Consider the following 57671-nt stretch of genomic DNA (forward strand, 5'->3'; position numbering starts at 1 on the left):
ACCGGGAGGTTGCGCGGCAGGTCGGGGTTGAGGAGCACACGGTCGGCAAGTGGCGGGCCCGCTTTGTGCGGGACCGTCTGGAGGGCCTTGGTGATCTGCCCCGGTCTGGTGGTCCGCGGTCGGTGAGTGATGAGCGGGTCGCCGCCGTCGTGAGCAGAACGTTGGAATCGAAGCCGAAGAACGCCACGCATTGGTCGACGCGGTCGATGGCGCAGGAGCTCGGTTTGTCGCAGTCGACGGTGTCCCGGATCTGGCGGGCATTCGGTCTGCAGCCTCACCGCTCGGAGACCTTCAAGCTGTCGACCGATCCCTTCTTCGTCGACAAGGTCCACGACGTGGTCGGCCTGTATCTGGACCCGCCCGAGCGGGCGCTGGTGTTCTGTGTCGATGAAAAATCGCAGATCCAGGCCCTGGACCGGTCCCAGCCCGTGCTGCCGATGATGCCGGGAGTGCCTGAACGGGCAACTCATGACTACGTCCGGGCCGGCACGACCACCCTGTTCGCCGCACTCAATACCGCGACCGGCCAGGTGATCGGTTCCCTGCACCGCAGGCACCGCGCCGAAGAGTTCAAGAAGTTCCTGGTCAAACTTGACCGTGAAGTGCCGGCGGGCCTGGACGTCCATCTCGTGCTGGACAACTACGCCACCCACAAGACGCCCGCAATCAAGAAGTGGCTGTTGGCCCACCCCCGCTTCCGCCTGCACTTCACTCCGACCGGCTCGTCCTGGCTGAACCTGGTCGAGCGGTGGTTCGCCGAGCTGAGCAACAAGCGGATACGGCGAGGCGTCCACCGCTCCGTCCAGGCCCTTGAAAGAGACATCCGCACCTGGATCGGCAACTGGAACGAGGATCCCAAGCCGTACGTCTGGACCAAGACCGCCGACGAAATCCTCGAACGCCTCGCTTCCTATCTGAAGCGAATTCCTGACTCAGAACACTAGATTTCGCCCGCCTCCACCCGTTACGGCGACAGCAGACCCGCCGTTACCCGATCACCTGTCCGCATCTCGGCAGAAAACTCCGTCGCCGCAGGTCAGTGGGTGGCCAGGAGATCGCTCCGGAACGCACACTCATCGATTGGGAAACGCCCAGCTGATCGCTGCAGGTCAGAACGTTTGCTCGGAGCATGTCGTTGGGTCCTCAGGTCGGACCGTGGCCCAGTGGCTGACCACCCTCCAACATTCCTGTACGCCGCACGGGTCCCGCCAGCACTGCGGTTCAGGTGAGCTCACCATGATCGCCACGAGTGAAGGGGGCCGCAGTCGACGTTCCGCGGCGCCTCCTCGCGGCGGGCACGGCAGCGAACAACGGCGTTCTCCCACGCAACCCTCGCGCGCATACGGCGTTCTCCCACGCGACCCTCGCGCGCATTCCGACCGAGTCCGGCAGTGAACCGCGGCCGCCACAGCGGAACGGGTAGCAGTGCAGTGCAGGAGCTGCGCATCCCGCGTTCGCCCCAGCAGCGTCCGGCGTACGTCCACGGCATGGCCGTCACGCCGGCGATGCCGTGGTGGCCCACCGCGCACGGGGCAGGAATACCGCGCGCCGGCTTCACACCCCCCGCGGAATGAGACGGAGAGGTGGACACCCGGGAATTCATATCCAGGGGATGATTTCTTCCCCCCATCGCGAGTGGACATCATCTCGGCACCGGCGAATCATGGTGTGCGGACCGCCGATGGGCGGATCGCGGCCGACAAAGGGACGGGCGTCATGGTCGAGGCTGTTTCATTCAAGAACAAGGCAGTAGAGATCGCGGGACACCTCCACCTGCCGGACGATTTCGACGAAGATAAGAAATACCCGGCCCTTGTCGGAATTCATCCGGCCGGCGGTGTAAAGGAACAGACCATCGGCCAGTACGCGAAGCGGCTGGCTTCCGAAGGATTCGTCACCGTGGTCTACGACTCCTCCTACCAGGGAGAGAGCGGCGGCGAACCGCGCCTTCTGGAAGACCCGACGACCAGGGTGGAGGACGCCCGCTGCGCGGCGGACTTCCTCACCACTCTCCCGTACGTGGACACCGAGCGGATGGGCGTCTTCGGCATCTGCGCCGGTGGCGGTTACGCGCTCAGCGTGGCGCAGACCGAACGCCGTTTCAAGGCGGTCGCCACCGTCAGCGCGGCTCCGATGGGCGAGGGTTCCAGGGCCTTCCTGGGGCATACGTCTCCGGTGTCCGAGCAGATCAGGAACCTGGAGATGGCCGCTCAGCAGCGCACAGCGGAGGCGAGGGGAGCGGAGCCCGCCTACGTCCCGTTCGTCCCGGAAACGCTGGAGGAGATCGACGACAACACGCCGGACCTCCTCCGCGAGGGATACGACTACTACCGGACTCCGCGTGGTCAGCATCCCCGTTCCAAGGGCCGCTTTCTGCTGACCAGCATGGACAAGATGTACGCGTTCTCGACGTTCCATCAAATCCCGGAACTGCTGACCCAGCCGCTGCTCCTCATCGCGGGGAGCAAGGCGGACACAAAAGTGTTCAGCGACCAGGCTTACGAGCTTTCCAAGGGCCCGAAGGAACTGTTCGTCGTCGACGGGGCGACTCACATCGCCATGTACGACGTTCCCGAGTACATGGATCAGGCGCTCACCAAGATGGCGAAGTTCTTCGCCGTCCTTCAGTAGAAGGCCCCCAGGGCAAACGCCCGGAGAGCCTAGCCCGCCGTAGAAATCATTCGAGGAGCACCATCACCATGTCCCATCCCGGCCACCCCACCGTCGCCATCGCCTTTCATTCGGGCTACGGCCACACGGCCGTCATCGCCGAAGCCGTGGCGCGTGGTGCGGCGGGAGCGGGCGTCGAGGTCGTCTCGATTTCCGTCGACACCATTACGGACGAGCAGTGGGCACAGCTGGACGCCGCTGACGCGATCGTCTTCGGCGCCCCCACCTATATGGGTACCGCCTCCGCGGCCTTCCACGCGTTCGCCGAGGCCAGCAGCAAGCGCTGGTTCTCCCACTCCTGGGTGGACAAGCTCGCCGCAGGTTTCACCAACTCCGGGGCCAAGAACGGTGACAAGTCGTCCACCCTGGGCTACTTCGCCACGATGGCCGCCCAGCACGGCATGCACTGGATCAGCCTGGGCCTGCATCCGGGCTGGGACTCCACCACGGGCAGCGAGGACGACATCAACCGGCTGGGCTTCTTCCTGGGCGCCGGCGCCCAGAGCCCGACCGACGCCGGCCCGGAGGCGGTCCACAAGTCGGACATCGCCACCGCGGAGCACCTGGGCGCGCCCGCGTCGCACGCCAGACCGCGATCTTCCGCGCCGGGCGGACCGCCCTCGCCGCCTGATCCCAGAACTCTTTCCCCGCTCCATCCATCACCCCCCCGCAAGGAGTACGTCGTGTCCGATTCCCCGAGCCTCGCCCTCATCCGCCGGCTGTACGAATCCGGAATGTCCCCGGAAGTGACCGCCGAGGTCATGGCGCCGGACCTCGTCTGGGACATCACCCCCGGCTTCCCGAACAGCGGCGTCTACCACGGCTGGGACGACGCGGCCAAGAACTTCTTCGGCAGGACGATGCCGAACTACGACTCCTTCGGCGCGGTGCCCGAGGAGTTCTACGCCGACGACGAAGGCCATGTCTTCGTGTTCGGCCACTACCACGCCGAGACGAAGACCGGGAACAAGGCCGACGTCCGGTTCATCCATCTGTGGACCGTCCGTGACGGCAAGGCCGTGAGCATGCGGCAGGCCGCCGACAGCCACATCCTCCAGGAAGCCCTCAAGGGCTGACACCCTCACCAGGAGACGACAACCATGGCGAAGATCCTCTTCGTGATCACCGCGTCCGACCACTGGACGCTGGCCGACGGCACCCGCCAGCCGGCCGGCTTCTGGGCCGAGGAAGCGATCGGCCCCTACCAGGTCTTCAAGGAGGCCGGATACGAGATCGCGGCGGCGACGCCCGGCGGTGTACCGCCGACCGCGGACGCGCTCAGCCTCACCGCCGAGTTCAACGGCGGCGAGGAAGGCGCCGAGCACATGCGGACCGCACTGCGGGAGGCGACCGAGCTGGCGCACCCGATGCGCATCGAGGACGTGAACATCGCCGACTACGTGGCCGTGTTCTATCCCGGTGGCTGGGGCCCGATGGAGGACCTGCCCGACGACGCCGCCTCCGGCAAGCTGCTCACCGAGTGGCTCGCCTCGGGCAAGCCGGTGTCCCTGGTGTGCCACGGCCCCGCAGCACTGCTGGCGACGATCGGCCCGGACGGGACCTCCCCGTTCCACGGTTACCGCCTCACCGGCCTGTCCAACGCCGAGGAGAAGCTGAACGGTCTCGCGGACCGCGCGAAGTGGCTGCTGCAGGACCGCCTCGTGGGCGAACTCGGGGCGGACTACCGCGAGGCCGACCCGTTCACCCCGCACGTCCAGGTCGACCGCACCCTCTACACCGGCCAGAACCCGGTCTCGGCCGTTGCCCTCGCCCAGGAGCTGGTCAAGGCACTGAGCTGACACCTCGGAAAGCTCCAGCCGGTGGCCCGTGGCGTGAGCACGCCACGGGCCACCGGTCCTGCTGCGGGACGTACCACAATCGAGGGGATCGTGCCCACTGGCCGATCAGCCAGGGGACGGATCCGTCCCCCTCACAAGATGCGGCGTTTATGCCAAGCTGAAGGTCATGAACCGCAACCCTCATCTGAACGAGCTGGGTGAGTTCCTCAAGGCTCGTCGCGCTGAGCTCACCCCCTCCGAGGTCGGCCTCCGCGGCGGGCAACGGAGGCGCGTGAAGGGTCTGCGCCGCGAGGAGGTGGCGCTCCTCGCCGCGATCAGCACCGAGTACTACACCCGGATCGAGCAGGGCCGGCTCCAGGCGTCAGCTCCCCTCCTCGACGAGATCGCCCAGGTGCTCCGTCTGAACGACGCCCAGCGCACCTATCTCTTCGACCTCGCGGCGAAGGAGCGAGTGCGCCCGGCCGCGTACCGCGAGCGCCAGCAGGTGGACCCACAGCTGCAGCGCATGCTGGACGACCTCAGCGCCTCCCCGGCCTTCGTCATCGGCCGGTGCACCGACATCCTGGGCTGGAACCGCCTCGCCGCCGCCCTGTGGACCGATTTCGGGCGCTACCCCGAGCAGGAGCGGGTGTTCGTGCGGCTGCTGTTCACCGAACCCTGGATGCGTGAGCTGTACGTCGACTGGGAGGAGGTCACCCGGCTGGCCATCGCCCAGCTGCGCATGGAGAGCGCGCGCTATCCCGACGACCAGCCTCTCACCGCACTGGTCGAGGAACTCTCCGCCCGTGACCCACAGTTCCGGCAGTGGTGGACCGAACACGACGTCGCGATGCGGGGCAACGGCGTCAAAAAGCTGCGTCACCCGGTGGTGGGCGAACTGACGCTCGACTGGAACACGCTCACCTGCGGCACGGACCCCGACCAGCACATCATCGTGTGGAACGCGGAACCCGGCACCCCCTCCCACGACGGGCTACGCCTGCTCGCTTCCTGGACCGCCGACCAGAAACCGTCGGCGTCCGACGCGGCTACCTGAGCCTTCTCTCACGCGTGCCCACAAGGGCTGACCGGCGGTGCGGTGCCACACATGGGGGGGAGGGATACGTCCCCCTTATGGCCGTATCCCGGCCAAGAACCTTCCCCTTTTCCGGGCGTACGCGAGACGGAAAGGTCGGACACCTCAACGACCGCATGTCAGACAATGAGGTGCTTCGCATGAAGGCTGTAGGTTTCACGGAATTCGGTGGGCCGGAGGTGCTTCAGGTTCTGGAGCTGCCTGTCCCGGACGCCGGTCCGGGCGAGGTGCGTATCCGGGTGAGTGCCGCGACCGTAAACGCGGTCGACGCCATTCAGCGCCGCGGACCCGCCAGGTCTCCGGACGCCCGGCCGCCGTTCGTTCCCGGCATGGAGGCCGCCGGTGTCGTGGACCAGATCGGCGCGGGTACGGAGACGGACCTCAGCGTCGGTGACCAGGTGATGGCGTTCGTGCTTGCCGACGGTTCCCGTGGAGCCTACGCCGAGCAGGTCGTCGTACCGGCGGATTCGGTGGTGCGCGCACCCCACGGCGTAAGCGACGCGCAGGCGGCGTCGCTGCCGATGAACGGGCTGACCGCGCGCCTGGCCCTGGACACCCTCGGCCTGGAACCCGGCCAGACCGTCGCCGTCACCGGAGCGGCCGGCGCGGTGGGCGGCTATGCCGTCCAGCTGGCCAAGGCGGACGGGCTGCGGGTGGTGGCCGACGCATCGGAGCAGGACGAGACCCTGGTCAAGGAACTGGGTGCCGACACCGTCCTGCGTCGCGGCGCCGAGTACCCGGACCGGGTACGCGCAGAGGTCCCGGAGGGCGTCGACGGCCTCCTCGACGGCGCGTCGCTCGGCGCTCTCACCGCCCGGGCGGTGCGTGACGGCGGCCGGGTGGTGACACTGCTCGGCTACAACGGTCCCGGCGAACGCGGCATCGTCTACGAGCCGATCGTCGTGTTCCGCTACGCCCGCGAGCACGCCAAGCTCGACCGGCTCCGGCAGCAAGCGGAGGACGGCCAGATCACCCTCAGGGTCGCCAGGACCTTCCCGGCGGAACAGGCCGCCGAGGCACACCGGCTCCTCGCTGCGGGCGGAGTACGTGGCCGACTGGTCCTGACCTTCTGATGCGGGGCACGTACGGGCACTGAGACGACTGCCCTCCACGTCACCCGTGTGTGTGGCCGGGCGTCGCGCGACGTCCGGCCCCACTCACGCGCTACGCGGCGAACGCGTTCACACCCGTCAGCTCCGCCGACAGCTCCCACAGCCGCGCCGCCTGCTCGGGGTCGGTCGCCCAGTCCTTCACACCGCGCATCTCGCCGTCGGCGGGGGCGGGCTCGGCCACGTCGCAGTCCTCGAGGTAGAGACCGCCCAGGCCGGCCAGCTGGGGGGAGTTCGCGGCCCACACCTGCGTGGCCGCGCCCTGCTGAGGGGTCTTGAAGAAGTCCGGGTCGCGCAGGTTGCCGTCCTCGTCGAACCAGCCGAACTCCACCTTCTCCTCCTCGGGCACGTGCCGCAGGAGCGGTGTGATGATGACGCCGGGATGCACGGCGAAGGCGCGGACGCCGAAGTCCTTGCCGAGCCTGTCCAGGTGCACCGCGAAGAGCGCGTTCGCGGTCTTCGCCTGCCCGTACGCCTGCCACTTGTCGTAGCCCCGCTCCCACTGGACGTCGTCCCAGCGGATGCCGGACATGTGATGGCCGCCGGAGGAGACGGAGACGACCCGTGCGCCGTCGGGTTCGAGCGCCGGCCACAGCCTGTTGACGAGGGCGAAGTGACCGAGGTGGTTGGTCGCGAACTGCGCTTCCCAGCCGGGCCCGACCCGGGTTTCGGGGCATGCCATGATCCCGGCGCTGTCGATGACGATGTCGACACTCCTGCTTGAGTCAAGGAACCGCTCCGCGAATCCGCGGACACTCTCCAGGTCGCCGAGATCCAGCTCGTCCACCTCGACGCCGAGGACCCCGTCGAGCGCGCCCCGGGCGTCCGCGGGCCTACGCGCGGGGATGACGACGTGGGCGCCGGCCCGGGTGAGCGCACGGGTGGTCTCCAGGCCGATGCCCGAGTAGCCGCCGGTGACGATCGCGAGCTTGCCGCTCAGGTCGATGCCCTGGAGGACGTCGTCGGCGGTGCTCCTGGCGTCGAACCCGGAGCCGATCTTGTGCTGTGCAGTGGTCATGCGCAATCACTCCTGACTAGAGCAGTGGAAGAAAACTGACGTTCGAGGGAGGGCGTTCATCCGCTTCTCTCGGAGAGGAGCGGTCCGCGGCGGCCGAGGGCCCACACGAGGAGTGCGACGCAGGCGAGGCCGGCGCCGGTCAGCGAGACGGCCGTCCAGCCGGCGGCGGACCACAGGACGGAGGCTGCCGCGGAGCCGGCCGCGCCGCCGAGGAAGTTGCAGGTGACGAAGGCCGTGTTGAGGCGACTCCGGGCCTGGGGCGCGAGCGCGAACAGCCGTGTCTGGTTGAGGATGTTCACGCCCTGTACGGCGATGTCGAGCAGCACGACGGCCACGACGATCCCCACGACGGAACGCTCGGCGAAGGCCGCGACGATGAACGAGACCACGACCGCCGCCCACCCCCACCCGGTCGCCGGCATGGACCGGCCCCGGTCGTGAAGTCGCCCCGCACGCCGGGCGGCCAGCGCCCCGGCCAGACCGACGAGGCCGAACAGGCCGATCACGGAGACCGGGTAGGAGAACGGCTCCGCGCTGAGCAGGAAGGTCAGCCCGGTCCAGAACAGGGTGAAGACGCCGAAGGCGGTGGCGCCGAGGAACAGCGTCCAGCGCACCGCGCGTTCCTGCCGGATCACCTGCCACACCGAGAGCAACAACTGTGGGTAGGGCAGGTTGACCTTCGAGGCGACGGGAGGAATCGCGCGGTGAAGGAGCAACGCGAAGGCGGCGGAGATCGCCGCGGCGACGAAGTAGAGGGCGCGCCATCCGGCCGCGTCCGCGACGAATCCGCTGATGGTGCGGGAGGTGAGGATGCCGATGAGCAGCCCGGAGACCACCGTCCCCACCACGCGCCCGCGGTTGGTGTCGTCGGCGAGGTCACCGGCGAGCGGGGTGAGCAACTGGCCGCTGACGGTCGTCAGCCCTAGGAGAGTGGTCGCCACCAGGAGCGCGCCCAGGGAAGGAGCGATGGCGCAGGCGATGAGCGCGAGGGCAGCGCAGAGCATCATTCCAGGGATGAACCGGCGCCGGTCGAGGACATCGCCGAGCGGGACCAGCAGCAGTGCTCCGGTCGCGTAGCCGATCTGCGTGGCTGTCACGAGCCAACCCGCTGACGCGGTCGAGGCGTGCAGGTCGCCGCCGATGAAGCCGAGCAGCGGCTGTGCCCAGTAGAGGTTGGCGACGGCGGTGCCACCGGCGACTGCGAACAGCAGAGTCAGGCCGCGGCTCATCCTGTTCCCGTCCGCTGTGGAGGGGACTCTCGCGGTGGGCGGCGTGGGGGTGTCCGGAGTAGTCATGGTCGAGTGTCCAGGTGAGTACGGGCCAGTCGGCTGTATCACCGCGAGGTGAAGTGGGCCTGTGCGATGGGGTAATGGCGGAGATCCGTCGGCCTTCCGCGCGATGCCGGGGCTACGCCTGTGCCGGTGGCAGCACGTCACGCACGCGCAGCGCCATGCTGATCATGGGTGGGGACAACACCGCGATGTAGGCGCCGTAGTAGGCAGCGACCAGGGCAACGGGCAGCAACAGGCCAGCCCGCGCCGTGGGGGTGGCTCTGGTCATCCGTGACTCGCTTCCTTCGGCCGAGGCTGCGACAAGGCGCCGCGTTCGGAGGTGCGACGTCCGAACGGCCGAGACGCATCACGACAGCAAGTGCATCTCCGCAGTTCTGAGTTGGACAGTAAATCTCCCAGTGTCGAGGAAAAAGCGAAAGGGGACCTTTTCTTCCCCGGCATGAATTACCCAGGGGATGAATTCCTCCCCCCATACACCGATGTGCACGTGCAGGCCCTGCGGATATGGTCAGCGGCGCGGCCCGGGCGGAAGCAACACGTCCGATTGCCTGTATCGGAGGGAACGGAATTGTGGTCCAGGAGGTAGGCGAACAGGTGGTGGAGCCGCAGTCGGCGGCGGGAAACCGGCACAGGGTGCGGGTGTCCATCGGCGCGTTGCTGCTCGGCATGCTCATCTCGTCCCTGGACCAGACCATCGTGTCCACCGCTTTGCCGACGATCGTCAGTGACCTCGGCGGAATGAGCCACCTGTCGTGGGTCGTCACCGCCTACCTGCTCGCCTCGACCGCCGCGACCCCGCTGTGGGGCAAGCTGGGCGACCAGTACGGGCGCAAGAAGCTGTTCCAGGCCGCGATCGTGATCTTCCTGATCGGATCGGCGCTGTGCGGTCTGGCGCAGGACATGCCGCAGCTGATCACGTTCCGCGCGCTTCAGGGGCTCGGCGGCGGTGGCCTGATGGTCCTGTCGATGGCGATCGTCGGCGACATTGTGCCGCCCCGGGACCGGGGCCGCTACCAGGGCCTGTTCGGTGCCGTCTTCGGCGCGACCAGCGTGCTGGGGCCGTTGCTCGGCGGGCTGTTCGTGGACCGTCTGAGCTGGCGCTGGGTCTTCTACATCAACCTGCCCGTCGGTGCCGTCGCCCTCGTGGTGATCGCCGCCGCGCTGCGGATCCCGGTCCGGTCGCAGAAGCACCGGATCGACTACCTGGGGACGCTTCTGATCGCGTCCGTCGCCACCTGCCTGATCCTGGTGACCTCGCTCGGCGGCCGGACCTGGGGATGGACATCGGCCCCGTTGATCGGGACCGCGGCCTTGGGTGCCGTACTGCTCGTGTGGTTCCTGGCCGTCGAGCGCAGGGCCGCCGAACCGGTGCTGCCGTTGAAGCTGTTCCGCATCCGTACCTTCGCGCTGTCCTCGGCGATCAGCTTCGTGATCGGCTTCGCGATGTTCGGTGCGATGACCTACCTGCCGACGTTCCTCCAGGTCGTGCAGGGGGTGTCGCCCACCATGTCGGGTGTGCACATGCTGCCGATGGTGCTCGGGCTGCTGCTGACGTCCACACTGTCCGGCCAGGTCGTCTCCCGTACCGGGCGGTGGAAGATCTTCCCGGTGCTCGGCACCGCCGTCACCGCCGCGGGGCTGTTGCTGCTGCACCGGCTCGATGAGTCCTCCGGCAACCTCGAGATGAGCCTATGCTTCTTCGTCTTCGGCTTCGGGCTCGGCCTGGTCATGCAGGTGCTCGTGCTCATCGTGCAGAACGCGGTGTCGTACGAGGATCTGGGGGTCGCCACCTCGGGGGTCACGTTCTTCCGGTCGATCGGCTCCGCGTTCGGCGTCGCCGTCTTCGGCACGGTCTTCACCAGCCGGCTCGACGACAAGCTGCACGACGTGTTCACCGGCCCGGCCCAGTCCCGGTCGGCCGCCGTGCTCGAGGCCGACCCACGTGCCATGGACCGGCTCCCGCCCGAGCTGCGCCCGTCCGCGCTGCACGCGTACGCCACATCGATCACCGACGTGTTCCTCTACGCTGCCCCGGTCGTCCTGCTCGCCTTCGCGCTGACCTGGCTCCTCAAGGAGGACAGGCTGCGCGGCTCGGTCACCGCGCCCGACCTGGCGCAGACCCTCAGCGTCCACCCCGTGCACCGCTCCTCGCGTGAGGAGGCGCATCGGGCCCTGTCAGTCCTCGGGTCACGAAACGGACGGCGCGGCATCTACGAGAAGATCACCGCCGCAGCCGGATACGACCTCCTGCCCGCTTCCAGCTGGCTACTGCTGCGGGCCCTACGACCGGACAGGTCATTGCCGCCGGCACGGCTCGCCGAGTACAGCCAGGTGCCGCTGCCGGTGATCCAGACCGCCCTGCAGCAGATCGAGCAGCGGCAGTTGGCCACGATCGAGGGCACGGACCTGACCCTCACCGACGCGGGCCGCGACGCCGCGGCCCGGCTGTCGGCGGCCCGCCGGGACTCTCTCGCCGAGCTGCTCGGCGACTGGTGGGCACCCGACCAGCCGACGGACCTGGTCGAACTGGTCGACGAGTTGTCGTCGCAGCTCTCCGGCTCCGACGGGGAACGACCGCGCCTCCCGGCGCCCGGGGAACACGCTCGTCGCACCTGATCCCGGGGCATGCGCCACTCCGGATGGGGAGGGGCAGCGTCTCTCCCCGCGCCGGGCCGGGGCCCCTCCACGTGCGGTCGCCCGGAAGCCCCATGGCGGCTATGGGTCCGTCCCGACGGACCTGTGGCTGCGCGGTGGCACACCTGGTCCCTTAGGCCTCAGGCTGCCGCGTCCTGTGCGGGCCGGTCCGAGTCGGCGGTCCATGACGCCAGGAACAGAAGCCCGTCGTGGGACGGGGCCCCGGGATCGGCGGTCGCGACGACCAGTTTCTGTGTGGGGTCGGCGGTGCAGGTCAGGGTGTCCCAGTCGAGGGTGAGGTCGCCGACGATCGGGTGGCGCAGCCTCTTGGTGCCCATCCGCAGGCCGTTCATCTGTCGGCCCGCCCACCACTGCCGGAAGTCGGCGTCGGTGACCGACAACTCGCCGACGAGTGCGGCCAGCTTCGGGTCGCCGGGGTACCGGGCGGCCTCCAGGCGCAGATGGGTCACGCAGATTCGGGCGTTCGTCCTCCAGTCGAGGCAGAGCTCACGGAAGGCCGGGTCGGTGAACATCAGCCGCGCGTAGTTGCGCCTGTTCGCGGGGAGCTTGTCGAAGTCGGTGAGCAGAGCGGCTGCCAGAGGATTCCAGGCGAGGATGTCCAAGTGCCGGCCGAGGACGAGTGCGGGGGTCGTGGACAGTTCGTCCAGGATGCGTCTGAGCTGCGGATGGACCTTCTGCGCCGGCCGGCGACGCGGTTCGCACGTGCCCCTTGCCGCCAGCTCGAACAGGTGGTCGCGCTGGGCGTCGTCGAGGTGCAGGACGCGGGCGAGCGTGGCGAGCACCGTCCTCGGCACGGGGGTGCGCCCCTGTTCCAGCCGCGCGTAGGCACGCGTGCTGATCCCCACCAGTTGAGCGACCTCCTCACGGCGCAGCCCGGGCACTCGCCGGGGCGCCCCGGACTCGGGCAGACCGACGGTCCGCGGGCTGAGCTGGGCCCGGCACACCTTGAGGAATTCTCCCAGTTCAGGCAAATGTTCTTCGGTGTACATAACAGCGAGTGTCGCAGTATCCAGTCGAAATGTAAGGGGGAGAGTTTTGTCCCAGGTCTGTCGCCTGTCGAATCGCAGGGGCCGCCGAGACCTTCGTATCAGCCGGTCTCACCGGCCTGATCGGTGAGACCGGGCCGACCGGTGGCCCGCGAGGCGAGGGCGCTCAGTCCGTCGTACGACGGCGTGCCTGGCTCCGCCGTCCAGACGACGAGTGCCTGATCGGGGTCGCCGCCGCAGATGAGCGTGTCCCAGTCCAGGACGAGTTCGCCCACGACAGGATGGTGGAACCTCTTGACGCCCGCCCTGCGTGACGGCGCGTGACGGCCTCCCCACCACCGACCGAAGTCACTGTCCTCCACGGAGAGTTCCCCGACCAAGCTGATCAGCCCCGGGTCCTCGGGACGTTTGGCGGTCTCCATGCGCAGATGGGACACACAGTCACGGGCGACGGCCCGCCAGTCCGCGTAGAGCGTCCGCATGGAGGGATCGGTGAAGAGGATGCGGACGCAGTTCCGCCTGCCTTCCGGCACCTTCGCGAAATCGGTGAACAAGGCGGCAGCGAGCGGATTCCAGGCCAGGATGTCCATACGGCGACCGATCACCACACCGGGACTCACGGTGAGATCGTCGAGCAGGCGGAGCAGCTGCGGGTGCGCCTTCTGTGCGGCTGGTCGGCGGTGTCGTGCTCGTTGCCGGCCGGCCAGTTCGAACAGGTGGTCACGCTGGTGATCCGACAGGCGCAGGACCTGGGCGAGAGCGGCCAGCACCGATGCGGACGGCTGGATACGGCCCTGCTCCAGCCGTGTGTAGTAGTCGCTGCTGATGGCAGCGAGCAGGGCGACCTCCTCTCTGCGCAGACCGGGCACACGCCGACCACCGGTGTCGGGCAGACCGACGGTACGCGGGGTCAGCTCGGCCCTCCGCGCCTTGAGGATTTCTCCCAGCTCACTCAGATGCGCGTCGCCGGCCATGACTCCAGTGTGGCATCGGTCGGTCACTGGAAGGGGGGTAAGGATTTCTCCCCTGGATACGGGATTCCCCGGATGGAATTCTCCCCTTTGCGGGTTCCCGTGAAAGTGGCAGGGTCTGTGGCGTGTTCGGTGACCGGAACCGGCCTGCGGAGCGCACACACCCCGGATGAGCGGGAAGGCCGACCTCCGGCAAGAATGATTTCCCGGATGTCACCGATAACCGATATCCAGCATTCCTGAGGCGGGCGGAGGAGCCGAGACGGCCGACTCGAAGGTTACGTACATCCCCTCCGCCCTCGTCGGGCTCGCCTTGTTCTTCGGTGAGCAGCCCATCCAGCCCCGGTCGAAGGCCGGGCTGCGCACAGTCCCCCCACCCGAAAACATGCCAGGAGCACCACCTCATGTCCGAACGGAAGAAGTTCGCGCCGCCGGCGATCCAGGAGTTCGCCCCCAAGCTCGCGGAGGTGACCGACACCGTCCTGTTCGGCGACATCTGGGAGCGGCCGGGTCTGTCCCCACGCGACCGCAGCCTCGTCACCGTCACCGCTCTGGCCTCCCTGTACCGAACCGACCAGCTCGGCTTCCACCTCGGCAAGGCCCTGGAGAACGGTCTCACCAAGGACGAGCTGGTCGAGGTCATCACGCATCTGGCCTTCTACGCCGGATGGCCCAACGCCATGACCGCGATGACCCAGCTCAAGGAGATGGTGGAGAAGGCCGACCAGTCCGGCTGACGTCTCTTCGCCGCCCGCACGTCGCAGGCTCTCCCCCACACGCAACCGCCGTCACGCGCCCGGCGGCGGCTTCCGGAGACGGCCGGCACAGCCTGGCTCGCACACGTCTCCGACCACGACCCCAACGGCCCGCGTTTCCGCACCCGCGCCCACCCCTGACGGCACGACAGACACGACGAGAGCTGGGAAGGCACCATGCGAGCAACCATCATTCACGCGCCGGGTGACATCCGGGTGGAGAACGCCCCCGAGCCGAAGATCACGGCGCCGACGGACGCGGTCCTCCGTATCGTCGCCGCCTGTGTGTGCGGCTCCGACCTGTGGAGCTACCGGGGCGTCCTGCCGGTCGCCGAGCCGCAGCCGATCGGCCACGAGTACGTCGGCATCGTCGAGGAGGTCGGCAACGACGTCTCCAGCGTCAGGCAGGGACAGTTCGTCATCGGTTCCTTCGTCGCCTCCGACAACACCTGCCCGATCTGCCAGGCCGGCTACCACACCTCCTGCCAGCACGCGCAGTGGGTGAACGGCGCCCAAGCCGAGTACCTGCGCGTCCCCCTCGCCGACGGCACCCTGGTCACCACCCCGGAGCAGCCGGCCGACGAGCTGATCCCCAGCCTGCTGACCCTGTCCGACGTCATGGGCACCGGCTGGTACGCCGCCAAGGCCGCCGAGGTCGAGCCCGGTTCGACGGCCGTGGTCGTCGGTGACGGCGCGGTGGGCCTGTGTGGGGTCATCGCCGCCAAGGAACTGGGCGCCGAGCGCATCATCGCCATGAGCCGACACGAGTCCCGGCAGAAGCTGGCCCTGGAATTCGGCGCCACCGACATCATCACCGAGCGGGGTGAAGAAGGCGTCGCCCGCGTGAAGGAGCTGACGAACGGCATCGGCGCCGACTCGGTGCTCGAGTGCGTCGGCACGCAGGAGTCGATGCGCCAGGGCCTGCAGTCCGCGCGTCCGGGTGGCAACGTCGGCTTCGTCGGCTTCCCGCACGGCACGCAGATCGACGGCCAGGAGCTCTTCTTCTCCCACGTCGGCCTGCGCGGTGGCCCCGCCCCCGTGCGCGCCTACCTTCCCGACCTGATCGGCCGCGTCCTCGACGGCCGTATCAACCCGGGCAAGGTCTTCGACCTCACCCTGCCCCTGGACGAGGTCGCAGAAGGCTACAAGGCCATGGACGAGCGCCGCGCCATCAAGACGCTGCTGCGTCCCTGACCTGAAGCCCCGGGGGTGGTGGGCGCCCAATCAGCCGCGCCCACCACCCCCGGCACCACCGAGCACCAGCGGCCGCTTGCCGTCGCAGCCGCCGAGCAGAACGGACCGACAGCCATGACCAGCGAGGCGATCGCCACCGTCGAGGCATACTTCGAGGCCTTCGGCACGCGCGACATGGAGCGCGTCCTCTCCCACTTCACCCCCGACGCGACTTGAACGATCCCGGGCGATCCCGCCCTGACCCCCTGGGCCGGGAGCCGCACCGGACCGGAGGAGATCCGGCAGTCCCTCACCGCCTTCTTCTCCGCCGTCGAGCCGCTCGCGTTCGAACTGGGCACCATGCTGGAGATCGACGGACAGGTCCCGGCACCGGGCCGGTACACCTCCCGGTTCCACCCCTCGGGACAGGTACTCGAAAGCGAGATGATCCTGCGCCTCACCGTCACCGACGGACTGATCACCGACTACCGCGTCTTCGAGGACTCACTCGGCATCACCCGCACCCACCTCGGTGACCCGCTCACCAGCACCCCTGGCTGACCACGAGTCCTCCTGCACCCTCCACCACAGCGGCGCCTGCCCCACGCCCTGCCCGGCCCCAGGAGTTCCCCCATGTCCGCCCCGCCCGCCGCCTCCTCACCGACCGTCGAAGGCGCCCCCCGCCGCGGTTTCGCCCCTGTCTTCGCGCTCTCGGCCGCTCTGCTCGGCTTCTTCGTCATCACCCTCGACGCTTCGGTCGTCAACGTCGCTCTGCCTGACATCCGCAGCGATCTCGGCGGTGACATGAGCGGCCTGCAGTGGGTGATGGACGGCTACACGCTGATGTTTGCGGCGCTGCTGCTGTCCGCGGGGTCCCTGAGCGACCGGGCCGGCGCACGGCGTGCCTTCGGGATCGGTCTGGCGTTGTTCGTGGCCTCCTCGACGGCCTGCGGCCTGGCACCCGACCTGGTGACCCTGGTCATCGCCCGCATGGTGCAGGGATTGGGGGCGGCGACAATGACACCGTCGTCCCTCGCGCTGATCCGCGAGGCCTACGACGACCCGGTCAAGCGGGGCCGGGCGATCGCGCTGTGGACCATCGGCGGCGCCGTGGCCGCGGCCGCCGGGCCCGTCGCGGGCGGTTCGCTGGCCCTGGTCAGCTGGCGAATGATCTTTTTCATCAACCTGCCGGTCGGTCTGGTCGCGCTGTTGCTGCTGCTGCGCGTGGCGCACTCGCCGCGCGACGTGACGTGCCGTTCGACTGGATCGGGCAGGTCGCGGCGGTACTGGCCATGGGCGCGCTGACCTTCGGGGTGATCGAGGCCGGCGCCGACGGTCTCGGCGGCCCCCGGGTGCTCGTGTCGATGGCGATCACCGTCCTGGCGCTGGTCGTCTTCGTCGCCGCTCAGGCTTACGGAAAGCAGCCGATGGTTCCGCTGGACCTGTTCCGCTCCCGCAACCTGGTGATCGCCTCGGGTACCGGTTTCGCGTTCATAGGCGGCTTCCAAGGAATGGTGTTCGTCTACAGCCTCTACTACCAGCAGCAGCGCGGGCTGTCCTCCTTCGCCACGGGCCTGGCCTTCGTACCGATGACCGTCCTGTCCGCCTTCGTCAGCGTGCTCGCCGCCAGACTGGCCGAGAGGTTCGGCCCTCGCGTTCCCATCGTCGGCGGCATGCTCCTCATGGGCACCGGCACGACGATGCTGACCTTCCTTCCCTCCTCCACCCCCGTGTGGGCCCTGTCTTTCGTGATGATCCCGGTGGGCATCTGCGGCCCGCTGGCCATGGCTCCGACGACGGCGCTCCTCCTGGAGAGCGTTCCCGCCCACCGCGCAGGCGTGGCCAGCGGCGTGTTCAACACCAGCCGCCAACTGGGCGGAGCGCTGGCCGTTGCCGTGTTCGGCGCCCTGCTGGCGGGACGCGGCGACCTGCTCCACGGCCTGCGCGAAAGCCTGGCCATCACCGCGGTGATGGCCTTCGTCAGCGCCGCCGCGAATCTCTTCCTCGGACCAGCCCGACAGCCTTGACGCGCTTTCAAGAACGGAGAAGCACCGATGACGACATGGACTTACGCCGAGCTCGACCGCATCGCCGAGGCTGACGAGTTGCAGATGGCGGCGCTCCGCGACAACGGCACCCTCCGCAAGCCGGTGCCGGTCTGGGTCGTCCGCGACGGCCACGATCTGTACGTCCGCTCCTTCCGCGGTACGGACGGCGGCTGGTGGCGCACCGCGCGGGCCAGCCACGCGGGACACGTCCGTTCCGGAGGCGTCGACAAGGACGTCACCTTCGTCGAGCGGACATGCGGGTGATCGTCCCGCACTGCGGCGGCGCGATCCCCGTCCTGACCGACCGCATCAACGAGTTCGTGCAGCTTTTCGTGCCCTCGCAGGAGGCACCCCCGCACGACGCCGTGCAGCAACTGGCTGCCCTGTACTACGACATCGCGGGTACGGCCTTCCCACGCCAGGTTCCCGCTCTGGTGAAGCTGGTCGGTCCCGACCCCGTGCTCTTCGGCAGCGACTACTGCTGGACGCCCGCGCCCCTCGCCGACGCCCACATCGCGGCGATCGACACGGCCGAACCACCGACGCGGGACGCGACATGGCGATCACTCACCTCAGCGAACGCCCTGCGCCTGTTCCCGCGGGCCCCGCGGTGAACGGGGGCGCCGCCACTCGGCGCGATCACGCGCGCATGGGCGCCGCCGACCCGATCGTGGACGCCAGGTAACGCAAGGCGTCGGAGGCCGGACTGCCGGGCTCCGCAGTCCACACGACGAGTTGCTGCCCGAGGTCCTCAGCGCACTGGAAAGTGGAGCGCTCGAGGGCCAGGTCACCGACCACGGGATGACGAAGCAGCCTGGTGCCGCCGGCCCGCGTGGCGACGTCATGCGAGGTCCACCACCGCCGGAACTGGGGATCCATCGCGGAAAGTTCCTCGACAAGCGCCGTGAGCCGAGGGTCGTCGGGGTTACGCCTGCTGTCCATGCGCAGGTGGCAGACAGCCAGACGGGCCATGACCTCCCAGTCCCGGTACAGCACGCGGATGGCGGGCTCGGTGAACACCAGGCGCACATAGTTGCGTTCTTCCTCGGGCACCCGTCCGAAGTCCATCACCAGGGCCGCGGCCATGGCGTTCCACGCCAGGAGATCCGTGTTGTGTCCGATCACGAACCCCGCGGACAGGGTGAGGTCGGCGAGCAGGTGGCGCATTTGCGGCTGGACATCCTGTCGAGCGTTGCCGGCCGTGGGCGGGGCGTTCTTCCCCGCCAGGGTCAGCAGGTACTCACGCTGGTCGCCATCGAGGCGGAGTACCTGCGCGAGTACGTCCAAGACGGCCCCCGACACCTGGACCCGGCCCTGTTCGAGCCGGGTGTAGTAGTCGGTGCTGATCGCCGCCAGTCGGGCGACTTCCTCTCGGCGCAGACCTGGGACCCGCCGGGGCGCAGCGCTGCCGGGCAGACCAGCCATGCTCGGGCTCACCTGAGCCCGGCGCGCCTTGAGGAACGCTCCCAATTGCTCCCCGTTGGCCTCGCGTCGCACATCCACAGCTTCGCACGTTGCCGCGATCCCGTGGAGCAAACACCCGGGCATCAGTCGTACCTCTTCGCGCCGCGCTCGGGTCGGTCGTCGACCCGAGCATCGCGAGGGCAGCGTTCTGATAGGGAGCCGCTGGCTCTCAGCGGGCCGGTGGCCGGTCGGCAGCACTCATGCCTGTGGCGTTCCGAGGCGTGTAGTGCTCCTCGATCGCGGCGACTTCTTCGTCCGTCAACGTGATGTCGAGCGCCGCAGCGGCGTCCTCCAAGTGACGCGGCTTGGAAGCCCCGACGAGCGGAGCGCTGACGACCGGATTCGCCAGGACCCACGCGAGTGCGATCGTGGCCATGGACACCCCGCGTGCCTCGGCGACCGACTGCACCGCCCCGACGATCTTTCGATTCGACTCCTCCTCGGTGAACAGACGCCCGTAGGCGGGGTCGGTTCCTGACCGCGTGGTCTCCGCTCCCCATGGCCGGGTGAGCCTGCCGCGCGCCAGCGGGCTCCAGGGAACGCTCCCCACACCCTGGTCGGCGAGCAGCCCGAACATCTCCCGCTCCTCCTCGCGCATGAGGAGGTTGTACTGGTCCTGCATGGACACGAACCGTGTCCATCCGTTCAGGTCGGCGGTGTACTGCAGCTTGGCGAACTCCCACGCCAGCATCGACGACGCTCCGATATAGCGCACCTTGCCCGCCTTCACGACATCGTGCAGGGCCTCCATGGTCTCCTCGGCGGGCGTCTCGTAGTCGAGGCGGTGGATCTGGTAGAGATCCACATAGTCGGTGCCGAGCCGGGTCAGCGACGCGTCGATCTGCTCCATGATCGCCTTGCGTGAGGTCCCGGATCCGCCCGGGCCGGCGTGCATCGGGTAGAAGACCTTGGTGGCGAGCACGATGTCCTCGCGGCGCGAGTACTTGTTGATCGCGCGCCCGACGATCTCCTCCGAGCTGCCGAAGCTGTAGGCGTTGGCGGTGTCCCAGAACGTGATGCCCAGTTCGACGGCCTGCCGGAATATCGGCTCCGCTTCCTCTTCACCGAGCGCCCATTTGCTGAAGCCGCTCGCGGTGTCCCCGAACGTCATACAGCCGAGCGCCAGTCGGCTGACAACAAGCCCTGAGCTTCCCAGTCGTGTGTATTCCATACGTCCTTGTCCTTGTCCTCGTCCCCCCTCGTCACCGAGCTACCAGGCGTACGCTTCGGGCGCCTCTCCACCCGGCCCCGGCCAGATCTCGTCGAGCTCTCGCAGGGTTTCGGCCGACAGGTTCAGGTGTGGGGCCCGGAGTGTCTGGTGCAGTTGCTCGGGCGTTCGTGGTCCGACGATGGTGGTCGCGACCGCCGGGTTGTGCAGCAGCCAGGCGAGCGCGACGTCCGCAGGTCGCTCGCCGAGGTCTGCGCACAGTGCTTCGTAGCGTTCGAGTTGCGACCGGTGGCGCTCGACGGCGGCCAGGAAATCGGGAGATGAGCGTCGACCGCTGTCGGCCTTCTGCAGGGCACCGCCGAGCAGGCCCCCGCCTAGCGGGCTCCACGGAATCAGGCCGATGCCGTAGTGGCGCAGTGCGGGGAGCAGTTCCAGTTCGACCGTACGAGCGGTGAGGTTGTAGAGGCTCTGCTCGGAGACGAGGCCGAGAAAGTGACGCTTGCCGGCTTCCTGCTGGGCGGTCGCGACGTGCCAGCCGGCGAAGTTGCTGCTGCCGATGTAGGTGACCTTGCCCTCTCGGACGAGTTGCTCCATGGCCTGCCAGATCTCGTCCCACGGTGTGGAACGGTCGACATGGTGCATCTGATACAGGTCGATGTGATCGGTTCCCAGCCGCTGGAGACTGTCTTCGGCCGCCTTGCGGATCTTGTAGGCGGACAGGTGCCTGTCGTTCGGGCCGGTTCCCATGGGCTGGTACAGCTTGGTCGCCAGCACGATCCGGTCGCGTCGGCCTCCGCCCTGGGCCAGCCACCGGCCGATGATCTCTTCCGAGAGGCCGTATCCCTGTTCCATGTCGGGGGACTGCGGCCCTCCGTAGGCATCGGCGGTGTCCACGAAGTTGATGCCTTCCTCGACTGCCCGGTCGAGAAGGTCGAGACTGGTGGACGCGTCCGTGACCCAGCCGAAGTTCATGGTTCCCAGGCCGAGTTTGCTCACCTTCAGACCTGTTCGGCCGAGGTGGTCGTACGTCATTGTCATCGGTGATTCTCCGTTGGTACCGGTAGTACGTCGCCGACGGTCCGGGTCAGGCCAGCGTCGCGATGTCGATGACGAAGCGGTAGCGCACATCGGAGGACAGGACGCGCTCATACGCCTCGTTTGTCTTCTCCACCGGGATGACCTCGACCTCCGCGCCGATCCCGTGCTCGCCGCAGAAGTCCAGCATTTCCTGCGTCTCCCGGATGCCGCCGATGGACGAACCGGCGTAGGAGCGGCCTCGGGAGAGAAGGGAGAACACGTTGAGCGACAGTGGTTCCGCCGGGGCGCCCACGTTGACCATGGTGCCGCCCACGGCCAGCAGGGAGAGGTAGGCATCGACGTCGAGTTTGGCGCTCACGGTGTTGACGATGAGGTCGAAGGAACCTGCCAGTTCCTCGAACGTCCTCGGGTCACCGGTGGCGTGGTAGTGGTCGGCGCCCAGGCGCAGACCGTCGTCCATCTTCTTCAACGACTGCGAGAGGACGGTGACTTCCGCGCCCAACGCGTGCGCGAACTTGACGCCCATGTGTCCGAGTCCGCCCAGCCCGACGATGGCCACCTTCTTGCCGGGACCCGCTCCCCACCGGTGCAGCGGCGAGTAGGTCGTGATGCCCGCGCACAGCAGCGGGGCGGCCTCGTCCAGGGCGACGCCTGCGGGGACGCGGACGACGAAGTGTTCGTCGACGACGATGTGGGTGGTGTATCCGCCCTGGGTCCGCGTCCCGTCCCGGTCGACGGAGCCGTAGGTGAGCGTGCTGCCGTTGAGACAGTACTGCTCCTCACCCTTGCGGCATGAGTCGCAGGTTCGGCAGGAGTCGACCAGGCAGCCGACGCCGACGCGGTCACCCGCGGCGTACTTGCTGACCTCGGTACCGACTCGGGTGACGACTCCGGTTATCTCGTGGCCGGGGGCCACCGGGTAGTGCACCGGGCCCCAGTCGCCACGAACGTGGTGAATGTCCGAGTGGCAGACGCCGACGTACTTGATCTCGATAAGGACATCCCGCGGGCCGACTTCGCGGCGCTCGACGGAGGTCCGGGTGAGCGGTTCGGTCGCGGACGTAGCGGCGTACGCGTTGACGGTGAACACGTTTCTCCCAATCTCCCAAGAGTGGATCTGGTCGCTGGCGCGGCATGTCGGTGCGGCAGCCCTTGCCTTCACGACTCGTTCACGCAAGGCTCCGCTTCTTCACTGACGCCATGAATTCGGCGTTCATGATTCATGGGCCCGCGAGAGAACAGGCCGCTGCATGCCGCGCATTAGACGCTTGCACAATCACCCAACCCTGTGCAGGGGGAGGAATTTATCCGGGGAAGATTCCTTACCCCCTTGGGATATCGCGTGCTGGGTACGGTGCTCGAAGGCTCGACACCGAAATACAGAAACACACACACCCGACCGGCCGGCTCATCAACGATGCGCAGGAGGAAGAATGCACACACGAACCCTCGGACGCGACCTCCAGGTCTCCGCCATCGGCCTCGGTGCCATGGGAATGTCCCAGAGTTACGGTCCGAACCCCGGTGACCGGAGCGACATGATCGCCGTACTGCGTGGCGCCGTGGACCGCGGAGTCACGTTCTTCGACACCGCGGAGGTGTACGGCCCCTACGTCAACGAGGAACTCGTCGGAGAGGCCCTCGCTCCGTTGCGTGACCAAGTCGTCATCGCCACCAAGTTCGGCTTCCGCATCGAGGACGGTGCCTCCGTCGGACTGAACAGCCGGCCCGAGCAGATCCGCGCCGTCGCGACAGCCTCCCTCAAACGGCTCAGGGTCGAGACGCTCGACCTCTTCTACCAGCACCGCGTCGACCCGGACGTGCCAATCGAAGACGTCGCCGGAACCGTGGGGGAGCTTGTACAGGAGGGCAAGGTCCGCTGCTTCGGGCTCTCGGAGGCCAGTGCCGAGACCATCCGGCGGGCCCACTCGGTTCACCCCGTGACAGCAGTGCAGAGCGAGTACTCGTTGTGGACCCGGGATCCCGAGCCGGAGGTCCTGCCGACGTGCACGGCGCTCGGCATCGGCTTCGTGCCCTTCAGCCCGCTCGGCAAGGGGTTCCTGACCGGGGCGGTGGACGCCTCGACACCGTTCGCGGCCGACGACGTCCGCACCACCATTCCGCGGTTCACGGCCGAGAATCGGGCGGCGAACCAGGCTCTCGTCGAACACATCACGTCGCTCGCGCGAGGCAAGGACGCAACACCGGGACAGATCGCACTCGCCTGGCTGCTCGCCCAGCATCCGTCGATCGTTCCGATTCCGGGAACCCGGCGCAGCGTGCGCATCGAGGAGAACGCCGGCGCCACTGACGTTCCGCTCTCCGCCGACGAGCTGTCCGACCTGAACGAGCTCGCAGGCCGGATCGGGATCAAGGGAGACCGTTACAACGAGCACCACATGTCCCTGGTGAACAGGTAGTCGACCGGTTCACACCAGGTGGGCCGATCTTGATCACCCTCTGCGCGGGGCCGATTGCGAAGACCGGAGCTTTCCCTACGGGCGCAGGAGCAACTTGCCGCGCGCATGGCCGGACTCGCTCAGCTCGTGCGCCCTGGCGGCGTCGGCGAGCGGGAAGCTCTGGTCGACGCGTATGCGCAACCGACCGTCGGCGGCGCGGCGGGCGTACTCCGCGAGCTCCGGTCCGAAGCGTCGGCCTCCGATGGAGAAGGTGATGCCCAGCTCGAAGGCCCGCGGGTCGTTGGTGGTGACGATGCGGTCGGTGGTGCCGCCGCGCAGCTCCATGGAGACGTCCAGGGCGTCCATGCCGGCGACGTCGTAGACGGCATCGACGCCCTGGGGGGCGACCGCGCGGACCCGGTCGACGAGGCCGTCACCGTACGCCACGGAGATCGCGCCGAGAGAGCGCAGGAAGTCGTGGTTGGCCTCGGACGCCGTACCGATCACGGTGGCACCGCGCGCCACGGCGATCTGGACCCCGACGGAGCCGACCACGCCCGCGGCTCCATGGACCAGCAGGGTCTCGCCCAGGCCCACCGCGAGTTCGCCCAGCACGCGGTCGGAAGTCTCGACAGCCACCGGCAGCGCAGCGGCTGTCTCCCAGTCGAGGCCGGCGGGCTTGAACGCGAAGTCCGAGGCCACGGCGTACTCGGCAGAGGCGCCGGTGTCGGTCCAGACCATCACCTCGTCACCGATCGACACACCTCTGACGCCTGCCCCCACCTCGTCGACGATGCCGGCTCCTTCCAAGCCCGGGACAGCCGGGAGGGACGGAGGGCCCATCTGCGGGGCCCGGCCCTAACGGATCTTGAAGTCGATGGGATTGACAGCAGCGGCCACGATCTTCACTCGCACCTGCCCGGGCCCTGCGTGCGGCTCGGTCACCTCCGCCAGCCGCAGAACCTCCGGACCGCCGTACTCGTCGTAGGAGATCGCCTTCATGCCTATCACTTCCCGTCGTACGGATGGCTCGGTCCGCCCTGGCAGCGGGCCGGTCGTGAACAACGCCTCCAGCCTCGGGCGCGGCGGCTCGGACGCCGCCGTCCTTTCGGACAGTTCCAACTGACCGAAAGGACAATCCGGTGGGAGAAACCCGCTGCCTACGCTGGCGGGCATGGACCTGATGGCAGCAGTCGAGTTGATCCAGGCGCCGCCGTCCGAGCATCTGGCACGTCTGTCCTCCGCTCTGGCGGAGGCGATTCCGCACCGGGAGATCGCCCAGCTGACCCGTAACTCCTCGTACGCATCGTTCAAGATCATCGGCGAGCCTCGCAGCCGGCCTGGCGTCGCCATCACTGCCACCGACGTTGCGGCCCTGAGGTCGCTGGTGACGTCGAAGGGAAGCTGGCAGGGGCGGGCACCGATGGCTGGCGTTGACATGCCCGTGCTGGCTCTGGCCAGCGGCATCATGGGCCAGGCCGCGCTGCTGGTCCTCATACGAACCGAGGACACCCCGGTACCGGAGGAGCACATGAGGCCGGCCCAGGCGCTGTGGGAGCTGGTGACCGTGTACCGGGAGGGCCTGCGCAGCGAGCCGCTGGCCGCGTTGCGTGCGGCGGCCGCCGCACGTGCCGTGGCCATCGCCGAACTCCGCGACGCGCACGGGGCCGCGCTCACCGCTCTGCTCGGCGTCCTGCGCGACCGCGCCCTGAACGACGCGCACGCCCGTGCGCGCTCCGTCGACCTCGCCGTCTCCGCCGTCACCGAGCTGCGGTCACGGGTCGAACTCGACCGGGTGCTGATGGAGGAGCGGCCTGGGAACGCCTTCGAGCGGCTGGCCGAGTCACTGCGCCAGATCCTGCGCGCCCGCGGCGTGCGGCTGGACCTGGGACCGCCCGACGCGGAGGACAGCACCGACCGACTGCTGCCCGCGGACGTCACCCACACGGCGCTTGCCGTGGTCCGGGCCACCGTGCACGCCTCCCTGGATGACCAAGGGCTCGGTTTGGGCGGTGATGGCGAGCACCGCGTTCACATCGGCTGGCACGTTAGCACGGACGAACTGCGCGCCACCGTGCGGGACAACGGGCCCGGCACGCTCACCCGCCACACCCTCGACACCCGCCGCGTCACCGAGCTGCTGGCACCGCTCGGAGGGCGGCTCGACGTGGACGCCGTACCAGGGTGGGGCACGACGGTGACCTTCGAGATCCCGCTCTCATCGTCCAGTACGCCCTGTCAGGACCCCCTGGCCAAGCTCGGCGCACGGGAACTGGAGGTCCTCGGGCAACTGGCCCGGGGCCGCCGCAACCGCGACATCGCCCAGACGCTGCACATCAGCGAGTCGACGGTGAAGTTCCACGTCGCCAGGATCATCGGAAAACTCGGCGTCAGCACCCGGGGGGAGGCGGCGGCGCTCGCCCATCAATGGGGGGCCGCATAAAAGTCGGCAGTCGGGGTCCGCCCTTCCGGTCACGCCATTCCCCCTTCAGCCCTCAATACCTATGAATTCGTGTACCCACTTTTCCCGTTTCACCCATCGATCCGGCCGTGCCGACTCCGATCCCTCATGGCGCCGCGCCGACACCCGCAGGCGTCACCGGCCGATCAGTTCGAACTTCTTTCACGAGAAGGCAGCTTGAGCATGTTCGGTTTCCCAACACCCCCCACGTTCTGAGAGAACTACATGAACAGAAGAGCAGTCGTTATGTGCGGCGCGGTCATCGTGCTGGCCGGGACGCTCACGGCGGCCCCCGCCGAGGCCGGCGCATCGCCCGCCGCAGGCAAAGTCCGCGCGGCGAAGCTCACTTGGACGAAGTGCGGCACCGACGACACCCCAACCCTCCAATGCGCGTCGCTGGAGGTTCCCCTCAACCACGCCAAGCCGCACGGTCGCCGGATCACCCTCGCACTGACCCGCGTTCCCCATACGTCCACGAGGTTCCAGGGCCCCCTGCTGGTCAACCCCGGCGGTCCCGGACAGAGCGGACTGTGGCTCGCCGGAACAGTTGCCTCCGGGCTACCCGAGAAGGTCGCGGCCCAGTACGACATCATCGGTTTCGACCCGCGCGGAGTCGGCTCCAGCAAACCCGCCCTGGACTGCAAGCCGGGCTATTTCGCCCCGACACGTCCCGCCTACGTGCCGAGCGATCCCGCCATCGAGAAGGCCAACCTGGCGCGTGCCAAGTCCTTCGCCGACGCGTGCGGCGAGAAGTACGCCGACGTGTTGCCCTACATCAGCACGATCAGCGCAGCCAAGGACATGGACTCGATCCGCGAGGCAGTCGGCGCCAAGAAGATCAACTACCTGGGTTACTCGGGCGGAACCTACCTGGGCGCGGTCTACGGCAAGCTCTTCCCGCAGCGGATGCGGCGCATGGTCCTTGACTCGATGGTCGACCCCACCACAGCGTGGTACGACTTCAACTTCACCCAGGACTCGGGGATGGAAGAGCGCTTCAAGGCGCTCATGGCGTGGATCGCCAAGTACAACGCGACATACGAGCTCGGCACCGACCCGGCCGCGATCGAGGCCAAGTGGTACGCGATGCGTGCGGGACTCGCCCGGAAACCGGCGGGCGGCAAGGTGGGAGCGTCCGAGCTGGACGACACCTTCCTGGCCGGCGGCTACGGCAACGACGCTTGGCCCTACCTCGCCCGGGCCTTCGCGGCTTACGTGAACGACAAGAGCGCCGACCACCTGGTCAAGGAGTACGAGTTCTACGCGGAGCAGACCGGAAGCAGCAACGCTTACAGCATCTACACCGCGATCGAGTGCGGTGACGCCGCCTGGCCGCGTGACTGGAACCAGTGGCGCAAGGACAACTGGGCGATGTACAAGAAGGCGCCGTTCTATACATGGAGCAACGCCTGGTTCAACGCGCCATGTGCGTTCTGGCCCACGAAGCCCCACAAGCCGATGAACGTCGCCAACGCCGAGCTGCCGCCGCTGCTGCTGTTCCAGGCGACGAACGACGGGGCCACGCCGTATGAGGGCGGTGTCACCGTCCACCGCCTGCTCAAGGGCTCCAGCCTGGTGGTCGAGCAGGGCGGCGAGAACCACACCATCACGCTGAGGGGGAACGCCTGTCTGGACGAGCACCTGGCGAGCTATCTCTCCGACGGCACGGTGCCGCGCGGCATGGGCGTGGCCGATGCCGTCTGCCAGAAGACGCCCGACCCGAAGCCGCTGAGCACAGCGAACTCCTCGACTGCCACGGCACCGCCGGCCGCCACAGCGGTCGGCGGCACACGGCACGGGATGCACGGATTGCGCGGCTGAGCGTACGAGGGCAATCCGTACGCAGTGCCTCCTGGTGGCTCGGTTGAACGCCGCCGCTACGAGCCCCGGAGGCCCTGTTGCCATCGCTGTAGGCGCCTGAACCTGCGTGGTGAGGCAACGAGTTGCTGCCGCTGATCGCGGCGCGGCCGCCGGTGTCCGATGGGGCGCTGGTGGTCGAGGTCTGGGACAGCAACCGGGGCCACGCCGAAGACGCAGACGCCAGAGCCGGATGCCGAAGTCGGCCGGGGTCGTTGCCGAGCCAGGTCCGCAAGCCGCGCGGGGAGTCGAGGAGTGGGCCGGACGTCGCGTTACTGACCCACCCTCAGGAGGGGAGAAGGATTCCCAGCAGGGCGAGCAGCGCGCACGAACTGAGGTTGACCGCCCGGTAGTGGAGGAAGATCGCGGCGAACTCACGCATGGTCGCGCTGGGCCAGAAGTAGGCGGCGGTGGGCGAGCCGATGACCTGGCCGTTCACGCCGGTGCGCCGGGCCGTCAGGGCGGCGCGGAAGACGTGGAAGTTGTTGGTGACGACCACACACCGGTGGTCCGGCACACGCTCCCGCATGAGCGCCTCGCTGAAGCGCAGATTCTCCTCCGTGGTGCGCGAGCGGTTCTCCCGTACGACATGTCGCTCCGGGACGCCACGGGCGATGAGGTAGTCGGCCATCGCTCGGCCTCGGGCAGGTCCTCGTCGGGGCCCTGGCCGCCGGAGGTGACCAGCACGGGCGGCTTACCCCGCGCCACCTGCGCCTCGTACACCGCACGCGCCCGATCGAGTCTGCTCGCCAGCAGGGGCCGCACCCGGGAGCCGCCGACCAGACCGGAACCGAGGACGACGACGAAGTCCACGTCGTGACGGACCTTCAGCCGCGCGTAGAGGAAGGCGTAGGCGAGGAACGACAGGAAGACGTACGAGACGTAGCCGGCCGTGCGCTGGAGCTCGTCGCGGCCGGTTGACGGGCCCACCTGCCCGGCGTCGGCCGAGCACCCCACCGAGGCCGCCACGGCTTCGGATCGTTGCCAGGAGCGGATCACAGTCCGGTCGGCGTACCTGTGAACGCGGCTCTGGCAGGATTTCCGTAACTGGAAATCATTCCGCCAGGGCCGCTCTCCCGGGTCACCCCTACGCACACCGCTTGCCCAACGCGGAAGCCGCCGAACGGAAGGTATCGAGTATGGCGGCGCGGCCCACAGCGGATTCCTGTGGGCCGCGCGGACCATCAGCGGGCTACTTGGCCCCACAAGGCGAGCCCGCCCGAGGAAGGGCGAGAGGCCTGCTACGGGCGAAGGATCAGCTTTCCGTGCGGGTGGCCCGCTTCGCTGGCCACGGCGGCCACGGCGGGCCTCGGCGAGCGGAAGGCTGCGGTCGACGCGGATGCGCAGTCGGCCGTCGGCGGCGAGGTCGGCGTAGGCGGCGAGCTGGTGCCCGAACGGGCGGCTGTCGCCGGTGAAGGTGACGCCCAGTTCGCGGGCGCGGAAGTCGGCGATGGTGACGATGCGGTCGGTGCTCCCGCCGCGCAGTTCGATGGAGGCCTCCAGGACGTCGTAGCCGGTGGCGTCGAAGACGGCGTCGATGCCCTGCGGGGCGATCGCGCGGACCCGGTCGGCCACTCCGTCGCCGTAGGTGACGGGGGTGGCGCCGAGGGAGCGCAGGTAGTCGTGATTGGCCGCGGAGGCGGTGCCGATGACGGTGGCGCCGCGGGACACGGCGAGCTGCACGCCGACGGAACCGACCACGCTCGCGGCCCCGTGGATCAGCAGCGTCTCGCCGTCCCCCACTTTGAGGACGTCCAGCACGCGGTCCGAGGTCTCGGCGGCCACGGGCAGCGCGGCGGCCGTCTCCCAGTCGAGACCGGCCGGCTTGCGCGCGATCTCCGTGGCCAGGGCGTACTGGGCGTAGGCACCGGTGACGGTCCAGCCCAGCACCTCGTCGCCCACCGCGAACCCGGTGACTCCGTCACCGACCTCGTCGACGATGCCGGCCGCTTCCGTGCCCGGCACAATGGGGAAGGTGGCGGGGCCCGCGAAGCCCATTCGCTGCATCCAGCCGCTACGGATCTTGCCGTCGACCGGGTTGACCGCGGCAGCCATGATCTTCAGTCGTACCTGCCCGGGGCCCGCGTGCGGCTCCTCGACCTCCGTGAGCCGCAGCACCTCGGGCCCGCCGTGCTTCTGGTACGAGATCGCCTTCATCATGTACGTCACTCCAAGTCATATGTGTACGCCGCCGTCGAGATGCCGAGGCGGTGGTGGCAACGCCTCAAGCCTCTAGCGGGACGTACTGAACCCCCGCCGTCCTTTGGGACGGTTCGGCCTGGCCGAAAGGACAGCGCGACCGGACGGCGGGCTGGTTACGCTCATAGGCATGGAACTGATGGCCGCAGTCGACGTGATCCGGGCGCCGCTGGTGGAGACCATGTCGCGCCTGTCCGCTGCCCTGGCCGAAGGCATCCCCCACCGGGCGCTGGCGGATCTGTCCGGCAACTGCTCGTACGCGCCGTTCAAGACCGACGGCGCGTCCCCCGGCGGCCCCGGCACCGCCATCACCACCGCCGACGTGGCCGCTCTGCGCCACCTGGTGCCCGGCCGGGGAAGCTGGCAGGGCCGGGCCAGCCTGGCAGGCACCGACGTGCCCGTGCTGATCCTCTCCAGTGACATCACCGAGGAGGGCGCGCTCCTCGTCCTCGTACGCACCGAGGACACCCCGATACCGGACGAGCGCCTGGAACCTGCTCAAGCGCTGTGGGACCTGCTGACCGCGCACCGGGAGGGCATGCGCAGCGAGCCGATGCCCGGCACGCTGGGCGCGTCGCGAGCTGCGGCAGCGGCCCGCGCACTCGCCCTCGCCGAACTCGGTGACGCGCACGGAGCCGCGCTGGCCGTCCTGCTCGGTGTCCTGCGCGACCGGGGCCTGGACGACACCCACGCCCGGACGCGCGCGGTCGACCTCGCCGTCACGGCCCTGGCCGATCTGCGTTCGCAGGCCGAACTCGACCAGGCGCTGGTGGAGGAGCGGGTGGGGGACGCCTTCGAAGAGCTCGCCGAGTCGCTGCGCCGGATGCTGCGCGCCCGCGGCGTACGGCTGGATCTGGGCACACCCGGCGCGGAGGAGGGCGCGGACCGGGTGCTGTCCGCCGACGTCATCAACACGGCGCGCGCGGTCGTACGGAGCGCTGTGCACGCCTGCCTGGAGGACCAGGGGCACGGACTGGACGGTGGCCAGGTGCACCGGATCCACGTCGGCTGGAAGGTCGGCGCGGACGAACTGCGGGCCACCGTGCGCGACGACGGGCCCGGGACCCTGCCGCGCAGCGCGCTCGACGCGCGCCATGCCGGGGAGCGGCTGGCGCCGCTCGGCGGTCGGCTCGAGGTGGACGCGGTGCCCGGGTGGGGTACGACGGTGACGATCGAGGTCCCTCTCGGACCGCCCGACACTCCGCGCCAGGACCCGCTGACCGTCCTCGGGGCGCGGGAGCTGGAGGTGCTCGGACAGCTGGCCCGCGGGCGGCGCAACCGGCACATCGCCCAGGAGTTGCACATCAGCGAGTCGACGGTGAAGTTCCACGTGGCGAAGATCCTCGACAAGCTGGGCGTCAGCTCCCGCGGCGAGGCGGCCGCACTCGCCCACGAATGGGGTGTGTCGTAGTCGGCGGGGCTCGAACGTGCCTCAGGACTCCCTGAGCGGGAGGGTCCTGAAGCACGTCCTGAAGAAGACCTCATGAGCGAGGCGGGCTCATGCGACGCCGAAGCTGTAGGTCCCCGAGCCGACCTCGAACACGGCGGCTCCGTTCTCCATCCGGAGGAACCGAACTCCCTTGGCCTTGTCGGCCGGTCGGCCGCTCTCGGTGACCGTCCAACGCGACGTCGCCGGTACGTGGACCTCCGCGACGGTGTTGACCGGCACTGTCACCTTCAGGTCGAAGGTGCCGTTGTGCGTGCTCCACTGCGACGACAGCAGACCGTAGACGGTCTTGAGGCGTCCGGAGCCTTCCGTCAGCCCCCCGCCGGGTACCGGCGCGATCCGGGAGCGCTTGTAGCCGGACTCAATCGCGGAGAGGCCGCCGATGTTCTGGAACATCCAGTCACCCACGGCACCGTAGGCATAGTGGTTGAAGGAGTTCATGTCGACCGGGCCGAAGCTGCCGTCGGGCATGATCGAGTTCCAGCGCTCCCACGTGGTGGTGGCACCGTTGACGACCTCGTAGCCCCAGGACGGATAGTCCTTGAGCAGCAGCATCTTGTAGGCCAGGTCGCTCCGGCCGATCTTGCTCAGCGCCGGCAGCAGCAGCGGGGTGCCGATGAAGCCGGTCCTGAGGTGGTAGTCGGTGAGCGCCAGTTTGGCCACGAACTTGTCGCCGACCTTCACGACCAGTGCCGGATCCTGGACCAGGTTCATGCCGAGGGCCATCGCGTACCCGGTCTGCGAGTTGCCCTTGACGGTGCCGTCGGCGCCGACGTAGGCCTTGGTGAACGCGTCACGGATGTCGGCGGAGAGCTTGCCGTAGTCGGACGCCGCCGTGTCGTCGCCGAGGGCCTCGGCCACCTCCGACATCATGCGGGCGTCCTCGCCGAAGTAGGCCGTGCCCAGGATGCCCTGCTCGGTCGGGTCGTCCAGATTCAGCCAGTCGTTGGTGAAGAAGGTGGTCCGGCCGGGTTCGAGGAGATCCGGTCCGGCGCTGTCGCGGACGAACTGGAAGAACTTCTGCATGGCAGGGTAGTTCTCGCGCAGGATGCGGGTGTCGTCGTACGAGTGCCACACGTTGTACGGCACGGTGATCATCACGTCGGACCACCCGACACCGCTGTCGCCGAATTGACCCTGGGGGGTCGGTACGACCGCCGGCAGGTCACCGTTGGCGTACTGGGAGTTGCGGACGTCCGCCATCCAGTGGGACAGGAACGCGCGGGTGTCGACCAGATAGTTGGCCGTCGGCGCGAACAGGCTGATGTCTCCCGTCCAGCCCAGGCGCTCGTCGCGGGCCGGGGTGTCGGTGGGGATGGAGAGGAAGTTGCCCCGCTGGCTCCAGGAGATGTTGCTCACCAGTTGGTTGAGCATGCTGTCCGAGGACTTCAGGGTGCCGGTGGAGGGGAGGTCGGAGCCCCATACGACGCCCTTGACGTCGGAGGTCGCCGGCGGCTCGTCCACCCCGGTGATCTCGATGTAGCGGAACCCGTGCTGGGTGAAGGTGGGTTCGTAGGTCACTGTTCCGGGCTGGGCGAAGGTGTAGCGGTCGGTGACCTTGGCGCTGCGGAAGTTGTCGGTGTAGAGGGTGCCGTCCTTGTTGAGCACCTCGGCGTAGCGGATCTTGACCGTCTGTCCGGCGGAGCCGGTGAGAGTCAGGCGTGACACGCCGACCATGTTCTGACCCAGGTCGTAGACGTACGTGCCGACGGTGGGCTCGGTCATCTTCTGCGCCTGGAGCACCTGGGTCTGCCGCACCGGCTCGTCGCGCTGCGGGACCAGGAGGGCGGTCTGGGACTTCACGCTCGCGGCGGGTTCCCACGTCGCGTCGTCGAATCCGGGCCAGCTCCAGCCCGTCGGCTCCAGGCGGGCGTCGTAGGTCTCTCCGTCCTGCAGGTCCGCCTTTGCGTAGGGCCCGTCCGCCGCCTTCCACGAACCGTCCGAGGCGATCCACTGGACCGAGCCGTCGGTGTAGGTGATGCGTATCTTGGCCACGAGGGCGGGGGCGTCCCCGTACTGACGGGTCCAGCCGAGCCCGACCTTGCCGGCCCACCAGCCGTCCGCGAGGGACGCGCCGATCGCGTTGTCACCGCGTGTGAGCAGCTTCGTCACGTCATAGGCCTGGGCCTGGATGCGCTGGTGGTAGTTCGTCCAGCCCGGGGCGAGCTCCTGATCGCCGACTCGCTTGCCGTTGAGGTGCAGTTCATAGAGGCCCAGTGCCGATGCGTAGACCCGCGCGGAGGCGACTTTCTTGCCTGCCTCGGTCGCGAAGTCCTTGCGCAGCAGCGGCAGCGGCCGGACCGCGGGAGCGTAGAGGGCGTCCGTGGTGCCGGACACGACGAGGGCGGAGTCGACGATGTCACCACCGCTGAAGGGATTGCGCCCGGAGGCGAAGTCGGTGTCGAGCAGGGTGCTGCCGTCGGTGCCGGTCACGACGGCGTCGTAGACGGTTCCGCGTTCGCCGCAGCATGCGTGTGTGCGGAAGCCGATGTAGCCCTTCGTGAACGTGGAGTCCGTGAAGGTGTTGACCAGTTGGCCGTCGAGGGTCGTCTTGATGGTGGCGCCCACCACGTCGTAGCGGACGGTGTGCCGACCGGCGAGGAGACTCGCGCCGGTGAAGCCGAAGGGCGCGAGATCCACTTCCTGGAGCACGGTGTAGTTGCCCGCGACCTGCTTGTGGAGTCTCAGTGTGGGGGTCGGGCTGGTCACGTTGAATTGCCACATGTAGCCGTTGCTCGTGTCGGAGGCACGCAGGAACATGCCGAAGGCAGCGCTGTCCAGCTTGAACTCGACCGTTGCGGTGTAGTCGGTCCACTTGTCGAGCTCACTTGGCCCCGCAGGACGAGTGATCCACTGGGCACCGTCCCAGTCGCCGGGATTCAGGAGGCCCGTCTCGAAGTACGCGTCCGCGCTCCACCCGCTCGCAACTCCCCTGTCGTCCCAGGCCCGGACACGCCAGTAGTAACGCGTTGCCGCCTTCAGGCCGGGACCGCCGTACCGCACGTCGACCTGACGGTCGGACTTCACCTTGCCGGACGACCACACATCGGCGGACCCCGGCGTGCGTCCGACCTGGATCTCGTAGGCCTTCTGCGAGGTCGCCCGCCGTGTCGATGCCAACTGCCAGCCGAAGACGGGGTCTTCGCCACTGATGCCCAGCGGGTTGACCCGGCCGTTGACGGTCAGAGCATTCACGGTGACCGTTGTATCCGACGCCGATGCCGCGGAGGATACGGGCGCTGGCAGGGTCGCCACGCTTGCGACGACGACCAACATCACAAGACCTCTGACGAATTTGAGCAGGAGCGAGCGCTTGCGGAGCATGACATCTCCATGAATTGAAACGTTTCAAAAGGCTGGATTGCCGGAACGCTACGCATGTGACGAGTGACACGTCAACAGGCGGAACGCAGATTCACGGAGAGTTCTGTCCGCAACGCGACGGCGACAGAGCAACATCCTGCGCGAGCTTGCCCGGCTCCGGGTGCCAGTGGGTGTGCAGTGTCTAGGCGGGCGGCGGACCGGCCAGGACTGTCAACCCGTACTGGACCATCAGGTCCGCATGATCCAGGTCATGACGTGTGTCGGCCGGTCCGATCGATCGGAAGTACCCTTCGACGGCACCGGGGTTGTTGATGACCAACAGGTCTGCCGTCTTGCTGAGCGGCCTGTATGCGTGAGGAACGAACCGGGGACCGAAGACATAGGCGCCCGCCTCGGCGTCATGGATTTCGCACTCGTCGAGTGAGGCCGATCCGACCCAGAACCGGACACGGCCGGACAGGACCACCCAGCTTTCGTCCTCCCGGCTGTGGGTGTGCAGAGGCAGCGCGTCCGCCTGCCGCATGGTCACTCGCACGACGCTGACTGCTCCTTGCGTCTCGGAGCTCGACACGACCTGCTCCTGGACGCTGTCGTAGTACTTGAAGACGGTGCCTTCACCCGGGTTACGCACGAGCGGAATGCTCATGGAGGTCCTCCTGTGCTGGGTGCGAGGGGCGACGGGTCGTCATGGGCCACCGGTCCACATTGGACAAGGTAGGTACCAGCGGAGTACCTCCGCCCGGCGATGTCGGCCGGTTGCCGCGCCGCCGGGTCGGCGGGCGCGGCCTGCGTGGGCGGGCTAGAGGCGAGAAGCAGAAGGCCGCCGGCGACTGCCGGGGCCAGGAGCGACGCGGCTCTGCGGCCGAGGCGGCGGCCCAGGTGTTGCTGAGACACAGAGTGCAATTCCCCTGCGCACGCCTGAGACAGGCATGCGCATGACATGGAGTGGTCAGTTCCCCGAGATCACAGCTATCTTGTTGTCAATGAATCCACTTGAGAAGAGTCAAACGCTTGATATTACCACTGCACATTTCCTCCACGGAGTTCTCCGACCACTGCCATCTGGGACGGCAAAAAGTGGCCCTGCCCGGCGGGGAGATGGCGGGCGGCGGCCGTGCACGCGAGGCAGGCCCTGGGGGAGCAGGCTGCGCTGGAGTTCGCGGAGCGGGTGTGTTCGGCGTCGTACGGTCGGGCCCACCGCGTCCGGGCACCCGTTCGGAGTGTGCGTGGTCAGCTACGACCGGCCGAGCCGCCTCACGGACGAGGAACGCATCCTGCTGAGCACGATCAGCGCCCTCGTCGCTCAGCCTCCGGAGACTCCCTGTGGGTGGAGGGTCGGCGCTGAGCGTGGCGCGGGGCGGGACGCCAGCCTGGTAAGTGAGGATTGCGAGATCCGGTCGGCGGCGACGTGCTCCGCAGCTGTGGCCGGCCGTCGAGCTCCTCCGACACAGCAGACGGAGGCCAGGGCGGTACGGAAGCCCGCCCACAGCCGCGCGACAGAACGATGATCACGCCAGCCCAAGGTGAGCCTGACTGCTCTCCGGGAGAGTTGCAATCAGCCGAGTGAGTAGGAGGTCACGGTGACCGGAGACTGGGCCCTGGAGTTGGCCACAGCCGCCGCCGACGAGATTCTGCCACGCCTGTCGGCGGCGGTCCGCGAAGAGGTCCCGCACCGCTGGGCCGCCGTCCTGGTAGCCGGACGGATCAGCGTCACACCGCACAACGGCGACCGCCGGCCGAGCGCCGCCGAACTGGCCGCGCTGGACGCGGCGGCTGTACCCGGTCAGCCCTGGCACAGGCCGGTGACCATCGGAGGCACCACGCGCCCAGCCTTGGTGGCGGCCACCGCCGGCCCCAGGGCATCCGGCAGTCTGCTCGTCCTGGCCGACGCCGACGACGCCCGGCACGCCTATCCGATGGTGCAGCGAAGTTGGGAGATCGCGGCGGCCCTGCTCTCCCGCTCCGATTCTCCACCGACCACCGCGGCAGAACGCTTCTTCGCCGGAGAGCACGCCAAGCAGCTCCTCCTCGCCCGCGACACCCATGCCGCCACGCTCAGGGCGCTCCTGACAACCCTGCGCTCCCGGGAGCTTGACGACTCCCGGGCCCGCCGGGCGGCAACCGACCTGGCCTCCACCGCCCTGACCGCGCTGCAGGCCGCCTCCACCGCCCAGGAATGCACCGTCCAGCGCGCCTTCTCCCTGCTCACCGAGCAACTGCGGCCGCTGGTGCTCCACACCGAGGTGGACCTGGAGACTGTGCCACCCGCCACCGCCGACAGGCTCCTTCCGGGCCCGGTGGGCCAGGCCGCCACCGCCTTGTCCCGCGGCTGCGTGCTCGTCATGCTGGAACACACACACCCTCGTCGGATCCGTGTGGCCTGGCAGGCGACCGACGACCAACTGTCGGTGGACGTTCGGGACGACGGTGACAGCGCACAGTTTCCGCTGAACCAGGCGGAATACCGGATGCGCGAACGTCTGGCCCCTCTCGGTGGCGACTTCAGCGTGGAAACCGTTCCCGGCTGGGGCACCACGATCACCGCCCGCTTCCCGCTCGCCCTGCCGCCCAGTACGGATGTCGAGTTGCTGCGCGAACTCAGCCCGCGCGAACTCACGGTGATGGCGGAACTCGTCCGCGGCCTGACCAACCAGCAGATCGCCGAACAGCTGCACGTCACCGAACACACCGTCAAGTTCCACGTCCGGCAGATCCTCTCCAAACTGGGCGTACGCACCAGGGGAGAAGCCGCAGCCCTGGGGCGCGCGGCACGCTTCTAATAGGCGGTCAGGGCTGAACCGCTCCGGGCGACAACCCGCCTGTCGACGCGGGCAGGACGCCCAACGACGACCCCGAGATCCGTAAGAGCCTTCTCTGCAGAGACGTAGGAGCACCCATGACAGAGGAATCCGTCAACACCCTGGCCACAAGACGCGGAATGCTCGGAATAGCGGGGGCGGTAGCGGGCGGACTTGCGGTCAGCCAGATGGCTGCCGGCAGCGCCTCGGCCACCACCGTCAAGGGTGGATCGATCGCGACGCGGACGATCAGCCTGGCCCAGGCTCAGCTCTCTCGTCGCCGCCGGCGCCAGACTGCTGGCCGGCGGTCGACCGATCTTCGAGAACAGTCAGTTCATCGGCGCCCTCGCCGTCGGCGGGGGCACACCGGCCCAGGACGACGAGGTGGCTCGCGCCGCGCTGAGCGCACTCTGACTCTCGTCCGCCCGTCGCCGGGCGGTGGCCGGGAGCCCGGAAGCGCTCCACGGCCGGCCCCAGGGGCCAGCGGAGGCGTCCGGTCTCGGGCAGGGGCGCATGACTGAACTACGAGGATTTTCCGGTTCGATGCGGACGCCGCAATCCGCACCGAACCGGAAGACCCTCACCTGCGTCCGCACCGTGAGGGTGCCGGTCTTGGACCTGACCGGTTACGCGGCAGCTCCGCTTCGCGTTTCTGGCGGCAGGGAACCGAAGCGGCGGTTCAGCCTCTGCCGGCGCGGCGGCCGGCGGTCAGGAACAGGTCCCAGCCTCGATGACCAAGTTGGTCGGCTTCACCTTCGACCAGCAGGCGGGAGCCACGCAGCGCCCTGATATTCGTCGCCAGCGTCTCGTCCGTGTTGCAGGGCGCGCCGGTGTCGGAGCCGTAGACCAGGTGGTTACGCGGGACCGTGGCGAGCGCCGATGCGAGGGGGGCGTCGTCTCCCGCATTGGCGGTGTCCAGGTACAGCCTGGCCAGATGCTCGCGAATCTCGTCCGGGGTGATGTTCTGCGGGTTGGGCACCCAGGGCTCCGCTCCCAACTGCCCCAGCCGTCCTGACATCGCCGGCAGCGCTCCACCGGCGTGGGCGAGAATCAGCGTCAGGTCCGGGTAACGGCGGAACACCCCGGCATAGAGCATGTCGACAACGCTCCGGGCGGTCTCGAACCCCACGTCCATCAAGGTGACGGGGAGGCCGAGTTGCGGCGGCGCGATCGTATTCGGGTGCACGAAGACAGCCGCACGACGGCGGTTCAACTCGGCCCACACCGGTTCCAGCCGGTCGTCGCCGAGGAACACCTCGTTGTACCGGGCGCTCACCGCGTATCCGTCAGCGTGCAGGTCCGATGCGGCCCGATCGATCTCGGCCAGTGCCGCCTCGGGATCGTCGGTGGGGAACGCCGCCAACAACCCGAATCTAGTCGGATGATCCGCGACGATCTTCGCCCCGTAGTCGTTGCTGTCACGCACCGCCTGCGACGAGAACACGTGGGTGTTGCTGAGCAACTGCATGGCGATACCGGTCCGGTCCATGTAGTCCAAGGCGGACTCCGGACTCCAGGAGAACGGCTGCGGCGCCAGGAACTGCTGCGCGCGCAGGCCCTCCCACTGCCTGAGCCGCTGCTCTTCGGTGAGCGGCGGTGTGAAGTGCGCGTGCACATCGACCCAGCCATTGACCATCGTCATGAATCCTGTCCTTCTGTCAGCACAGCCACCGACGACCGCCCACCACTCCATGGCTCCGGCAGCGTCGCCTACCGGGACCGCTTACCCCGGCGTCGACGGTTGGTGGGAACCTGCCTGCGGTCTTCATGCATCTGGCTTCCCGTCATGCATGTATACGCCGCCGAGGAGGCAGACCTGGGTAACGCCTTCATTCTGGGACGGGACGGCCCCACGCCCGACCATCCTTTCTGATGGTTCCGCCTGTCCAAATGGGTAGACTGCCCGGCCACAACGCCCGCGCCCGCGGCGATGTCCCTGTCTACGTACGAGACAGCACCCCTGGCGTCGTGGACGCCAGGGCATGTGGTGAGCGCCGAAAGCAACGATCAGTGGTGCTCTGTGACGCAGCCCCGATACCCGTCGCGGCGCTCCAAACTCGGGCAGGCCCACCGTTTGCGGCCCGAGTTGCGCCCTGCACGCCTTGAGGAATTCTCCCAGTTCAGGCAAACATTCATTTATGCGCATGGCATTCAGTGTCGCGATACTCACCTGAAAAATCAGGGGGAGAGTTTTCTCCCAGGTCTGGCAGAAATCTCGTTCCTCCCAAGTCGGCGCGGCCGGATCAGACCGTCAGGCCGGTCGACCTGATCGGCTGCAGGCCCGCCGAGCCGACCTCATTCCCGCGAGGCGAGGGCACGTAGCCCGTGGCACGAGGGCGCCCGGTTTCGCCGTCCTGACGACGAGTTCCTGATCGGGATCGCCGCCGCAGGTGAAGACGTCCCGGTCGAGGATAGCGCGACGCCACGCGACTGCTTCTCCACCACCGCCTGAAGTCCTTGTCCTGCACGGAGAGTTCGCCGACCAGGCCGGTCAGCCGCGCGTCGTCCGGGTGTGCGGCGGCCGATAACCACGCCGGGACTCACGGTGAGATCGTCGAGCAGGCGGCGCAACCGCGCATGCACCTTCGGTACGGCCCAACGACGAGGTCGGGCCGACCGTCGGTCGACCAGCTCGAACAGGTGGTCGCGCTCGTCGTCGGCCAGACGCAGGACCTGGGCGAGCGCGGCCAGCACTGACGCGGACGGCTGGATGCGGCCCTGCTCCAGCCGGGTGTAGCAGTCGGTGCTGATGTCGGCGAGAAGGGAGACCTCCTCCCTGCGCAGGCCAGGCACCCGCCGGGTACCGGTGTCGGGCAGACCGACTGTGCGTGGGCTCAACTCGGCCCTCCGCAGCTTGAGTAATTGTCCCAGCTCGTTCAGATGCGCGTCGCTGGACATGCCAGCCAGTGTCACACCGCCCGGTCCGCACAAGGGGGGTAAGAATCCCTCCCCTGGATAAGTGATCCCCCGGGTGGAATTCTCCCCTTTGCGGATTCCCGTGGAGGTGACAGGGTCAGTAACGTGTTGGGCGATCAGAGGCGACCCACGGAGAGCATCCACCCGAACAAGCGGGACGGCCTACCCCCGGGTCGGAATTGCTTTCACAGGTCACCGATATCGCGTATTTGCATGCTGCAGGCGGAGGAGGCGAGTGAGAACAGTGCGGACGGATGTCACCTTCGTCAGCAATGGCCTGACGCCGACCGGTCACCTGCACACTCCCGACTTTCGCTCCGGACATCCGCTGCCCGCGATCGTCGTCATACACCTGTGGGGTGGGGTGAAGGAGCAGACCGCCGGACGCTACGCCCGGCGTCCGGCCGAGGCGGGCTCGGGCTTCGCCGCCCTCGCCTTTCACGCCGCTCACCAGGGTGCGAGTGAAGGCGAACGCCATTTCCTCGAGCACCCCGTTCAACGAGCCGAGGACATCAAGAGCGCCGTCAGCTGCCTCAGCACCCGTAAGGACGTCACTCCCGACCGCCTCGGACCACTGGGCATCTCCGTCAGCGGCCACGCGGTGTACGCCGCCATGCACGGCCTTCACTCCAGGACTACCGCCGACACGACCAGCGCCGCCTGCCTCGGCAGCCTGCTGCGCGTCCGGCTCGGTGGCGGCCATGACCCGGTCGTCTTCCGCGATCCAGTCGCCCGCGCCGGCCTGCTCCGCGTGGCCGAGGCCCTCGGCGAACCCACCGTCCCCGAACCTCCTCGCACCGCGCCCGCCGCTGATGACCGCGGTCAGCGAGGCCTCCACGGCCCACGCCGGCCGAACGGCCGTCGAACGCGCCGGTGCACCGACGGAGTTGTTCTGGCTCGACGCTGCGTCCCGCTTCGACCTGCACGGCGAGGACGAATACGTCTCCCTACCGTCGCCGAACCCACCTCGTTCTTCGGTGAGCACCCCTCCCGCCACCCGGTCCAAGACCGAGCGGCCTGAATCCCCCCACACAGGCTAGGAGCACCACCTCATGTCCGAACGGAAGAAGTTCGCGCCGCCGGCGATCCAGGAGTTCGCCCCCAAGCTCGCGGAGGTGACCGACACCGTCCTGTTCGGCGACGTCTGGGAGCGGCCGGGTCTGTCCCCGCGCGACCGCAGCCTCGTCACCGTCACCGCTCTGGCCTCCCTGTACCGGGCCGACCAGCTCGGCTTCCACCTCGGCAAGGCGCTGGAGAACGGCGTGACCAAGGACGAGCTGATCGAGGCCATCACCCATCTGGCTTTCTACGCCGGATGGCCCAACGCTATGACCGCGATGACCCAGCTCAAGGAGATCGTGGAGAAGTCCGACCAGTCTGGCTGATACTCCTCCGCCCGCACACACCCCACATCCCGGGGGTTTCCCCACATCCCGGGGTCTCACCCACATCGCCGCCGCGTGGTCCGGCGGCAGCACCACACCGGAGGAACGACACGCCATGGAACTGCTGAAGCGGCCTCCCACCATGAAACTCCCGGCCGAGTGGTTCACCGGCGACGCCTACGCCGACGTGATCCACCGCGGTGAGGACCCCTCCCGGCTGCGGGCCAACCTGGTCCGATTCACTCCCGGAGCCCGCACCGCCTGGCACTCCCACGCTCTTGGCCAGACTCTCCACATCGTCGAAGGCGTCGCCCTGGTGCGGTCCCGTGGCGGCGACATCATGGAGGCCCACCCCGGCGACGTCATCCACACACCCCCGGGTGAGGAGCACTGGCACGGTGCCTCGCCCGACCAGTTCATGGTCCATCTCGCGCTGTGGGAGACGGACGACACCACCTGGCTCGAACACGTCCCGGACGACGACTACAACGGCCCGCGCGTCAGCACCCGTACCCGTCCCTGACGCCACGACAGACCGAAAGGAACCGGGAAGCCATCATGCGAGCAACCATCATTCACGCGCCTGGGGACATCCGGGTGGAGAACGCCCCTGAGCCGAAGATCGTGGCGCCCACGGACGCGGTCATCCGCACCGTCGCCACCTGTGTGTGCGGCTCCGACCTGTGGAGCTACCGCGGCATCAACCCGGTCAACGAGCCGCAGCCGATCGGCCACGAGTACGTCGGCATCGTCGAAGAGGTCGGCAGCGGCGTCTCGGCTGTGAAGCCCGGCCAGTTCGTCATCGGCTCCTTCATCGCCTCCGACAACACCTGCCCGATCTGCCGGGCCGGCTATCACACCTCCTGTCTGCACCGGGACTTCCCCAATGGCTGCCAGGCCGAGTACGTCCGCATCCCCCTTGCCGACGGCACCCTGGTCGCCACCCCGGAGCAGCCGGCCGAGGAGCTGATCCCCAGCCTGCTGACCCTGTCCGACGTCATGGGCACCGGCTGGTACGCCGCCACGGCGGCCGAGGTCAGGCCCGGTTCGACGGCCGTGGTCGTCGGTGACGGCGCGGTGGGCCTGTGTGGGGTCATCGCCGCCAAGGAACTGGGCGCCGAGCGCATCATCGCCATGAGCCGGCACGAGTCCCGGCAGAAGCTGGCCCTGGAATTCGGAGCCACCGACATCGTCGCCGAACGCGGCGAGGAAGGCGTCGCCCGCGTCAAGGAACTGACCGACGGCATCGGCGCCGAGTCCGTCCTCGAATGCGTAGGCACCCAGCAGTCCATGCACCAGGCCCTGCAGTCCACCCGCCCCGGCGGCAATGTCGGCTTCGTCGGCATGCCGCACGACGTGCGGATCGACGGCCAGGAACTCTTCTTCTCACACGTCGGCCTGCGCGGTGGCCCCGCCCCCGTGCGCGCCTACCTTCCCGACCTGATCGAGCGCGTCGTCGGGGGCCGTATCAACCCGGGCAAGGTCTTCGACCTCACCCTGCCCCTGGACGAGGTCGCAGAAGGCTACAAGGCCATGGACGAGCGCCGCGCCATCAAGACGCTGCTGCGTCCGTGACCGGAAGAACGGATCGACAGCCATGACCAGTAAGGCGATCGCCACCGTCGAGGCATACTTCGAAGCCTTCGGCACACGTGACATGGAGCGCGTCCTCTCCCACTTCACACCCGACGCGACCTGGACGATCCCGGGCGATCCCGCCCTGACCCCCTGGGCCGGGAGCCGCACCGGACCGGAGGAGATCCGGCAGTCCCTCACCGCGTTCTTCGCCGCCGTCGAGCCACTCACCTTCGAGCTGGGGACCATGGTGGAGGCCGACGGACAGGTCCTGGCACCGGGCCGGTACGCCTCCCGGTTCCACCCCTCGGGACAGGTACTCGAAAGCGAGATGATCCTGCGCTTCACCGTCACCGACGGACTGATCACCGACTACCGCGTCTTCGAGGACTCACTCGGAATCACCCGCACCCACCTCGGTGACCCGCTCACCAGCCTCCCCGGCTGACCACGAGTCCTCCGGCACCCTCCACCACAGCGGCGCCGCCTTACGCCTGGCCCGGCCTCAGGAGTTCCCGCATGTCCGCCCTGCCCGCCGCCTCCTCGACCGGAGAACACCGATGACGAAATGGACGAATGACGAGCTCGACCGCATCGCCGCGGCAGACGAGTTGGAGATGGCGCCGCGCCGCGATGACGGCTCGCTGCGGGGGCCGGTGCCGGTCTGGGTCGTCCGCGACGGCGACGATCTGTACGTCCGCTCCTTCCGCGGTACTGACGGCGGCTGGTGGCGCACGGCCCGCGCCGGCCACGAGGGGCACATCCGCTCCGGAGGCGTCGACAAGGACGTCACCTTCGTCCAGGTGGCGGACTCCGAGGTCGACGACCGCGTCGACACCGCGTACCGCACCAAGTACGGCCGCTTCGGCGACGCGTACGTCAACCCCTTGATCGCGGCGCGCTCCACGACACTGCGACTGGTGCCACGTTGACCGAGACGATCCCGCTGGCAGCCGCTGAGCCACCACCGACAGCCAGTCCCGCACAGGAGTAAGCACCATGCTCGGTCTCGAACTCGTCGTCGTCCTGGGTGCGGCCGTGCTGGTGGGCAACGTCCTGGGGCAGCGCTTCCACGTCGCGCCGCCCGTCGTGCTTCTCGTCGTGGGCGCGCTCATCGGCCTCGTCCCGGCCGTCCGTCAGACCCAACTCCCGCCCGACGTCGTGTTGTTGCTTTTCCTTCCCGTACTGCTCTACTGGGAGAGCCTGACCACTTCGATGCGGGAGATCCGGACGAACCTGCGCGGCATCGTCCTGCTGAGCACTGTCCTGGTGATCCTCACCGCAGGGGCTGTGGCGGTCGCCGGGCACGCGCTCGGGCTGCCGTGGGGACCGGCGTGGGCCCTCGGCGCGGCCGTGGCGCCCACCGACGCCACCGCGGTGAGTGCCCTGGCGGGCTCCCTGCCGCGCCGTCAGATCACCGTGCTACGTGCGGAAAGCCTCGTCAACGACGGCACCGCACTGGTCATCTACGGCCTGGCTGTCGGTATCACCGTCGGCGAGGAACACCTGACACTGCCGCACGTCGGCGCGCTGTTCCTGCTGGCCTACGGCGGCGGGGCCGCGGTCGGCGTCGCGGTCGCCTGGGTCAACATGAACCTGCGACGCCGGCTGGACGATCCCCTGCTCGGCAATCTCGTCATGATCCTGGCGCCGTTCACGGCGTATCTGCTGGCCGAACAGATCCACGCCTCCGGCGTCCTCGCCGTCGTCGTGAGCGGCCTGATCATGGCCCAGGTGGCGCCCAGCCTCATCCGCGCCGATCACCGCCGCCAGGCACTGGCCTTCTGGCCGCTGGCCACCTTCATCATCAACGGCGCCCTGTTCGTCCTGGTCGGAGTGGAACTGCAGTACGCGCTGCGCCACTTGAGCCGGTCCGACCTCAGAGACGCCCTCATCGCGATCGGAGCGATCAGCGCGGTCCTGGTCGCGGTCCGCTTCGCGTTCCTGTTCTCCTCCGCCTACCTGATCCGCGCGATCGACCGGCGCCCCGAGCAACGCCTGCGGAGAATCAGCGACCGGGCACGAGTGGTCAGCGGGCTGGCAGGCTTCCGGGGCGCCGTGTCACTGGCCGTGGCGCTCTCCGTACCGGAGACCCTCGACTCGGGCGAGCCGTTCCCCGGCCGCGCGTTCATCGTCTTCGTCACCTGCGGCGTCATCGTGGTGACCCTCGTCGTGCAGGGACTGCTGCTACCGGGCGTGGTGCGCTGGGCCCGGCTGCCCCACGACACCTCCGTCGACGAGGAACAGATCCTCGCCGAGACCACGGCGACCGAGGAAGCCATCAAGGCGCTGCCTCAGCTCGCCGCCGAACAGGGGACCACTCCGAAGGTCGTGGAGTGGCTGCGCCAGGAGTACGAGGCCAACCTGGCGACCGTACGGGCAAGGGGCGCAGGCACCGACGACGATCCGGCCCTGCTCCACAACCGCCACTACACCGAGCTCCGCCTCGCCCTCATCGCCACAAAGCGGGCGACCGTCGTCCGCCTGAGGGACGAGTCGCAGATCGACGACACCGTGCTCCGCCGACTCCAGGCGGCCCTGGACAACGAAGAGGTCCGGCTGGCCGGAGGCGAGCAGGTGGAGTAGGCCTCTTGCGGTATGTGCCCTGACAACGCGAGCCCACGAGAAGGAATCCCGCTGCCATGTCCTCCAGCCTCATCGATGTCCACGCCCACATGCTTCCCGACTTCTACGTCCAGCAGGCGACGGCGGCCGGCCACGCCCACCCCGACGGCATGGCCGGCTGGCCGTCATGGTCCGTGCAAGCCCATCTCGATCTGATGGACCGCAACGGCATCGAGACCGCGATGCTCTCCATGTCCTCCCCCGGCGTGCACTTCGGCGACGACAAGGCGGCCCGCCTCCTTGCCCGGCGCGTCAACGAGTACACCGCTGAACTGACCCGGGACCACCCGGGCCGCTTCGGCAACTTCGCGTCCCTTCCGCTGCCGGACGTCGACGGCGCCTTGGAGGAGATCGCCTTCGCCTTCGACGAACTCGGCGCCGACGGCGTGGCGTTGATGACGCACACCCACGGGGTGTACCTGGGCGACCAGCGCCTCGACCCGGTCTTCGCGGAGCTCGACCGGCGGCGGGCGGTGGTCTTCCTGCACCCCACCTCCCCCGTCTGCTGGGAACAGTCGGCGCTCGGCAGACCGCGTCCGATGGTCGAGTACATCTTCGACACGGCCCGCACGATCACGGACCTGGTGATGGCGGGCGTCCTGACACGTCACCCGAACATGCGGGTGATCGTCCCGCACTGCGGTGGCGCGATCCCTGTCCTGGCCGACCGCATCAACGAGTTCATGAGCCTGTTCCTGCCCGCGCGGACGCCGCCCAGCCCCGACGCGGTGCAGCAACTCCGCAGTCTGTACTACGACATGGCGGGCACAGCCTTCCCACGCCAGGTCCCCGCACTGCTGAAGCTCGTCGACCCTGACCGCGTGCTCTTCGGCAGCGACTACTGCTGGACGCCAGCGCCGCTCGCCGACGCCCACATCGCGGCGATCGACGCGGCCGAACCACCGGCGCAGGACACGACATGGCGATCGCTCACGACGGCGAACGCCAGGCGCCTGTTTCCGAGGACAACGCGGTGAACCGCAGCACGCCGTTGACAGCAACGAGTTGGCAGTAACGAGGAGGAAGAATGCACACCCGAACGCTCGGACGCGACCTGCAGGTATCCGCCATCGGTCTCGGCGTCATGGGAATGTCCCAGAGCTACGGACCCAATCCCGGCGATCGCACCGACATGATCGCCGTACTGCGTGGCGCCGTGGACCGCGGAGTCACGTTCTTCGACACCGCGGAGGTGTACGGCCCCTACGTCAACGAGGAACTCGTCGGAGAGGCCCTCGCTCCGTTGCGTGACCGAGTCGTCATCGCCACCAAGTTCGGCTTCCGCATCGAGGACGGTGCCTCCGTCGGGCTGAACAGCCGGCCCGAGCAGATCCGGGCCGTCGCTACGGCCTCCCTCAAACGGCTCAGGGTCGAAACGCTCGACCTTTTCTACCAGCACCGCGTCGATCCGGACGTGCCGATCGAAGAGGTCGCCGGAGCCGTGGGAGAGCTCGTACAGGAAGGCAAGGTGCGCTGCTTCGGGCTTTCCGAGGCCAGTGCGCAGACCATCCGCCGGGCCCACGCGGTCCACCCGGTGACGGCAGTGCAGAGCGAGTACTCGCTGTGGACCCGGGACCCCGAACACGAGGTTCTGCCGACCTGCTCGGAGCTCGGCATCGGATTCGTACCTTTCAGCCCACTCGGCAAGGGGTTCCTGACCGGGACGGTGAACGCCACGACGCCCTTCGCCGCCGACGACGTCCGCACGAACATCCCGCGGTTCACAGCCGAGAACCGGGCAGCGAACCAAGCGCTCGTCGACCATGTCACGCTGCTCGCGCAGGCCAAGGACGCCACACCGGGACAGGTCGCGCTCGCCTGGCTGCTCGCACGGCATCCGTCGATCGTTCCGATCCCCGGAACCCGGCGCACCGCACGCATCGAGGAGAACATCGGCGCCACCCAACTGCCCCTCTCCGCCGACGAACTCGCCGACCTCAACGGACTCGCCGGCCGCGTCGGAGTACAGGGAGACCGCTACAACGAGCACCACATGTCCCTGGTCGACAAGTAGTCCGGCCTATCCAAGTCGCCCAGCGGTTTCCTGCACCGCTGGAAGCCGCTGCCTCCTCCCACTCCCCTGCTTCCCCTTCCCTCGTTGATTGAGGAACCCCTTCATGCGCATCGACACGCACGCTCACGTCTACCCCACCGACTACCTGGACTTCCTGGCCGACTCGGGCGTCACGACCACCCGCGGCCAGCGCGGGCTCGGGGCCGACGACACCGACAAGGAACTCGAGGTCCGCTTCTCCCTGATGGAACGGGCCGGTGTGGACCGACAGGTGATCTCGGCTTCACCGCTGACGGGCGCGCTGCCGGATCCAGCGCGGGCCGCCGCAGCCGCACGCATGATCAACGACCGGTACGTCGACCTGGTGGACCGCCACCCCGACCGCTTCCTGGCCTTCGTCGTGCTTCCTCTGCCGCACGTCGACGTGGCCTTGGCCGAACTCGACCGTGTCCTCGACGCGCCGGGGGTGGTGGGCGTGGCCCTGACCACCTCGGCCGCGGGCCGGGCGCTGACCGACCCAGCCTTCGCACCGGTGTGGCAGGAACTCGACCGCCGCGGCACCGTGATGTACCTCCACCCCGCCGGCGACGGCGTCGCCTCCCCGCAGATCACCGACCACCACCTCACCTGGATGGTCGGCGCGCCCGTGGAGGACACCGTCGTAGCGGCCCAGCTCATCACCCGTGGGTTCGTGACGCGCTACCCCCGTGTACGCATCCTCAACTCCCACTTCGGCGGCGCGTTGCCCATGCTGCTGGAGCGGTGGGACAACCTCGCCCACTTCGAGGCACCTGAGACCCCCCTTCCGCCAAGCCAGGCGGCGCGCCTGATGTGGTACGACACCGTCGCCCACAGTTCCCAGGCGGCACTGCATGCCGCAGTCCAGGCGGTCGGCGCGGACCGACTCGTCCTCGGCAGCGACTTCCCGTACCAGGGTGGCGAGCACTACCTCGACACGGTCGCCTACATCGAACGGGCCGGTCTCGACGCAGCGGACACCCAGGGCATCCTGGCCGGCAACGCCGAAGCACTTCTGGGACTGGCCTGATCCTCGAGGGCTGTGGGGACGATCCGAAACCGGCAGCAGAGCCCGGTGGCCGGTTCACACGTGCAGACAATGCCCCCCTCGGTCGGCCGGTCCTGGCGCGGCGCCGACGGGAACAAGGCCACGGGGTTGTACCGCGGTACCACCTGATGGTGCGGGGTTCCTCCCGCGGTACCACGATCTGCTCGACTGTCGCACCTAGCGTCCTTGCAGGGCACCGAACGGCGGTGGCCCGGTTCGAAGGATGAGCAGATGATCAAGGTACGACAGTCGGTTCCCGGGGGTTCCGCCTCCGCTCTCCCCGGAGAGCCCTCATGACCGATATAAGCCAGGCACGACGCAACGGATTCCCCTACGCCAAGGTTCCCGCCCTGACAGCGTTCTTCTGGGTCGTCAAGCTGCTCACGACCGGTCTGGGGGAGTCTGCCTCGGACTTCATGTTTCTGGGCGGACACTGGATCACGCTGATCGTCACCGCCGTCGCCGTCGTCGGGGCTTTCTTGTGGCAGTTCCGGACGTCCCGGTACCAGGCAATCCCGTATTGGACCGCGGTCCTCGGCGTCGCCGTCTTCGGCACGGCCGAAGCCGACATCGTGGCCTTCGTCGTCGGCGTACCCCTGCCGCTCGTGGCCGGCGGATACGCCGCTGCCACCGCTGCCGTACTCGCACTCTGGTACCGGTCGGAAGGGACACTCTCGGTTCACAGCATCAACACGCGGCGCCGCGAGACCTTCTACTGGCTGACCGTCATGTGCAGCTTCGCCCTGGGCACCGCGGCGGGTGACCTGACAGCCAGCACCCTGGGACTCGGCTTTGTGGGCTCCATGGCGTTGTTCGGCGTCGCCATCGTTGTTCCGTGGATCCTCCACCGCCGCGGGGCCCTCCATCCCGTCACGGCTTTCTGGGCGGCATACGTCCTCACCCGGCCGCTGGGCGCCTCGGTGGCCGACTGGCTCCTCAAGCCTGTCCACGATGACGGTGAAGGGGGTGGTGGTATTGGCCTCGGGTCAGGCGCGGTCACCTTCGGGGGGCTCCTGCTGTTCGTGATCGTGGTCGTCTATCTCGCGATCAAGCGCCCTGACGTGCAGGATTCACTCGAGAGTGTCGACACCCACCGCGTCGCCTCTTCTGCCGGAACGCCGAACGCCTGAGTAGAGGGAGTTCGGGACGGGCCGGCGACGCTGGTGGTCATGGCCCCGATCGCCGATGCGATCCGGGCGTCGCCGGTCAGGATTCCCGCAAGACGTCGGCTGTGTCGCGCGCCGCGGCAGCCGCACGGTCGCCGGAGCCGCGACGCACACTGAGCACACGGGTCGGCGACTTCGCAACCGCGACCTGCTCATCACCGCCGCTCCGGGCTGGGGCGATGGTGTCAGCGGGAGACCGGAGGAATGGCGACCCCGGGGACGTGTTCCTGCGGTAGGCGCAAGGTGAACGTCGCGCCCTTGCCCAGGCCGGCGGATTCCGCGGTGATGTCGCCGCCGTGGGCCCGGGCGATACCTCGGGCGATGGTCAGGCCGATGCCGCTGCCACCGGCAGCAGCAGGTCGACCACGACGCTCGAGGCGTTCGAAGCGGTGGAATACGCGTTCGAGGTCGGGTGGGGCGATGCCGATGCCGTCGTCCGTGACGCGGACAATCACGTGGCGTACGGGAGCAGGTTCGGTGTGCACGGACAGCACCACATGCCCGTTCGGATCGCATGCGGCCAGTGCGTTGCCCAGCACGTTCACCAGGATCTGAGTGATCCGGTCCGGGTCGCAGAACGCGCCGACTTGGGTGCCTGCGTCCACGGTCAGGGCTACCGTCTGGTCGTCGTACTGGGGGCGCAGACGCTCGGCTGTGGCCCGGGCCAACGTGGCCACGTCGGTAGGCTTGCGGTGAAGATCGAAGGCCGCCTCCTCCGACCGGGACAGGCTGGAGAGGTCGCCCGCCAAGCGCTGCAGCCGGTGAAGGTCGTCGGCGAGGGAAGCGAACATCGCCTCGTCGGGGACGAAGATGCCGTCGGCCACACCCTCGATCTGACCGCGGAGGATGGTGATGGGGGTGCGCATCTCGTGAGCGACCTCGGAGATGAGCCGGGCACGGCGGCGTTGGGTGTCAGCGAGGGCTGCCGCCAGCGTGTTGACGTCTTGGACCAGCGCTGCCAAGCCCGGCTCGCTGGGGAGTTCGAGGACGTCGTCGTAGTGTCCCTCGGCGAGCCGACGCGTGGCGGCGCGCACCCTGTCGAGAGGACGCAGCAGAAACCGGGACAGGGCGAGGGACGCCGGAAAGGCCGCGGCCCCTCCGAACAAGAGGCCGATCCGCAGGACCACATCGCCTTCGATGTCGTCAAAACCGAGCCACACCTCGATCACCGCGCTGACTGCCGCCATGGCCGCCAGAGCCAGGAGGAGGACCATCACGTGCGAGAGCACCAGCCGGTCACGCAGCGACATCCGCTGCAGGATTCGGCGCAGCCGGGCACGAAATCGGCGGGAGGCCGGCAAGCCTGAGAACGGCATCGATGGGTGTCCTTCCGGACCGCCGGCTAGGCGGGGCGCCCGACGAACCGGTAGCCGATGGTGCGGACGGTGCCTACGAACCGAGGTGCACTCGCCTCGTCGCCCAGCGCGCGCCGCAGAGTACGGATGTGTACGTCCACGACGCGCTCGTCGCCGAAGAAGTCCTCGCCCCACACCTGGGCCAGCAGGCCGCGCCGGGTGAAGACCCGCCCGGGGACACGGGCCATCGCGAACAACAGATCGAAGTCGAGGGCGGACAGCTCCACCGTCCGGTCGGCATCGACCTGCACGGTCCGCGTCGCGCGATCGACAGTCAGCCCGTCGAAGGACAGCACGCCGTCCTCGTGATCCGCCTCGGACCGGCTGTCGGTGCGCCGCAGGATGGCCCGCACCCGTAGTGCCAGTTCGCGAGGGCTGAACGGCTTGGTGACGTAGTCGTCGCTACCGGTGGTGAAGCCGATCAGCCGGTCGACCTCCTCGTCGCGGGCGGTGAGCATGATGACCGGGATCTGGCTCGCCTCCCGGATGCGGCGCAGGACCTGGAAACCGTCCAGGCCCGGAAGCATCACGTCGAGTACCACGAGGTCCGGTCGGTCCCGGGTGAGCGCCTGCAGGGCGGACGGTCCGTCCGCGGCTTCGACGACGTGGAACCCGTCCGCCTCCAGGTAGCCGCGCACAGTCATGCGGATCTTGGGCTCGTCATCGACGACCAGAACGCGCTGCGTACTCATCGTGCTCGCTTTCCATCGCCGAGTTGAGAAGAGGGAGGGGGAAGGCAGTCATGGCCGCGGGACGTCGGCGGCATGGAGGCAGAGGGCCTCGAATGCAGCCAGCGTACGGTGTCTGTCCTGACCGGCGACGCTTTGCTGGCCCGACCCAGCGAGCGCCGCGCCGCCGGGGCGCCGAGCAACTCGATGAGGGGTCAGCAAGGGCGCCCACGGCACCGGGCGGAAGCGGCAGCCGTTGCGAGCGGCTCCGCGGTGCCTGGTATGCAGATGACGGCGCAGTGGGTATTGAAGTCCAAGTCCTCTTGGTCGGCAGTTGGACCGCCCTCGTGGTGGCCGCGGGCCCGGCGGGACACACGCCACAGGCCCCGCCGGGCCAACCGGGAAGTCGCGTCCGTGAGTCGGGCTGAAAGCCGGGTGCAGCCCAGGATGCTCTCCACCATGAAGTGGTCGTGGCCGCCAGTGGTGTCCCTCGTCGGCGCGAGGCAGCCGCCAGGCTCCAACAGAGGGCGAAGTGGGACGGGATGCACCGCGTTCGTCCCGGCACCGCCTCCGCCGCCGGGCAGGTCACGCACCTGCTTCCCCGTCCTCCGTGTCGCGTTCGCCCGGCCAGGCGACGTCGATCTCCGCCGATGGCCTTTCCCCAGAGCCAGACCCCGCCCGCGCCCGCGCCCCTTGGCGGGGCAGCGGGCGGCAGGCCGGGCCGGCGTACGGTCGCGGGTCAGCGAGAGCCGGCGCGGCGTATACGCGCCTTCAGCTTCGGGAACTGCTCGAGGGCGTTGTTCCGCTCGAGAGCGATCCGCTGGCGCCGGGTGTAGATCGCGTCGACGGTCGGTTCGGGGTCGCCTGCCTTGAGATTCGGCAGGCTGCCCTTGAGGAAGGGCATCGTCTCGACGTTGTCGGCCGCGTAGAGATGGCGGGTCGCCGGCCAGTCACTGCCGAACATGATGTGGCTGTCGGGCACCAGTGACGACAGCGGCTGCAACTGCGCGGCGGTGAACGCCTGCGCGTTGTCGAAGTACATCCGCTTCATGTAGTCGAGGGGGCCTTCGGGCAGCACCTCGTTGAACGGTGGGAAGGCCGAGTGGCGGGTCGCGAGCCGGAAGGCCAGGAACGGCAGTGTCCCGCCGCTGTGGGTGAAGTGCCAGCGGATGTTCGGGTAGTCCCGCAGGACACCGTTGTAGATCAGGCTCGTCATCGCACGGGTCGAGTCGAAGTTGTACTCGAAGACGTTGTTCCCGGCCGGGATGTCGGGGCCGAAGCACAGCTTGGGGGCCGGGTTGTTCTCCGGACCCGTCGGGTGGACGTAGACGTAGGCACCGCGGTCGTTGAGGATCTCGTACAGAGGCGCGAACGAAGGGTCCCCCAGGTAGGTGCCCTTGTAGTTGGTGAGCAGGCAGATACCGTCGAGATCCAGTTCGCCGAGCGCGCGGTCCACCTCGGCCACCGAGCCCTCGATGTCGGGCATCGGGGTGACCGCGAAGATCCCGAACCGGTCACCACGGGTCTGCACGAGGTCGCGGGCGTAGTCGTTGACCGCGCGGGCGGTGGCGCGCCGGTCGTCGACCGGGCCGACGGTGACCTGGAGGTCACCGAACGACAGGACGCTGGCCTGGATCCGGTACTCGTCCATAAAGGCCAGGTGCCGATCCACCGACCAGGGACCGTACGCCCCGGTGATGGCGCCGAGAAGGCCATAGCGCTTGAGGTAGTCGTTGTACACGTCGGGCGAGTAGTGCGCGTGGGTATCGATCCGCCAGTTGCCCTTCGGCAGACCCTGGCCGGACGGTGCCGCCTCCGGACTGGCCATGGCAGCAGGCATGGTGGCCGCGGCAGCCGTGACAAGTGCCGCGGCCGATGCTCCTTCGATCATCCTTCGACGCGAGATGTTCCGTCGCAGGTTCATGTCCGGTTCTCCTCTTCATTCTGTGTGCGAGTCAGTTCGTGTGTGTCTGTGTGTGCGTGCGTCACGGCGCCGTCGCCAGGCCGGGCAGGATCCGCGCAGGACGGCGATGGCCCCCCGTCAGGGGGCCGCTATCTCCTCGGGCGTGCGTGCGCAGTGGAGGCCGATCGGGGAGCGCAAGCGGCCAACTCGTTCCTCGGCCGGGCCAGTCGCCGTAGGCAGGTCGGAGTCCACGTGACTGGCCGACTCCGGACGAAGGAACGCGCCGATCACGACGGACCCGGACAGCGCGGTGTCAACCGTCGTCAGGTGCCGCGCAGCAGGGTGATCAATGCTGTCCATCGGCGGGGACGAGGAATACGTGCATGACCGCCAGACAACAGCCGCCTCATCAAGCACGTACCACTCAGCACATGAAGCTTCCATGAAGGCAACCGCCGGACTGGCCCCCACTTCGGGCAGCGGTCGTGGCCGGTCCGGACGAGGACAGCACCACGTTGGCGATCGCAGCCGGGCAGCGCTCGCCGGGCGGCCGACTGTGGCCTCGGTGTGGCTCGCGACCACTGAACCGGCCTATGTGGACAAGGCACGCCCGACTGCGCTACACGCCGCACTCGGACTTGCGGACACGGCTGGGGCGTTCGATCTCGGGGCGGGTATCCGGTCCGGTGCGGCCGCGCCCGTGGCCGCGCGGGAGCGGCTTGGCGCTGCCGCCCGAACTGCGCGAACAAGTCCCGCGGTTGCGCCCTTTCACCACTCCCCGAAGCGGAGAGTCGCTTACCCGGCGACGGATAGGGAGGGGACGCTTCCTTACCCCCACAGTGCACTCTTCCGATGCAAGGCTTGATCCGCACCGAGCGCAGACATCCCAGGAGTCCGATCATCATGTTCTCGTCTGGCTCCTCGCAGCCAGGCGAGATGTTGCCTCACTTCCACGGCTCCCAAAACATTCGTGGCGGGGTGGCGCGGGTTGTTGGGGGGTGTGGACACTGCCCCCTACGTGGGCACCGCCTCAGGCGGCTGCCGCTCGGGGGCGGGTGACGGGCACGACGGTCCACCAGGTGACGCAGCGCAGGCACCACTCAAGGGGGCCGTAGCGGAAGCGGCGCAGCCACCAGCGGCTGAAGACGGCCTGCGCCGTGAGGATTCCCGCGGTCAGCAGCATGGCGGTGCCCCAGCGCGCGGATTCTCTGAGGCCGAGCAGTGGGCTGGCGGCGGTGACGGCGACTGTGGCGGTGAGGTAGTTGGTCAGTGCCATCCGGCCGAGTGGTTCCAGCACCGCCGACAAGGGGCGGCCGAGCGGCGTGCGCAGCAGGAGCAGCAGGGCGGTGGCGTAGGCGAGGGCACCGAGCAGTCCGGCGCCGGCGGCGATGCGGGTGGCGAGCGGCTCGATCTGCGGATAGGTCTGCTGCCACCACACCGCGGCGGCTGCCGCCGGGGCCGCCACGGCGAGGACGGCGGCCAGTTGGCCGGCGCGGCGGTCCAGGGTATGGGCGATGCCTAGGCGGCCGACCGCCAGACCGAGCAGGAACAGACCCGGGATGCTGACAAGGCCGCCGCTGACCAGCGTGACTGAAGCGACCGTACCCAGCAGGCCGCCGCTCAGCACCAGCCAGGTCGGCAGCCAGGTGGCAGGCAGCAGGACGACGAGTCCGATGATCGCGTACGGAGCCAGCGCCTCCCCCGGCTGGAGGAGTTGGTGGGCTGCGCCGAGCAGGCCCAGAGCGATCAGCCGGCGCACCAGGAGCAGCCGGGGGTGGTCCGACCGCTGGGCGGCGCTGTCCAGGAAGACCGCGAAGCTGAGCCCGAAGAGGAAGGAGAAGATCGGGAAGAAGCGCTCCTGGACGAACAGGTCCAGGAACCTTGCGATGGGGTACCAGTGGAAGGTTTCGCCTACCTGCCTCATGGGCGTGATCTGGTTGATGTTCACCAGGAGGATGCCGCAGAGCGCGAAGCCGCGCAGGGCGTCGAGCGCGGTGATCCGTCGTGCGGTTTCCCGTCGGGCTGCCGGAGCCGGTGCCGGTGCCGTGTCGCCGAGCACCGAAGTCGCGAGATTCATAGGGCCCACGATGCTGCCGAGTGGCGGCTGCGCGCTTCGGCCCGGCGGCCGATCGGCCTCGGCCCACGGGCCGGTCTTACCTGGACGCGGCTGTTCCCGTTGGCCTCCGTGATGAGCTGTCGGTGACGACTACTCCGAGTCCAGCTGTGCGTCGGCAGGCTGCAGCATGGTGAGCCATTGGGCGACGACGGCGTCGATGAAGGCGTCGGTGACCTGGCCGCGGTCGAGGAAGAGGCGGGCGAGGACGGGACCGTACAGGAGGGTGAACTCGTCCTCGCTGATCTGGACGCCCGAAGGCTGCAGCAGCTTGTTGAAGCCGACGTAGCGGTCTTCGCCGATGCGGACGAGCGCCCGCGCACTGTCGGGGTCGTGGTCGGCCTGGGCGGTGACGGCCAGGGCCGCGGATCGCACGGCCGGCACGCTGACGCCGGCGCGCAGGCTCTTCAGCCAGGCGGTGGCCACCTCACGCACGTCGCTGCCCGGTTCCGGGTAGTTGCCGAGATCGGGGCCTTCGAGGACGAGGTCGAAGAGCAGCGCGGCCCTGGTGGGCCAGTGCCGGTAGAGGGTCTGGCGGGTGACGTCCGACCGCTCGGCCAGCAGGGCGTAGGTCAGCCCGGCAGGTCCGACCTGAGGCAGCAGTTCCCGCGCGACCGCCAGCACGCGATTGCGGGTGCGCTGCACGCGCGGGTTGCCCGGAGTCGGCTGACGGCGATGGAGGGGCTGCTTCATGCCACCACCATACCTGCACATCATACGGCGTGTGTGATTGACGTCACAGGCGGCAATCATACGCACTGTGTGATAGACCTGAGGAAGTAATCACACGCACTGGATGATTCTCGCGTGTCGACGATTCGAAAGGCAGACGCCCATGTCACCCCGCAACCTCACCGCGCCCACCTTCGCCCGCACTCGCCTCGGCTCCGGCCCCGGCCTGCTCCTCGCCCACGGCGCCGGCAGCAGCCTGGCCGGCACCTACGGCCCCGTCCTGGAAGCCCTTGCCACCCGCCACACCGTGGTCGGTATCGACTACCCCGGCAGCGGCGAGACCCCCCGCTCCACCACCCCGCTGTCCGTCGACGACCTCGCCGACCAGCTCGTCGCCGCCGCCGACGCCGAGGGCCTCGACCGCTTCGCCGTGTCCGGCTACTCCCTCGGCGGCCCGGTCGCCATCCGCGCCGCCGCCCGCCACCCCGAGCGCGTCACCGCACTCGT

At 68.5% G+C, this 57671-nt stretch carries 50 protein-coding genes and 7 pseudogenes (2 of these 57 cut by a window edge); 34 read left to right on the top strand and 23 right to left on the bottom strand.

Annotated features, from left to right (window positions below; translation table 11 throughout):
• From M2266_RS04605 to M2266_RS04635, 7 genes and pseudogenes are all read left to right on the top strand, one after another.
• Positions 1-944 carry the 3' portion of an IS630 family transposase gene (locus M2266_RS04605; protein ID WP_277436958.1) on the top strand. 148 nt of this gene lie to the left of the window's left edge, so the window shows 944 of its 1092 coding nt (coding positions 149-1092); its start codon lies off the left edge, out of view; its stop codon occupies positions 942-944.
• A 691-nt stretch (positions 945-1635) separates the two neighbouring features.
• Positions 1636-2631, top strand: a complete 996-nt coding sequence (locus M2266_RS04610; protein WP_277436959.1) for an alpha/beta hydrolase — start codon at positions 1636-1638, stop codon at positions 2629-2631.
• A gap of 68 nt (positions 2632-2699) precedes the next feature.
• Positions 2700-3301, top strand: a pseudogene (locus tag M2266_RS04615) (flavodoxin family protein).
• Between the two features lie 121 nt (positions 3302-3422).
• A pseudogene (locus tag M2266_RS04620) lies at positions 3423-3746 on the top strand (nuclear transport factor 2 family protein); the annotation flags it as partial.
• A 24-nt stretch (positions 3747-3770) separates the two neighbouring features.
• Positions 3771-4469 (top strand): type 1 glutamine amidotransferase domain-containing protein, encoded by a 699-nt coding sequence (locus M2266_RS04625; RefSeq protein WP_277436960.1) that lies wholly within the window; start codon positions 3771-3773, stop codon positions 4467-4469.
• Between the two features lie 166 nt (positions 4470-4635).
• Positions 4636-5505 (top strand): helix-turn-helix domain-containing protein, encoded by an 870-nt coding sequence (locus tag M2266_RS04630; protein ID WP_062246394.1) that lies wholly within the window; start codon positions 4636-4638, stop codon positions 5503-5505.
• Between the two features lie 179 nt (positions 5506-5684).
• Positions 5685-6617, top strand: a complete 933-nt coding sequence (locus M2266_RS04635; RefSeq protein ID WP_277436961.1) for an NADP-dependent oxidoreductase — start codon at positions 5685-5687, stop codon at positions 6615-6617.
• 91 nt (positions 6618-6708) lie between these two features.
• Here M2266_RS04635 and M2266_RS04640 read toward each other — a convergent pair whose 3' ends face one another.
• From M2266_RS04640 to M2266_RS04650, 3 genes are all read right to left on the bottom strand, one after another.
• Positions 6709-7671, bottom strand: coding sequence for an SDR family NAD(P)-dependent oxidoreductase (locus M2266_RS04640; RefSeq protein WP_277436962.1), 963 nt, complete (start codon positions 7669-7671; stop codon positions 6709-6711).
• 56 nt (positions 7672-7727) lie between these two features.
• Complete coding sequence (locus M2266_RS04645; RefSeq protein ID WP_277436963.1) at positions 7728-8900, bottom strand: MFS transporter; 1173 nt, start codon at positions 8898-8900, stop codon at positions 7728-7730.
• Positions 8901-9078: 178 nt separating this feature from the next.
• On the bottom strand, positions 9079-9231 hold the full coding sequence (locus tag M2266_RS04650; RefSeq protein ID WP_277436964.1) for a hypothetical protein: 153 nt from the start codon (positions 9229-9231) through the stop codon (positions 9079-9081).
• Between the two features lie 326 nt (positions 9232-9557).
• On the opposite strand from M2266_RS04650, the gene M2266_RS04655 reads away from it, so the two are divergent.
• Positions 9558-11579, top strand: a complete 2022-nt coding sequence (locus tag M2266_RS04655; protein ID WP_277441067.1) for an MDR family MFS transporter — start codon at positions 9558-9560, stop codon at positions 11577-11579.
• A gap of 158 nt (positions 11580-11737) precedes the next feature.
• Here the strand turns inward: M2266_RS04655 and M2266_RS04660 are convergent, their stop codons facing one another.
• Together M2266_RS04660 and M2266_RS04665 are read right to left on the bottom strand one after the other, a co-directional pair.
• Positions 11738-12607: a helix-turn-helix transcriptional regulator gene (locus M2266_RS04660; RefSeq protein WP_277436965.1), complete on the bottom strand. Its 870-nt coding sequence runs from the start codon at positions 12605-12607 to the stop codon at positions 11738-11740.
• A 98-nt stretch (positions 12608-12705) separates the two neighbouring features.
• Positions 12706-13578 (bottom strand): helix-turn-helix transcriptional regulator, encoded by an 873-nt coding sequence (locus M2266_RS04665; protein WP_277436966.1) that lies wholly within the window; start codon positions 13576-13578, stop codon positions 12706-12708.
• Between the two features lie 401 nt (positions 13579-13979).
• Between M2266_RS04665 and M2266_RS04670 the strand changes: the two genes are divergently transcribed.
• The 8 genes from M2266_RS04670 to M2266_RS04705 all read left to right on the top strand — a co-directional run bounded on the left by M2266_RS04670 (position 13980) and on the right by M2266_RS04705 (position 18165).
• Positions 13980-14312 carry a carboxymuconolactone decarboxylase family protein gene (locus tag M2266_RS04670; RefSeq protein WP_277436967.1) on the top strand — a complete coding sequence of 111 codons (333 nt, stop codon included), beginning with the start codon at positions 13980-13982 and terminating at the stop codon, positions 14310-14312.
• A 195-nt stretch (positions 14313-14507) separates the two neighbouring features.
• Positions 14508-15524, top strand: a complete 1017-nt coding sequence (locus M2266_RS04675; RefSeq protein WP_277436968.1) for a zinc-dependent alcohol dehydrogenase family protein — start codon at positions 14508-14510, stop codon at positions 15522-15524.
• 18 nt (positions 15525-15542) lie between these two features.
• Complete coding sequence (locus M2266_RS04680) at positions 15543-15740, top strand: nuclear transport factor 2 family protein (protein WP_277436969.1); 198 nt, start codon at positions 15543-15545, stop codon at positions 15738-15740.
• Positions 15741-15761: 21 nt separating this feature from the next.
• Positions 15762-16064 carry a nuclear transport factor 2 family protein gene (locus M2266_RS04685; RefSeq protein ID WP_346780942.1) on the top strand — a complete coding sequence of 101 codons (303 nt, stop codon included), beginning with the start codon at positions 15762-15764 and terminating at the stop codon, positions 16062-16064.
• A 72-nt stretch (positions 16065-16136) separates the two neighbouring features.
• Positions 16137-16808 (top strand): MFS transporter, encoded by a 672-nt coding sequence (locus M2266_RS04690; protein ID WP_277436971.1) that lies wholly within the window; start codon positions 16137-16139, stop codon positions 16806-16808.
• Entirely contained in the window at positions 16754-17530 is a 777-nt protein-coding gene (locus M2266_RS04695) for an MFS transporter (RefSeq protein WP_277436972.1), read from the top strand. Before M2266_RS04690 ends, M2266_RS04695 begins: the two co-directional genes overlap by 55 nt.
• 27 nt (positions 17531-17557) lie before the next feature.
• On the top strand, positions 17558-17815 hold the full coding sequence (locus tag M2266_RS04700) for a DUF2255 family protein (protein ID WP_277436973.1): 258 nt from the start codon (positions 17558-17560) through the stop codon (positions 17813-17815).
• Positions 17806-18165, top strand: a complete 360-nt coding sequence (locus M2266_RS04705) for an amidohydrolase family protein (RefSeq protein WP_277436974.1) — start codon at positions 17806-17808, stop codon at positions 18163-18165. Before M2266_RS04700 ends, M2266_RS04705 begins: the two co-directional genes overlap by 10 nt.
• Positions 18166-18190: 25 nt before the next feature.
• On the opposite strand, the gene M2266_RS04710 is transcribed toward M2266_RS04705, so the two are convergent.
• From M2266_RS04710 to M2266_RS04725, 4 genes are all read right to left on the bottom strand, one after another.
• Positions 18191-19048: a helix-turn-helix transcriptional regulator gene (locus M2266_RS04710; RefSeq protein WP_277436975.1), complete on the bottom strand. Its 858-nt coding sequence runs from the start codon at positions 19046-19048 to the stop codon at positions 18191-18193.
• A 136-nt stretch (positions 19049-19184) separates the two neighbouring features.
• Positions 19185-20186: an aldo/keto reductase gene (locus M2266_RS04715; RefSeq protein ID WP_277436976.1), complete on the bottom strand. Its 1002-nt coding sequence runs from the start codon at positions 20184-20186 to the stop codon at positions 19185-19187.
• 39 nt (positions 20187-20225) lie between these two features.
• Positions 20226-21215, bottom strand: coding sequence for an aldo/keto reductase (locus M2266_RS04720; RefSeq protein WP_277441068.1), 990 nt, complete (start codon positions 21213-21215; stop codon positions 20226-20228).
• Positions 21216-21267: 52 nt separating this feature from the next.
• On the bottom strand, positions 21268-22311 hold the full coding sequence (locus tag M2266_RS04725) for an NAD(P)-dependent alcohol dehydrogenase (protein WP_277436977.1): 1044 nt from the start codon (positions 22309-22311) through the stop codon (positions 21268-21270).
• Between the two features lie 343 nt (positions 22312-22654).
• Here M2266_RS04725 and M2266_RS04730 point away from each other — a divergent pair, with 343 nt between their 5' ends.
• A complete protein-coding gene (locus tag M2266_RS04730) occupies positions 22655-23641 on the top strand; it encodes an aldo/keto reductase (RefSeq protein WP_277436978.1) in 987 nt (328 codons plus the stop codon).
• Positions 23642-23716: 75 nt separating this feature from the next.
• On the opposite strand, the pseudogene M2266_RS04735 reads toward M2266_RS04730, so the two are convergent.
• Positions 23717-24622 (bottom strand): annotated as a pseudogene (locus M2266_RS04735) (NADP-dependent oxidoreductase).
• Between the two features lie 172 nt (positions 24623-24794).
• On the opposite strand from M2266_RS04735, the gene M2266_RS04740 reads away from it, so the two are divergent.
• Together M2266_RS04740 and M2266_RS04745 are read left to right on the top strand one after the other, a co-directional pair.
• Complete coding sequence (locus M2266_RS04740) at positions 24795-26063, top strand: LuxR C-terminal-related transcriptional regulator (RefSeq protein WP_277436979.1); 1269 nt, start codon at positions 24795-24797, stop codon at positions 26061-26063.
• 243 nt (positions 26064-26306) lie between these two features.
• On the top strand, positions 26307-27902 hold the full coding sequence (locus M2266_RS04745) for an alpha/beta hydrolase (protein WP_277436980.1): 1596 nt from the start codon (positions 26307-26309) through the stop codon (positions 27900-27902).
• Between the two features lie 322 nt (positions 27903-28224).
• On the opposite strand, the pseudogene M2266_RS04750 reads toward M2266_RS04745, so the two are convergent.
• Positions 28225-28829 (bottom strand): annotated as a pseudogene (locus M2266_RS04750) (YdcF family protein); the annotation flags it as partial.
• Between the two features lie 350 nt (positions 28830-29179).
• Positions 29180-30095: pseudogene (locus tag M2266_RS04755) on the bottom strand (NADP-dependent oxidoreductase).
• Positions 30096-30267: 172 nt separating this feature from the next.
• On the opposite strand from M2266_RS04755, the gene M2266_RS04760 reads away from it, so the two are divergent.
• On the top strand, positions 30268-31548 hold the full coding sequence (locus tag M2266_RS04760) for a LuxR C-terminal-related transcriptional regulator (RefSeq protein ID WP_277436981.1): 1281 nt from the start codon (positions 30268-30270) through the stop codon (positions 31546-31548).
• Between the two features lie 87 nt (positions 31549-31635).
• On the opposite strand, the gene M2266_RS04765 is transcribed toward M2266_RS04760, so the two are convergent.
• A complete protein-coding gene (locus M2266_RS04765) occupies positions 31636-34779 on the bottom strand; it encodes a family 78 glycoside hydrolase catalytic domain (RefSeq protein WP_277436982.1) in 3144 nt (1047 codons plus the stop codon).
• A gap of 310 nt (positions 34780-35089) precedes the next feature.
• Positions 35090-35554 (bottom strand): cupin domain-containing protein, encoded by a 465-nt coding sequence (locus M2266_RS04770; RefSeq protein ID WP_277436983.1) that lies wholly within the window; start codon positions 35552-35554, stop codon positions 35090-35092.
• 934 nt (positions 35555-36488) lie between these two features.
• Here M2266_RS04770 and M2266_RS04775 point away from each other — a divergent pair.
• Both M2266_RS04775 and M2266_RS04780 read left to right on the top strand, forming a co-directional pair.
• Positions 36489-37688 carry a LuxR C-terminal-related transcriptional regulator gene (locus M2266_RS04775; RefSeq protein ID WP_277436984.1) on the top strand — a complete coding sequence of 400 codons (1200 nt, stop codon included), beginning with the start codon at positions 36489-36491 and terminating at the stop codon, positions 37686-37688.
• A 243-nt stretch (positions 37689-37931) separates the two neighbouring features.
• Positions 37932-38120: a heme-binding protein gene (locus M2266_RS04780; protein WP_277436985.1), complete on the top strand. Its 189-nt coding sequence runs from the start codon at positions 37932-37934 to the stop codon at positions 38118-38120.
• Positions 38121-38385: 265 nt separating this feature from the next.
• On the opposite strand, the gene M2266_RS04785 is transcribed toward M2266_RS04780, so the two are convergent.
• The 4 genes and pseudogenes from M2266_RS04785 to M2266_RS32280 all read right to left on the bottom strand — a co-directional run.
• Entirely contained in the window at positions 38386-39342 is a 957-nt protein-coding gene (locus M2266_RS04785) for an amidohydrolase family protein (protein WP_277436986.1), read from the bottom strand.
• Positions 39343-39729: 387 nt separating this feature from the next.
• Positions 39730-39852 (bottom strand): annotated as a pseudogene (locus tag M2266_RS04790) (transcriptional regulator); the annotation flags it as partial.
• 97 nt (positions 39853-39949) lie between these two features.
• Entirely contained in the window at positions 39950-40174 is a 225-nt protein-coding gene (locus tag M2266_RS32275; RefSeq protein ID WP_346780868.1) for a hypothetical protein, read from the bottom strand.
• Positions 40175-40403: 229 nt separating this feature from the next.
• Positions 40404-40604 (bottom strand): annotated as a pseudogene (locus tag M2266_RS32280) (transcriptional regulator); the annotation flags it as partial.
• Positions 40605-40857: 253 nt separating this feature from the next.
• Between M2266_RS32280 and M2266_RS04800 the strand changes: the two are divergent.
• From M2266_RS04800 to M2266_RS04850, 11 genes are all read left to right on the top strand, one after another.
• A complete protein-coding gene (locus M2266_RS04800; protein WP_277436987.1) occupies positions 40858-41643 on the top strand; it encodes an alpha/beta hydrolase in 786 nt (261 codons plus the stop codon).
• Positions 41644-41674: 31 nt separating this feature from the next.
• Positions 41675-42007, top strand: a complete 333-nt coding sequence (locus M2266_RS04805) for a carboxymuconolactone decarboxylase family protein (RefSeq protein ID WP_277436988.1) — start codon at positions 41675-41677, stop codon at positions 42005-42007.
• Positions 42008-42122: 115 nt separating this feature from the next.
• A complete protein-coding gene (locus M2266_RS04810) occupies positions 42123-42530 on the top strand; it encodes a cupin domain-containing protein (protein ID WP_277436989.1) in 408 nt (135 codons plus the stop codon).
• A 35-nt stretch (positions 42531-42565) separates the two neighbouring features.
• Positions 42566-43582: a zinc-dependent alcohol dehydrogenase family protein gene (locus M2266_RS04815; protein ID WP_277436990.1), complete on the top strand. Its 1017-nt coding sequence runs from the start codon at positions 42566-42568 to the stop codon at positions 43580-43582.
• A gap of 22 nt (positions 43583-43604) precedes the next feature.
• Positions 43605-44030, top strand: a complete 426-nt coding sequence (locus M2266_RS04820; protein ID WP_277436991.1) for a nuclear transport factor 2 family protein — start codon at positions 43605-43607, stop codon at positions 44028-44030.
• Positions 44031-44142: 112 nt separating this feature from the next.
• Entirely contained in the window at positions 44143-44514 is a 372-nt protein-coding gene (locus tag M2266_RS04825) for a DUF2255 family protein (protein ID WP_277436992.1), read from the top strand.
• A 67-nt stretch (positions 44515-44581) separates the two neighbouring features.
• Positions 44582-46168 carry a Na+/H+ antiporter gene (locus M2266_RS04830; RefSeq protein ID WP_277436993.1) on the top strand — a complete coding sequence of 529 codons (1587 nt, stop codon included), beginning with the start codon at positions 44582-44584 and terminating at the stop codon, positions 46166-46168.
• A gap of 56 nt (positions 46169-46224) precedes the next feature.
• Positions 46225-47184: an amidohydrolase family protein gene (locus M2266_RS04835; RefSeq protein WP_277436994.1), complete on the top strand. Its 960-nt coding sequence runs from the start codon at positions 46225-46227 to the stop codon at positions 47182-47184.
• Positions 47185-47234: 50 nt separating this feature from the next.
• On the top strand, positions 47235-48221 hold the full coding sequence (locus M2266_RS04840; RefSeq protein ID WP_277436995.1) for an aldo/keto reductase: 987 nt from the start codon (positions 47235-47237) through the stop codon (positions 48219-48221).
• A 103-nt stretch (positions 48222-48324) separates the two neighbouring features.
• The gene (locus M2266_RS04845) at positions 48325-49269 is read left to right on the top strand and encodes an amidohydrolase family protein (protein WP_277436996.1); all 945 of its coding nucleotides are present in this window, start codon (positions 48325-48327) and stop codon (positions 49267-49269) included.
• A gap of 311 nt (positions 49270-49580) precedes the next feature.
• A complete protein-coding gene (locus M2266_RS04850) occupies positions 49581-50417 on the top strand; it encodes a hypothetical protein (protein WP_277436997.1) in 837 nt (278 codons plus the stop codon).
• Positions 50418-50638: 221 nt separating this feature from the next.
• On the opposite strand, the gene M2266_RS04855 is transcribed toward M2266_RS04850, so the two are convergent.
• The 5 genes from M2266_RS04855 to M2266_RS04875 all read right to left on the bottom strand — a co-directional run bounded on the left by M2266_RS04855 (position 50639) and on the right by M2266_RS04875 (position 57185).
• Complete coding sequence (locus M2266_RS04855; RefSeq protein WP_277436998.1) at positions 50639-51769, bottom strand: ATP-binding protein; 1131 nt, start codon at positions 51767-51769, stop codon at positions 50639-50641.
• Positions 51770-51795: 26 nt separating this feature from the next.
• A complete protein-coding gene (locus tag M2266_RS04860; protein ID WP_277436999.1) occupies positions 51796-52500 on the bottom strand; it encodes a response regulator transcription factor in 705 nt (234 codons plus the stop codon).
• A gap of 715 nt (positions 52501-53215) precedes the next feature.
• Positions 53216-54400, bottom strand: coding sequence for an amidohydrolase family protein (locus M2266_RS04865; RefSeq protein WP_277437000.1), 1185 nt, complete (start codon positions 54398-54400; stop codon positions 53216-53218).
• A 1009-nt stretch (positions 54401-55409) separates the two neighbouring features.
• The gene (locus M2266_RS04870; protein WP_277437001.1) at positions 55410-56456 is read right to left on the bottom strand and encodes a DUF418 domain-containing protein; all 1047 of its coding nucleotides are present in this window, start codon (positions 56454-56456) and stop codon (positions 55410-55412) included.
• A 129-nt stretch (positions 56457-56585) separates the two neighbouring features.
• Complete coding sequence (locus M2266_RS04875; RefSeq protein WP_277437002.1) at positions 56586-57185, bottom strand: TetR/AcrR family transcriptional regulator; 600 nt, start codon at positions 57183-57185, stop codon at positions 56586-56588.
• A gap of 142 nt (positions 57186-57327) precedes the next feature.
• Between M2266_RS04875 and M2266_RS04880 the strand changes: the two genes are divergently transcribed.
• Positions 57328-57671, top strand: the 5' portion of a protein-coding gene (locus M2266_RS04880; protein WP_277437003.1) for an alpha/beta fold hydrolase. 451 nt of this gene lie beyond the right edge of the window; the window shows 344 of its 795 coding nt (coding positions 1-344); it begins with the start codon at positions 57328-57330; its stop codon lies beyond the right edge, outside the window.

The organism is Streptomyces sp. SPB162 (assembly GCF_029504575.1).
Lineage (GTDB): Bacteria > Actinomycetota > Actinomycetes > Streptomycetales > Streptomycetaceae > Actinacidiphila.

Excerpts from the sequence above, each read along its gene's own strand:
- M2266_RS04860 (WP_277436999.1), bottom strand. The coding sequence starts at position 52,500 with ATGAGTACGCAGCGCGTTCTGGTCGTCGATGACGAGCCCAAGATCCGC.
- M2266_RS04705 (WP_277436974.1), top strand. The coding sequence starts at position 17,806 with ATGCGGGTGATCGTCCCGCACTGCGGCGGCGCGATCCCCGTCCTGACC.
- M2266_RS04635 (WP_277436961.1), top strand. The coding sequence starts at position 5,685 with ATGAAGGCTGTAGGTTTCACGGAATTCGGTGGGCCGGAGGTGCTTCAG.
- M2266_RS04690 (WP_277436971.1), top strand. The coding sequence starts at position 16,137 with ATGTCCGCCCCGCCCGCCGCCTCCTCACCGACCGTCGAAGGCGCCCCC.
- M2266_RS04835 (WP_277436994.1), top strand. The coding sequence starts at position 46,225 with ATGTCCTCCAGCCTCATCGATGTCCACGCCCACATGCTTCCCGACTTC.
- M2266_RS04845 (WP_277436996.1), top strand. The coding sequence starts at position 48,325 with ATGCGCATCGACACGCACGCTCACGTCTACCCCACCGACTACCTGGAC.
- M2266_RS04815 (WP_277436990.1), top strand. The coding sequence starts at position 42,566 with ATGCGAGCAACCATCATTCACGCGCCTGGGGACATCCGGGTGGAGAAC.
- M2266_RS04760 (WP_277436981.1), top strand. The coding sequence starts at position 30,268 with ATGGAACTGATGGCCGCAGTCGACGTGATCCGGGCGCCGCTGGTGGAG.
- M2266_RS04850 (WP_277436997.1), top strand. The coding sequence starts at position 49,581 with ATGACCGATATAAGCCAGGCACGACGCAACGGATTCCCCTACGCCAAG.
- M2266_RS04640 (WP_277436962.1), bottom strand. The coding sequence starts at position 7,671 with ATGACCACTGCACAGCACAAGATCGGCTCCGGGTTCGACGCCAGGAGC.
- M2266_RS04715 (WP_277436976.1), bottom strand. The coding sequence starts at position 20,186 with ATGGAATACACACGACTGGGAAGCTCAGGGCTTGTTGTCAGCCGACTG.
- M2266_RS04660 (WP_277436965.1), bottom strand. The coding sequence starts at position 12,607 with ATGTACACCGAAGAACATTTGCCTGAACTGGGAGAATTCCTCAAGGTG.
- M2266_RS04625 (WP_277436960.1), top strand. The coding sequence starts at position 3,771 with ATGGCGAAGATCCTCTTCGTGATCACCGCGTCCGACCACTGGACGCTG.
- M2266_RS04805 (WP_277436988.1), top strand. The coding sequence starts at position 41,675 with ATGTCCGAACGGAAGAAGTTCGCGCCGCCGGCGATCCAGGAGTTCGCC.
- M2266_RS04630 (WP_062246394.1), top strand. The coding sequence starts at position 4,636 with ATGAACCGCAACCCTCATCTGAACGAGCTGGGTGAGTTCCTCAAGGCT.
- M2266_RS04745 (WP_277436980.1), top strand. The coding sequence starts at position 26,307 with ATGAACAGAAGAGCAGTCGTTATGTGCGGCGCGGTCATCGTGCTGGCC.
- M2266_RS04675 (WP_277436968.1), top strand. The coding sequence starts at position 14,508 with ATGCGAGCAACCATCATTCACGCGCCGGGTGACATCCGGGTGGAGAAC.
- M2266_RS04840 (WP_277436995.1), top strand. The coding sequence starts at position 47,235 with ATGCACACCCGAACGCTCGGACGCGACCTGCAGGTATCCGCCATCGGT.
- M2266_RS04720 (WP_277441068.1), bottom strand. The coding sequence starts at position 21,215 with ATGACGTACGACCACCTCGGCCGAACAGGTCTGAAGGTGAGCAAACTC.
- M2266_RS04830 (WP_277436993.1), top strand. The coding sequence starts at position 44,582 with ATGCTCGGTCTCGAACTCGTCGTCGTCCTGGGTGCGGCCGTGCTGGTG.
- M2266_RS04820 (WP_277436991.1), top strand. The coding sequence starts at position 43,605 with ATGACCAGTAAGGCGATCGCCACCGTCGAGGCATACTTCGAAGCCTTC.
- M2266_RS04855 (WP_277436998.1), bottom strand. The coding sequence starts at position 51,769 with ATGCCGTTCTCAGGCTTGCCGGCCTCCCGCCGATTTCGTGCCCGGCTG.
- M2266_RS04740 (WP_277436979.1), top strand. The coding sequence starts at position 24,795 with ATGGACCTGATGGCAGCAGTCGAGTTGATCCAGGCGCCGCCGTCCGAG.
- M2266_RS04650 (WP_277436964.1), bottom strand. The coding sequence starts at position 9,231 with ATGACCAGAGCCACCCCCACGGCGCGGGCTGGCCTGTTGCTGCCCGTT.
- M2266_RS04730 (WP_277436978.1), top strand. The coding sequence starts at position 22,655 with ATGCACACACGAACCCTCGGACGCGACCTCCAGGTCTCCGCCATCGGC.
- M2266_RS04770 (WP_277436983.1), bottom strand. The coding sequence starts at position 35,554 with ATGAGCATTCCGCTCGTGCGTAACCCGGGTGAAGGCACCGTCTTCAAG.
- M2266_RS04865 (WP_277437000.1), bottom strand. The coding sequence starts at position 54,400 with ATGAACCTGCGACGGAACATCTCGCGTCGAAGGATGATCGAAGGAGCA.
- M2266_RS04785 (WP_277436986.1), bottom strand. The coding sequence starts at position 39,342 with ATGGTCAATGGCTGGGTCGATGTGCACGCGCACTTCACACCGCCGCTC.
- M2266_RS04875 (WP_277437002.1), bottom strand. The coding sequence starts at position 57,185 with ATGAAGCAGCCCCTCCATCGCCGTCAGCCGACTCCGGGCAACCCGCGC.
- M2266_RS04810 (WP_277436989.1), top strand. The coding sequence starts at position 42,123 with ATGGAACTGCTGAAGCGGCCTCCCACCATGAAACTCCCGGCCGAGTGG.
- M2266_RS04825 (WP_277436992.1), top strand. The coding sequence starts at position 44,143 with ATGACGAAATGGACGAATGACGAGCTCGACCGCATCGCCGCGGCAGAC.
- M2266_RS04645 (WP_277436963.1), bottom strand. The coding sequence starts at position 8,900 with ATGAGCCGCGGCCTGACTCTGCTGTTCGCAGTCGCCGGTGGCACCGCC.
- M2266_RS04665 (WP_277436966.1), bottom strand. The coding sequence starts at position 13,578 with ATGGCCGGCGACGCGCATCTGAGTGAGCTGGGAGAAATCCTCAAGGCG.
- M2266_RS04700 (WP_277436973.1), top strand. The coding sequence starts at position 17,558 with ATGACGACATGGACTTACGCCGAGCTCGACCGCATCGCCGAGGCTGAC.
- M2266_RS04870 (WP_277437001.1), bottom strand. The coding sequence starts at position 56,456 with ATGAATCTCGCGACTTCGGTGCTCGGCGACACGGCACCGGCACCGGCT.
- M2266_RS04670 (WP_277436967.1), top strand. The coding sequence starts at position 13,980 with ATGTCCGAACGGAAGAAGTTCGCGCCGCCGGCGATCCAGGAGTTCGCC.